At 65.8% G+C, this 57,671-nt stretch carries 55 protein-coding genes (1 of these 55 running past the window's edge); 40 read left to right on the plus strand and 15 right to left on the minus strand.

Annotated features, from left to right (window positions below; translation table 11 throughout):
• Positions 1-586 (plus strand): iron transporter (locus tag QK290_RS13070; RefSeq protein ID WP_282331087.1); only part of this gene is annotated, 586 nt, incomplete at its 5' end.
• A 168-nt stretch (positions 587-754) separates the two neighbouring features.
• A complete protein-coding gene (locus QK290_RS13075) occupies positions 755-1,372 on the plus strand; it encodes a hypothetical protein (RefSeq protein ID WP_282331088.1) in 618 nt (205 codons plus the stop codon).
• Positions 1,373-1,399: 27 nt separating this feature from the next.
• Here QK290_RS13075 and QK290_RS13080 read toward each other — a convergent pair whose 3' ends face one another.
• Positions 1,400-1,684 carry a DUF1540 domain-containing protein gene (locus QK290_RS13080; protein WP_282331089.1) on the minus strand — a complete coding sequence of 95 codons (285 nt, stop codon included), beginning with the start codon at positions 1,682-1,684 and terminating at the stop codon, positions 1,400-1,402.
• 399 nt (positions 1,685-2,083) lie between these two features.
• Between QK290_RS13080 and QK290_RS13085 the strand changes: the two genes are divergently transcribed.
• From QK290_RS13085 to dapF, 7 genes are all read left to right on the plus strand, one after another.
• On the plus strand, positions 2,084-2,656 hold the full coding sequence (locus QK290_RS13085; protein WP_282331090.1) for a recombinase family protein: 573 nt from the start codon (positions 2,084-2,086) through the stop codon (positions 2,654-2,656).
• Between the two features lie 121 nt (positions 2,657-2,777).
• Positions 2,778-3,401 (plus strand): recombinase family protein, encoded by a 624-nt coding sequence (locus tag QK290_RS13090; RefSeq protein ID WP_282331091.1) that lies wholly within the window; start codon positions 2,778-2,780, stop codon positions 3,399-3,401.
• Positions 3,402-3,723: 322 nt separating this feature from the next.
• Positions 3,724-4,782: a recombinase RecA gene (recA, locus tag QK290_RS13095; protein WP_185263133.1), complete on the plus strand. Its 1,059-nt coding sequence runs from the start codon at positions 3,724-3,726 to the stop codon at positions 4,780-4,782.
• A 127-nt stretch (positions 4,783-4,909) separates the two neighbouring features.
• Positions 4,910-5,458, plus strand: a complete 549-nt coding sequence (locus QK290_RS13100) for a regulatory protein RecX (RefSeq protein WP_282331131.1) — start codon at positions 4,910-4,912, stop codon at positions 5,456-5,458.
• Positions 5,459-5,535: 77 nt separating this feature from the next.
• A complete protein-coding gene (gene miaB / locus QK290_RS13105; RefSeq protein WP_282331092.1) occupies positions 5,536-7,083 on the plus strand; it encodes a tRNA (N6-isopentenyl adenosine(37)-C2)-methylthiotransferase MiaB in 1,548 nt (515 codons plus the stop codon).
• 3 nt (positions 7,084-7,086) lie between these two features.
• Positions 7,087-7,983 carry a tRNA (adenosine(37)-N6)-dimethylallyltransferase MiaA gene (gene miaA, locus QK290_RS13110; RefSeq protein ID WP_282331093.1) on the plus strand — a complete coding sequence of 299 codons (897 nt, stop codon included), beginning with the start codon at positions 7,087-7,089 and terminating at the stop codon, positions 7,981-7,983.
• Positions 7,984-7,992: 9 nt separating this feature from the next.
• Complete coding sequence (gene dapF / locus QK290_RS13115; RefSeq protein ID WP_252602098.1) at positions 7,993-8,937, plus strand: diaminopimelate epimerase; 945 nt, start codon at positions 7,993-7,995, stop codon at positions 8,935-8,937.
• Here dapF and QK290_RS13120 read toward each other — a convergent pair.
• Complete coding sequence (locus QK290_RS13120) at positions 8,918-9,532, minus strand: methyltransferase (protein ID WP_282331094.1); 615 nt, start codon at positions 9,530-9,532, stop codon at positions 8,918-8,920. The two genes, dapF and QK290_RS13120, sit on opposite strands and share 20 nt — an antisense overlap.
• Before the next feature lie 440 nt (positions 9,533-9,972).
• Here QK290_RS13120 and hflX point away from each other — a divergent pair, with 440 nt between their 5' ends.
• A complete protein-coding gene (gene hflX, locus QK290_RS13125) occupies positions 9,973-11,538 on the plus strand; it encodes a GTPase HflX (RefSeq protein WP_282331095.1) in 1,566 nt (521 codons plus the stop codon).
• Positions 11,531-13,588 (plus strand): ATP-dependent DNA helicase, encoded by a 2,058-nt coding sequence (locus tag QK290_RS13130; protein WP_282331096.1) that lies wholly within the window; start codon positions 11,531-11,533, stop codon positions 13,586-13,588. The genes hflX and QK290_RS13130 overlap by 8 nt, the downstream gene beginning before the upstream one ends.
• A 13-nt stretch (positions 13,589-13,601) precedes the next feature.
• Here the strand turns inward: QK290_RS13130 and lexA are convergent, their stop codons facing one another.
• Entirely contained in the window at positions 13,602-14,345 is a 744-nt protein-coding gene (gene lexA / locus QK290_RS13135) for a transcriptional repressor LexA (RefSeq protein ID WP_282331097.1), read from the minus strand.
• 348 nt (positions 14,346-14,693) lie between these two features.
• Here lexA and QK290_RS13140 point away from each other — a divergent pair, with 348 nt between their 5' ends.
• The 8 genes from QK290_RS13140 (at position 14,694) to QK290_RS13175 (ending at position 20,995) form a co-directional block, all read left to right on the plus strand.
• Positions 14,694-15,134: a LysM peptidoglycan-binding domain-containing protein gene (locus QK290_RS13140; RefSeq protein WP_282331098.1), complete on the plus strand. Its 441-nt coding sequence runs from the start codon at positions 14,694-14,696 to the stop codon at positions 15,132-15,134.
• A 77-nt stretch (positions 15,135-15,211) separates the two neighbouring features.
• Positions 15,212-16,330: a histidinol-phosphate transaminase gene (locus QK290_RS13145; protein WP_282331099.1), complete on the plus strand. Its 1,119-nt coding sequence runs from the start codon at positions 15,212-15,214 to the stop codon at positions 16,328-16,330.
• A gap of 81 nt (positions 16,331-16,411) precedes the next feature.
• Entirely contained in the window at positions 16,412-17,038 is a 627-nt protein-coding gene (gene hisB / locus QK290_RS13150; protein WP_056343053.1) for an imidazoleglycerol-phosphate dehydratase HisB, read from the plus strand.
• Positions 17,035-17,766 carry an imidazole glycerol phosphate synthase subunit HisH gene (gene hisH / locus QK290_RS13155; protein ID WP_282331100.1) on the plus strand — a complete coding sequence of 244 codons (732 nt, stop codon included), beginning with the start codon at positions 17,035-17,037 and terminating at the stop codon, positions 17,764-17,766. Before hisB ends, hisH begins: the two co-directional genes overlap by 4 nt.
• Positions 17,767-17,925, plus strand: coding sequence for a hypothetical protein (locus QK290_RS13160; RefSeq protein ID WP_185263144.1), 159 nt, complete (start codon positions 17,767-17,769; stop codon positions 17,923-17,925).
• 57 nt (positions 17,926-17,982) lie between these two features.
• Positions 17,983-18,729, plus strand: coding sequence for a bifunctional 1-(5-phosphoribosyl)-5-((5-phosphoribosylamino)methylideneamino)imidazole-4-carboxamide isomerase/phosphoribosylanthranilate isomerase PriA (gene priA / locus QK290_RS13165; protein WP_193340075.1), 747 nt, complete (start codon positions 17,983-17,985; stop codon positions 18,727-18,729).
• Between the two features lie 9 nt (positions 18,730-18,738).
• Complete coding sequence (locus QK290_RS13170) at positions 18,739-19,635, plus strand: SseB family protein (protein ID WP_282331101.1); 897 nt, start codon at positions 18,739-18,741, stop codon at positions 19,633-19,635.
• 55 nt (positions 19,636-19,690) lie between these two features.
• A complete protein-coding gene (locus QK290_RS13175; protein WP_282331102.1) occupies positions 19,691-20,995 on the plus strand; it encodes an MFS transporter in 1,305 nt (434 codons plus the stop codon).
• Between the two features lie 156 nt (positions 20,996-21,151).
• Here QK290_RS13175 and QK290_RS13180 read toward each other — a convergent pair whose 3' ends face one another.
• Entirely contained in the window at positions 21,152-21,538 is a 387-nt protein-coding gene (locus QK290_RS13180) for a DUF1844 domain-containing protein (protein ID WP_282331103.1), read from the minus strand.
• Between the two features lie 312 nt (positions 21,539-21,850).
• Between QK290_RS13180 and infC the strand changes: the two genes are divergently transcribed.
• The 4 genes from infC (at position 21,851) to QK290_RS13200 (ending at position 24,807) form a co-directional block, all read left to right on the plus strand.
• Positions 21,851-22,978, plus strand: a complete 1,128-nt coding sequence (gene infC / locus QK290_RS13185) for a translation initiation factor IF-3 (RefSeq protein ID WP_282331104.1) — start codon at positions 21,851-21,853, stop codon at positions 22,976-22,978.
• Between the two features lie 116 nt (positions 22,979-23,094).
• Entirely contained in the window at positions 23,095-23,289 is a 195-nt protein-coding gene (gene rpmI, locus QK290_RS13190; RefSeq protein WP_009358635.1) for a 50S ribosomal protein L35, read from the plus strand.
• 119 nt (positions 23,290-23,408) lie between these two features.
• Positions 23,409-23,864 carry a 50S ribosomal protein L20 gene (gene rplT / locus QK290_RS13195; RefSeq protein WP_056342954.1) on the plus strand — a complete coding sequence of 152 codons (456 nt, stop codon included), beginning with the start codon at positions 23,409-23,411 and terminating at the stop codon, positions 23,862-23,864.
• A gap of 49 nt (positions 23,865-23,913) precedes the next feature.
• The gene (locus tag QK290_RS13200) at positions 23,914-24,807 is read left to right on the plus strand and encodes an RNA methyltransferase (protein ID WP_282331105.1); all 894 of its coding nucleotides are present in this window, start codon (positions 23,914-23,916) and stop codon (positions 24,805-24,807) included.
• Positions 24,808-24,943: 136 nt separating this feature from the next.
• On the opposite strand, the gene QK290_RS13205 is transcribed toward QK290_RS13200, so the two are convergent.
• On the minus strand, positions 24,944-25,219 hold the full coding sequence (locus QK290_RS13205) for a GlsB/YeaQ/YmgE family stress response membrane protein (protein ID WP_056342958.1): 276 nt from the start codon (positions 25,217-25,219) through the stop codon (positions 24,944-24,946).
• Positions 25,220-25,422: 203 nt separating this feature from the next.
• Between QK290_RS13205 and QK290_RS13210 the strand changes: the two genes are divergently transcribed.
• On the plus strand, positions 25,423-26,427 hold the full coding sequence (locus tag QK290_RS13210) for a cation diffusion facilitator family transporter (protein ID WP_282331106.1): 1,005 nt from the start codon (positions 25,423-25,425) through the stop codon (positions 26,425-26,427).
• Positions 26,428-26,487: 60 nt separating this feature from the next.
• Here the strand turns inward: QK290_RS13210 and QK290_RS13215 are convergent, their stop codons facing one another.
• Positions 26,488-27,696 (minus strand): MFS transporter, encoded by a 1,209-nt coding sequence (locus tag QK290_RS13215; protein WP_282331107.1) that lies wholly within the window; start codon positions 27,694-27,696, stop codon positions 26,488-26,490.
• 67 nt (positions 27,697-27,763) lie between these two features.
• Here QK290_RS13215 and QK290_RS13220 point away from each other — a divergent pair, with 67 nt between their 5' ends.
• A complete protein-coding gene (locus QK290_RS13220; RefSeq protein WP_282331108.1) occupies positions 27,764-28,216 on the plus strand; it encodes a (deoxy)nucleoside triphosphate pyrophosphohydrolase in 453 nt (150 codons plus the stop codon).
• Between the two features lie 136 nt (positions 28,217-28,352).
• Here the strand turns inward: QK290_RS13220 and QK290_RS13225 are convergent, their stop codons facing one another.
• The 3 genes from QK290_RS13225 to QK290_RS13235 form a co-directional block, all read right to left on the minus strand.
• Positions 28,353-29,480 (minus strand): Rv2578c family radical SAM protein, encoded by a 1,128-nt coding sequence (locus tag QK290_RS13225; RefSeq protein WP_282331109.1) that lies wholly within the window; start codon positions 29,478-29,480, stop codon positions 28,353-28,355.
• A gap of 115 nt (positions 29,481-29,595) precedes the next feature.
• On the minus strand, positions 29,596-30,252 hold the full coding sequence (locus QK290_RS13230; RefSeq protein WP_282331110.1) for an SIMPL domain-containing protein: 657 nt from the start codon (positions 30,250-30,252) through the stop codon (positions 29,596-29,598).
• 1 nt (position 30,253) lies between these two features.
• The gene (locus QK290_RS13235) at positions 30,254-30,700 is read right to left on the minus strand and encodes a hypothetical protein (protein ID WP_282331132.1); all 447 of its coding nucleotides are present in this window, start codon (positions 30,698-30,700) and stop codon (positions 30,254-30,256) included.
• A gap of 312 nt (positions 30,701-31,012) precedes the next feature.
• Here QK290_RS13235 and pheS point away from each other — a divergent pair, with 312 nt between their 5' ends.
• Genes pheS through QK290_RS13250 form a run of 3 tightly spaced genes read left to right on the plus strand, consistent with a single transcriptional unit; the run spans position 31,013 to position 35,334 of the window.
• A complete protein-coding gene (gene pheS / locus QK290_RS13240) occupies positions 31,013-32,074 on the plus strand; it encodes a phenylalanine--tRNA ligase subunit alpha (protein WP_282331111.1) in 1,062 nt (353 codons plus the stop codon).
• Between the two features lie 2 nt (positions 32,075-32,076).
• The gene (gene pheT / locus QK290_RS13245) at positions 32,077-34,620 is read left to right on the plus strand and encodes a phenylalanine--tRNA ligase subunit beta (RefSeq protein ID WP_282331112.1); all 2,544 of its coding nucleotides are present in this window, start codon (positions 32,077-32,079) and stop codon (positions 34,618-34,620) included.
• 12 nt (positions 34,621-34,632) lie between these two features.
• Complete coding sequence (locus QK290_RS13250; RefSeq protein WP_282331113.1) at positions 34,633-35,334, plus strand: 4'-phosphopantetheinyl transferase family protein; 702 nt, start codon at positions 34,633-34,635, stop codon at positions 35,332-35,334.
• Positions 35,335-35,377: 43 nt separating this feature from the next.
• On the opposite strand, the gene QK290_RS13255 is transcribed toward QK290_RS13250, so the two are convergent.
• From QK290_RS13255 to QK290_RS13270, 4 genes are all read right to left on the minus strand, one after another.
• On the minus strand, positions 35,378-36,670 hold the full coding sequence (locus QK290_RS13255; RefSeq protein WP_282331133.1) for a M1 family metallopeptidase: 1,293 nt from the start codon (positions 36,668-36,670) through the stop codon (positions 35,378-35,380).
• Positions 36,671-36,807: 137 nt separating this feature from the next.
• On the minus strand, positions 36,808-40,698 hold the full coding sequence (locus QK290_RS13260; RefSeq protein WP_282331134.1) for a Pls/PosA family non-ribosomal peptide synthetase: 3,891 nt from the start codon (positions 40,696-40,698) through the stop codon (positions 36,808-36,810).
• 185 nt (positions 40,699-40,883) lie between these two features.
• On the minus strand, positions 40,884-41,846 hold the full coding sequence (locus QK290_RS13265) for a quinone oxidoreductase (protein ID WP_282331114.1): 963 nt from the start codon (positions 41,844-41,846) through the stop codon (positions 40,884-40,886).
• A 163-nt stretch (positions 41,847-42,009) separates the two neighbouring features.
• A complete protein-coding gene (locus tag QK290_RS13270) occupies positions 42,010-43,101 on the minus strand; it encodes an acyl-CoA desaturase (RefSeq protein WP_282331115.1) in 1,092 nt (363 codons plus the stop codon).
• Between the two features lie 174 nt (positions 43,102-43,275).
• Here QK290_RS13270 and argC point away from each other — a divergent pair, with 174 nt between their 5' ends.
• The 10 genes from argC to QK290_RS13320 all read left to right on the plus strand — a co-directional run bounded on the left by argC (position 43,276) and on the right by QK290_RS13320 (position 53,520).
• Complete coding sequence (gene argC / locus QK290_RS13275) at positions 43,276-44,307, plus strand: N-acetyl-gamma-glutamyl-phosphate reductase (RefSeq protein ID WP_282331116.1); 1,032 nt, start codon at positions 43,276-43,278, stop codon at positions 44,305-44,307.
• Complete coding sequence (gene argJ, locus QK290_RS13280) at positions 44,304-45,470, plus strand: bifunctional glutamate N-acetyltransferase/amino-acid acetyltransferase ArgJ (RefSeq protein ID WP_282331117.1); 1,167 nt, start codon at positions 44,304-44,306, stop codon at positions 45,468-45,470. Before argC ends, argJ begins: the two co-directional genes overlap by 4 nt.
• Before the next feature lie 44 nt (positions 45,471-45,514).
• Positions 45,515-46,471, plus strand: a complete 957-nt coding sequence (argB, locus tag QK290_RS13285; protein ID WP_282331118.1) for an acetylglutamate kinase — start codon at positions 45,515-45,517, stop codon at positions 46,469-46,471.
• Between the two features lie 77 nt (positions 46,472-46,548).
• On the plus strand, positions 46,549-47,793 hold the full coding sequence (locus tag QK290_RS13290; RefSeq protein ID WP_282331135.1) for an acetylornithine transaminase: 1,245 nt from the start codon (positions 46,549-46,551) through the stop codon (positions 47,791-47,793).
• Positions 47,790-48,824, plus strand: coding sequence for an ornithine carbamoyltransferase (gene argF / locus QK290_RS13295; RefSeq protein WP_282331119.1), 1,035 nt, complete (start codon positions 47,790-47,792; stop codon positions 48,822-48,824). The genes QK290_RS13290 and argF overlap by 4 nt, the downstream gene beginning before the upstream one ends.
• Positions 48,824-49,360: an arginine repressor gene (locus QK290_RS13300; protein ID WP_282331120.1), complete on the plus strand. Its 537-nt coding sequence runs from the start codon at positions 48,824-48,826 to the stop codon at positions 49,358-49,360. Before argF ends, QK290_RS13300 begins: the two co-directional genes overlap by 1 nt.
• Before the next feature lie 107 nt (positions 49,361-49,467).
• Positions 49,468-50,673, plus strand: coding sequence for an argininosuccinate synthase (locus tag QK290_RS13305; RefSeq protein WP_282331121.1), 1,206 nt, complete (start codon positions 49,468-49,470; stop codon positions 50,671-50,673).
• A 6-nt stretch (positions 50,674-50,679) separates the two neighbouring features.
• Complete coding sequence (gene argH / locus QK290_RS13310; RefSeq protein ID WP_282331122.1) at positions 50,680-52,119, plus strand: argininosuccinate lyase; 1,440 nt, start codon at positions 50,680-50,682, stop codon at positions 52,117-52,119.
• A 116-nt stretch (positions 52,120-52,235) separates the two neighbouring features.
• On the plus strand, positions 52,236-52,772 hold the full coding sequence (locus QK290_RS13315) for a pyridoxamine 5'-phosphate oxidase family protein (protein ID WP_282331123.1): 537 nt from the start codon (positions 52,236-52,238) through the stop codon (positions 52,770-52,772).
• A 10-nt stretch (positions 52,773-52,782) separates the two neighbouring features.
• A complete protein-coding gene (locus QK290_RS13320) occupies positions 52,783-53,520 on the plus strand; it encodes a maleylpyruvate isomerase family mycothiol-dependent enzyme (protein ID WP_282331124.1) in 738 nt (245 codons plus the stop codon).
• A 4-nt stretch (positions 53,521-53,524) separates the two neighbouring features.
• On the opposite strand, the gene QK290_RS13325 is transcribed toward QK290_RS13320, so the two are convergent.
• Both QK290_RS13325 and QK290_RS13330 read right to left on the minus strand, forming a co-directional pair.
• Complete coding sequence (locus tag QK290_RS13325) at positions 53,525-54,046, minus strand: methylated-DNA--[protein]-cysteine S-methyltransferase (RefSeq protein WP_282331125.1); 522 nt, start codon at positions 54,044-54,046, stop codon at positions 53,525-53,527.
• Complete coding sequence (locus tag QK290_RS13330; RefSeq protein ID WP_282331126.1) at positions 54,043-55,569, minus strand: AlkA N-terminal domain-containing protein; 1,527 nt, start codon at positions 55,567-55,569, stop codon at positions 54,043-54,045. Before QK290_RS13330 ends, QK290_RS13325 begins: the two co-directional genes overlap by 4 nt.
• Before the next feature lie 78 nt (positions 55,570-55,647).
• Here QK290_RS13330 and QK290_RS13335 point away from each other — a divergent pair, with 78 nt between their 5' ends.
• Positions 55,648-56,298, plus strand: coding sequence for a DNA-3-methyladenine glycosylase (locus QK290_RS13335; protein ID WP_282331127.1), 651 nt, complete (start codon positions 55,648-55,650; stop codon positions 56,296-56,298).
• A gap of 131 nt (positions 56,299-56,429) precedes the next feature.
• Positions 56,430-57,671, plus strand: partial view of an AAA family ATPase gene (locus QK290_RS13340; RefSeq protein ID WP_282331128.1) — the 5' portion only. Its footprint extends 987 nt past the window's final position; the window shows 1,242 of its 2,229 coding nt (coding positions 1-1,242); the start codon lies at positions 56,430-56,432; the stop codon falls past the right edge of the window.

Consider the following 57,671-nt stretch of genomic DNA (forward strand, 5'->3'; position numbering starts at 1 on the left):
GCAAAACCGCCATTTCAAGCTGCGGTTTAACCGCCAAACCAAGTTAACAGTCACACTTGCCCTCGCTGCACTCACCGGATGTGGCGCCCAGGCCGCTGCAAAGGACGATGGGTTCGCCGTTCCAGCCGGCGTAGATGAGCAGTACGAGGTGCTCGCCAATGAGCTCGCCGAGAAGGGTAAAACAGTCGAGTCCGGGGAATGGACCGTCAACCTGATCACCGAGGCTGCCGAACCCTGGTTCGACAAGCACGGTGCCCATTTCCGTGCGCCGGAGGCTGGCGAGACCCATCACATCGAGATCATTCCGACTGAGACTTCGACCGGCCGGATCGTCCCCAACGTGCCGATAACGCTGGAGGTGGTCAACGCTCAAAATACGGTCGTGCAAGAGCTGGAGCTGAACTTCTATTACTCCACCTTCTACCATTACGCCAACAACTTCAGTGTGCCCGAGGCTGGGACCTACACTCTGCGCGCCACACTTGGCGTCCCGGCGTTCAACCGCCACGGCGAGGAGTCCGAAACACCCGCCCTGGCTAAGGGCACGACCGTCGAGTTTACAGACGTCGAGCTGACCAAGGAGTGACCGGCGCTGGATGCGGGGCTGGTCTACCCAGCCCTAACTTCTGCCGGGGATCACGATGACTTCTTCCACGCTATCTTCGCGCTTAAGTGTTCAGCGCAGCCGCTGCCGTGCGGGCTTCCCATCACCGGTCATTGCGCCGGGGGAGCATGGAACCGACAGGTCCCCGCGATGAGGGGCGTGGCGCCGGTCCGGCCGGGCCCAACCCGGACAGAGCCGGCGATCCCGCCTGCCTCGCTGACGCGGCGCCAGAGGCATCGGCTGGTCCTGCTCGGGATGCTGTGCGCGGCCGGATGGCTGGCTTCGGTGCTGGTCGGACACTATGTGGACTGCGGGCCCGAACTCCATCGGATCGGGCTTGCCGTTCATATCCTGGCTCTGGTGCTGTCTTTTGGCACAATCCTCGTGGTCGACTGGCTGGGGTTGCTGTGGCTGCTTGGCAAAGTGGAGATGCACGCGTCCGGCAAGCTTGAGGCCGCTGCCAAGCCGTTGATCTGGGGCGGCCTAGCCCTGCTGCTGATTTCCGGTGCCCTGATCGACCCCGATCTGACCAGCCTGGTCACTGTGGTCAAACTCGCTTCCGTCCTGATACTGATGTTGAACGGCCTCAGCATCGCACCGGCCATGCACCGGTTGCTTGCGCTCCCGCCCCGCACACGCTTCACCGAGCTAACACGCAGACTGCGTCTTCGGCTCATGTTTGCACTCACTGTTTCCCAGATCTGCTGGTGGACCGCGGTGCTCATCGGCCTCCTCAACAGCACGCTGCGTCGCTGGGCCGGTGCCTGAGCGGCGCTGGAAGGGAACCGCGGACCCCTATCTGTGTGCGTAGGTGAGGCAGTCGGCGTTGTCAGCGCCCGGGCCGACGTGCACTTCGGCTGCCTGGCACATCAGGTGGTCGTTGTGGATGCATTCGGAGCGCTGGCAGGCCCCGACGTCGGCCAGGACCTTGGGCAGGCCGCCGTGGGTGCCGGTGTCGATGAAGGTAGAGCAAGAGGCATGATCTTCAGTTCCGCCGACGGTGATAGCCGCGGCGTTGCAGGCTGAATGGTCGTTGAAGGAGCAGTTGGTTACGCTGCAGTCGGCTACGTGCGTCGTCATGGGAAGATCCTCCGTGGTTCGGCTGCCCGGGCGGGCGACTCCTTACGGCCACGGTAGGCCAGTCCGGTGCAATCAAAAAGACCCAATTGTGTGCCCTAATTTCCTGGATCTTGTGGGCGCAGCTTCATCACGGGGCGGCCGTGTCCAGTGCCCGGCTGTTGGCGTGTGTATCGTATTGACCGCCTGACCTCACCGGACAGCGGCAGCGACCTCGCACCCTCGTTGCTCCTCTTTGGATGAGCAGTGCAGACGCCTTCTGACATTCCGTGCAGACGTCTTTTGAAACTGACATGCGATGACAGCCGCCGACCATGGGCCTTTGTTCTCATAAATAGTTCTCGAAACTGTACAGTCGAGCTGAAAGGCTGGATCGAGTTTTGAGAAAAGAGAACTGCCCGCATGACTACTCACCGCATCGGATACGCCAGAGTCTCCACACGGGACCAGAACCTTGACCTCCAGCGCGATGCGCTGCGGGCTGCAGGATGCGACCGCATCTATGAGGACACCATCAGCGGAACCAAAGCCACGCGCCCCGGACTCGCCCAGGCACTGGACCAACTACGCAACGGTGACACCCTCGTCGTATGGAAGCTGGACCGACTCGGGCGGAGCGTGAAAGACCTGCTGGACTTCGCCGGCGGGTTAAGCGACAGCGGCATTGGTTTTATCAGCCTGACCGACGCGATCGACACCACGACCGCTTCCGGGCGCTTCTTCTTCAACGTGATGGCATCGCTGGCCCAGATGGAGCGAGAGCTCATGGTCGAACGTACACAGGCCGGCCTGCGGGCGGCGAGGGAACAAGGCCGGGTCGGGGGCCGCAAACGCGTCATGACGGATTCCAAAATCCGCTCCGCCCGAAAGCTCCTCATCGAGGGCACTCCGCCCAAGGAAGTCGCCAAGAACCTCGGCGTCTCTGTACCTACCCTCTACCGCTGGGTCCCGGCAACGAACGCCGCCAAGGTTTGAACTCCGTAGTTGCTGCTGTTGGTGCACGCGACTTCTGAAGATTTACATGTCGGTGCACGGGACTTCTGACAGCCCGATGTCAACAGTCCTCTGCACTCGCCCCGTACTTCCGCGGGATCCAGTGCAGACGACTTCTGAAACTGACAACGCCCGCGTCTCGACCGCGAAACAGGACCTCGATCGGCAGATCGAAGCACTGCGCGGCGAGGGAATCCCCGCCAAACACATCTATGTGGATAAGAAATCCGGATCCACGACAAACCGGCCCGGACTGCATGAAGCCCTCGACCAGGCCCGCGATGGAGACGTCATCGTCGTGCACACACTGGACCGGTTGGGACGCACCGTTAGGGACACCCTGAACCTCATCCACGACCTGGCAGGCCGCGGCGTCGGGGTCCGGAACCTGGCTGACCCGATCCGGGTTGATTCCGCCAATCCAGAAGATCCCATGTCGCAGTTGGCGCTAGTGATGCTCGCGCTCTTCGGCCAAATGGAACGAACCTACGCGATCGAACGCGCAGCACACGCGCGTGCCGTTGCTGTCGCTAAAGGCAAAAGGATCGGCCGGCCCAGCGTGATCGATCCAGCGAAGCTTGCCTATGCCGCCCACCTTCGCGACCAGGAAAATCAGTCCATCTCCGAGATCGTCGAAGCCACCGGCATCACCCGCTCCAGCCTCTACCGTTACCTGCCGCCCCGTCCGCCGGAGACGCTGACCGCCGAGACCCAGCCGAACGACTAAAAGCCCCGAACGTCGGTGGCGGTTCGTGCAGGCGACCTTCCGACACAATGACGGTTGGTGCACGCGACTTTAGATAAAACGACGGTTGGTGCAGACGACTTCTGAAACTGACAACCGAGCTGATGTGCGTCCCGTTCTGCGCTGACACGCCGCCGGATCTGTTCGAATATCTGTTCGGGTAAAGCTATGCTTTTCGTAGTGGGTTATCCACATATGCGATGTCATCCGCCAAGAATGTCAGCGGGTGCCAGTAGCGTCAGAGATGACCAAGAAATGGCCGCTAAGGCCACTCCAAAGCGAGAAAGCATTAGAGGTGTGAACCATGGCGGCAGCCCCGGATCGGCAAAAAGCGCTCGACGCAGCGCTGGCACAGATCGACAAGCAGTTCGGCAAGGGCTCGGTTATGCGGCTCGGCGATGAAGTCCGCGCCCCCATCGAGGTCATCCCCACCGGATCCATCGCGCTGGACGTGGCTTTGGGAATTGGCGGCCTGCCCCGCGGCCGCGTAGTGGAGATCTACGGTCCGGAATCTTCGGGTAAGACCACCGTGGCACTGCACGCCGTTGCCAACGCGCAGCGCCTGGGCGGCATTGCCGCCTTCATCGACGCCGAGCACGCCCTGGACCCCGAATACGCAGCCCGGCTGGGCGTGGATACGGACGCCCTCCTGGTCTCGCAGCCGGATACAGGCGAGCAGGCCTTGGAAATCATGGATATGCTGATCGGCTCCGGCTCGCTGGACGTCATCGTCATCGACTCCGTTGCTGCCCTGGTGCCGCGTGCGGAAATTGAGGGCGACATGGGCGACAGTCACGTGGGTCTGCAGGCCCGTCTCATGAGCCAGGCGCTGCGTAAGATCACCGGCCGCCTGAGCCAGACGAAAACCACCGCCATCTTCATCAACCAGCTCCGTGAAAAGATCGGCGTGTTCTTCGGCTCCCCGGAGACCACCACCGGCGGTAAGGCCCTGAAGTTCTACGCGTCCATCCGCATCGACGTCCGCCGGATCCAGACGCTCAAGGAAGGTGCCGACTCCGTCGGTAACCGCACCAAGGCCAAGATCGTCAAGAACAAGATGGCACCGCCCTTTAAGATCGCCGAATTCGACATCATCTATGGCCAGGGCATCTCCCGCGAGGGCGGCATCATCGACATGGGCGTGGAGCACGGAATTATCAAGAAGTCGGGTTCGTGGTTCACGTACGACGGCGATCAGCTGGGCCAGGGCATGGAGAACTCCCGCAGGTTCCTGCGAGACAACCCTGAGTTGGCGACCGAGCTGGAACGCCTGATCAAGGAGAAGCTTGGTGTCGGGGTAGTCAAGCCCGCCGAAGACGAGGCCAAAGACACACCGAAGCTGAAGGCTGTTGACGGCTTCTAGGGACGCCCCTGACCTGACGGCCGCTCAGAGCGCCGGATGGCGTGTGGCCGGGCAGCACGCCGGATTGGGGCGACGGCAGCGGAGACGGGGCGGCGAACGCCCGGCCGGACCAGCTCCGGATGCTGCCATCGCAGCCGATGCAAACGCAGACGCCGAACCGGATCCCGCATCCGTGGCGCGGGCCATCGTGCTCCGGCAACTGACCAGTTCGGCCAAGAGTCGGCTGCAGCTTGCGCGGAAACTGGCCGAGCGGAACATCCCGGAGGATGTGGCGGAAGCCGTCCTGGACCGCTTCCAGGAGGTCCGCCTCATTGACGACGCTGAGTTCGCCGACATGTGGGTGCGCAGCCGTTCGCAGTCCCGGAAGCTCGCCAAAGGGGCCCTCCGGCGGGAGCTGGCGGACAAGGGGATTGACGCGGACACCGCCGCCGTCGCGCTGGAACAGCTTTCCGACGCCGACGAGGAAGTGGCGGCCCGGCTCCTGGTGGAACGCAAGCTCCGCTCAGGCACGGATTTGTCGGACCGCGCCGAGCGGGACAAGATCACCCGGCGGTTGGCGTCCATGCTGGCCCGCAAGGGCTATCAGCCGTCGAAGGCGTTCCGGATCGTCGGAGAAGTGCTCGACGCACAGGCGGAGGCCCAAACAGGCGCACCGGACGGCCCGCTGGACTCATAGGCGGACGAAGCGGCCCCGTCAGCCGATCCGGCAGCCAGGGCGATCCAGCAGCCTGAGCGACCCGCTACCCTTAACAGGTGAGTTTGACCATTCCTTCCCCCGCATCCGGTACCGCCCCATCAGCCGACCCTGCCCTGCAGCAGCCCCGTACCTATCAGGTTCGCACGTTCGGCTGCCAGATGAACGTGCACGATTCGGAGCGGATGGCAGGCATGCTCGAGGCCGCGGGCTACGTGGCGGCCAGTGGCGAGCAGGCCGACGTTGTGGTGTTCAACACCTGCGCGGTACGGGAAAATGCGGACAACAAGCTGTACGGCAACCTGGGCATGCTGGCGTCCGTCAAGGCCGCTAACCCGGGGATGCAGATCGCCGTCGGCGGCTGCCTGGCGCAGAAGGACCGGGAGACCATCCTCAAGAAAGCTCCCTGGGTGGATGCTGTCTTCGGCACTCACAACGTCGGGGCGCTGCCGGCACTGTTGGACCGGGCCCGGCACAATAACGAAGCCCAGCTGGAGATCCTCGAATCCCTGGATGTTTTCCCCTCCACCCTGCCCACCAAGCGTGATTCGGTGTATTCCGGCTGGGTCTCCATCTCGGTCGGCTGCAACAACACCTGTACGTTCTGCATCGTCCCGGCCCTGCGCGGGAAGGAAAAGGACCGCCGCCCGGGGGACATCCTCGCGGAAATCCAGGCCCTGGTGGATGACGGCGCCATCGAAGTCACCCTGCTGGGCCAGAACGTGAACTCTTACGGTGTTGAGTTCGGTGACCGGCAGGCGTTCTCCAAACTCCTGCGCGCGTGCGGGGAAATCGAAGGCCTGGAGCGGGTCCGCTTCACGAGTCCCCACCCTGCCGCCTTCACTGAGGACGTCATTGACGCCATGGCCGAGACCCCCAATGTCATGCCGCAGCTGCACATGCCGCTGCAGTCCGGGTCCGACAAAGTCCTGAAGGACATGAAACGGTCCTACCGGTCCACCAAATTCCTCGGCATCCTGGACAAAGTCCGCGAGAAGATCCCGCACGCCGCCATCTCTACGGACATCATTGTCGGCTTCCCCGGCGAAACCGAGGAAGACTTCCAGGCCACCCTCGACGTTGTGGAGCAGTCGCGCTTCGCCACCGCTTTCACGTTCCAGTACTCGAAGCGTCCCGGTACCCCGGCCGCGGACCTGCCGGACCAGCTTCCCAAGGCCGTGGTCCAGGAGCGATTTGAACGCCTGACCGCACTGCAGGACAGGATTGCCGCCGAAGAGAACGCCACGCAGCTTGGCCGCCGGGTAGAGGTGATGGTCACTGCCCATTCAGGGCGCAAGTCCGAGGAAACCCACAGGCTGTCCGGCCGGTCCCGGGACCAGCGGCTGGTGCATTTCTCCGTTCCCGAGGGGGCAGAGACGCCGCGTCCCGGGGACCTGGTCACCGTCACCATCACCGAAGCCGCAGCCTTCCACCTCGTGGCCGACCCGTCCGGGCAGGACTACAGCCTGCGGCGCTCCCGCGCGGGGGACGCCTGGGACAGGTCCCAGGCCGACTCGTGCGGGGCTCCCGCGCCGGCTGCCGCAGGCGGCGCCGGCCGGAGCGGGGTCTCGCTGGGTATGCCCACGCTGCCGGTCCGGAGCCGCTGACCGGTGGCCCAGCCTCCGGTTATTGCCGTTATTGGTCCTACGGGGTCCGGTAAGTCCGATCTATCCGTGAACCTTGCCCTGGAACTGGATGGCGAGGTCATCAACGCTGATGCCATGCAGTTCTATCGCGGGATGGACATAGGCACCGCCAAGATCACGCCGGCAGAACGCAGGGGCGTTCCCCATCACCTTCTGGACTGCCTGGACGTCACGGAGGAGGCCAGCGTTTCAGACTTCCAGCAGCAGGCCCGGAGCATCGTCAGCGATATCCACGCACGTGGCAAGCGCGCCATTCTGGCGGGCGGTTCGGGTCTTTACGTTCGGGCTGCGCTCGACGTCCTCGAATTCCCCGGCACAGATCCTGTCCTCCGGGGGCAGCTTGAGGCTGAGTTCGAGGAAGTCGGCCAGGATGTCCTCCTGGCGCGGCTCCAGGACGTGGACCCAGTGTCAGCAGCCCGTATCTCGGATTCGCGCCGGATCATCAGGGCGCTCGAAGTCCACGAGCTCACCGGCCGGCCGTTCAGCTCCTTTATGCCCCAGCGCGAGTATTTCCAGCCTGCTGTCCAGATCGGGCTGGCGGTGGACCGAGACGTCCTCCGTGAACGGCTGGCCCAGCGCGTCCACACCATGGTGGACCAGGGGCTGCTGGCGGAAGTGCGCCGCCTGGATGCGGCCGGTCTGCGCGGCGGCAAAACTGCGCCGCGGGCCCTCGGCTATGCCCAGTTCCTGAAAGTGCTCGACGGCGGTTCAACAGTTGCCGAGGCAGCCGAGGACACCATTGTGGCCACCCGGCAGTTCGCCAGGCGCCAGCTCACGTGGTTCCGCGCCGATCCGCGCATCACTTGGCTGGACTGGCAGGCGCCGGACCTTGCGGCCCAGGCCGTGGCTCTCAGCCGGTAATCTAGGACCATGGACGCAACTCCCGCAGAGACCACAGAGCCCGTCTTCCACACCTTGGGCGGACTCCGCTTCTCCAAGGGACACGGCACCGGCAACGACTTTGTGCTGGTCGCCGACCCCGACGGCGTCCACACCATCGACGCCGGCCAGGTAGCCGCGCTCTGCGACCGTCACCGCGGGATCGGCGGCGACGGACTGATCCGGGCCGTCCCCTCCCGGTACCTCTCCGAAGGCCGCGAGCTGTTGCTGAGCAGCCCCGAGGCCGAATGGTTCATGGACTACCGCAACGGCGACGGGTCGCTCTCGGAAATGTGCGGCAACGGGGTCCGCGTATTTGTGCACTTCCTGCGTGCCGAGGGCTTGGTTGACTTGCCCGACGGCGGCGCGCTCACCATCGGGACTCGCGGCGGCGTCAAGACCGTGGTCCGGACAGGGGACAGCTATGCGGTGGACATGGGGCCGTGGGAATTCATTTTCCCCGGCGACGCGACGGCGAAAGCCATGGACTCGCTGGTAACCGCAGACGGCCTGGAAGTGCCCCGCCCGGCCCTGTCAGTGAGCATGGGCAACCCGCACACCGTGGTGGCACTGGCTGAACTGTCCGAATTGGAAGCCACCAGGCTCTACACTGCTCCGAAGGTCGATCCGGTGCCGGCCAATGGAACCAACGTTGAATTCGTCGTGCCTGCCGAACCGCTGGTCCACAACGGGATCGGCACCATCACCATGCGCGTCCATGAGCGGGGTGTGGGCGAGACCCAGTCCTGTGGAACAGGGGCGTGCGCCGCCGCAGTGGCCATCCGGCACTGGGCCGGGGCGGAAGCGCCGGACTCCTGGCAGGTCAACGTGCCGGGCGGCGTCGTCGGGGTCAAGTTCTTCGCCGGGGCGGGCGGGCACGAGCACGTCGAGCTCAGCGGGCCCGCCGTAATTGTGGCTACTGGGACGCTTTCCTGACCCGAAGGATGCGGAAGGACTTGGACGTGGACTCCCGGCTCACGGCGAAGGATGCATCCAGTTCCGTCGCGAGCCAGCGCTGAAGCGAATCCGAGCCCAGGTTTTTTTGGACCACCAGCCACGCGGAGCCGCCCGGCGCCAGCCGGGGCAGCCACAGCTTCAGGAGGCTGTGGAGTTCATCCTTGCCGATCCGGATTGGCGGATTGGACCAGATCGTGTCAAAGCGCAGGTCCGGGTCCACCGCCTCCGGCGTGCTGGCCAGCACGTTGCCCAGGCCCAGCAGGGCCGCATTCTCGTTGGTCAGCGTGATGCAGCGTTCATTGACGTCCACGGCGTAGACCTTGGCGTGTGGCGCCCGCAATGCGAGGGTCAAGGCAACGGGCCCCCAGCCGCAGCCGATGTCAAGGAGGTTGCCTTTGGGGTCCGGGGCCGGCACCTCGGCCAGGAGCACCGCCGTCCCCTTGTCGATGCCGTCGGGGCTGAAGATGCCGCCGGACGTCTGCAGCGTGCGCGTCTCGCCGGCCAGTTCAACGGTGAGCGGCTTGCGGGTGAACGGCCCGGCGGGCGATGCGCTGAAATAGTGTGCGGACTCCATAACTGGCCAGATTAGTTGGCCGGGGTGGACAATGCGAAACCGCGGGCAGCGCTTCTGCTAATCTTGAACCCATGTTCTTGATCTTCGAGTAGCCGGCACGGCCGGTGCCCCTCCCGGACGCCGGCTGTTCCGAAGCCGTGCCCCGCAGCGATGCAGGTATTAACCTTCCGCAAGTGCGCCACATACCAGGTCTTCCGTATCCGGTATGCCGCCGGGCAATACTCGAGCGATCTGCCGCAGCCGGTCCTTGCTGTTTTGCCCGCGCTTTCCACCACTCCACGCATCCCCGGATGCGAAGACTCCCTGCGCGGCCCGGTCCCGACCGGCGCGCAGCAGACCAGGAGGCCCGGATGACTGCAAGCCGTCAGCCCAGCGCGAATACTTCACCACTGAACAACGATCCGCACTATTCTGAAAATGCCGAAACTTCAAAGGAGACCATGACCAGCCAGCCCAGCACCGGTTCAGATCCAGCAGCCCAGGACATGAGTCCTGAGGAGATCCAAGCTGTCATCGACCGGATTCTCGCCAAGGACGTACCGGCCAGGAACGTCACCGCCGCAGACGGTGACAAGGGCGTGTTCGGCAGGGCTCAGGCGATCTCCCGCTTGGACGACGAACACACCAGCTACGACGGCGACCAGCAGGACCGGGAGGAACGCCGGGCACTGAAGCGCGTGGCCGGGCTGTCCACCGAACTCGAAGACGTCACCGAAGTCGAATACCGGCAACTGCGGCTCGAACGTGTGGTCCTGGCCGGGCTATGGTCCGAAGGCACCCTGGCGGACGCGGAAAATTCCCTGCGTGAACTTGCCGCCCTCGCTGAAACAGCAGGCTCGGAAGTCCTGGACGGGATGGTGCAGCGCCGTGCCAAACCGGACCCGGGCACGTTCCTGGGTTCCGGAAAGGCCCTTGAGCTCAAGGAAATCGTGATGGCCACCGGGGCTGACACCGTTGTGGTTGATGCCGAACTGGCACCGTCCCAGAGGCGTAGCCTCGAGGACATTGTCAAGGTCAAAGTCATTGACCGCACGGCCCTGATCCTGGACATCTTTGCCCAGCACGCCAAGAGCCGTGAAGGCAAGGCCCAAGTGGAACTGGCGCAGCTCGAATACCTCCTGCCACGCCTGCGTGGCTGGGGTGAATCGATGTCCCGCCAGGCCGGTGGCCAGGTGGGCGGCGCTGGCGCAGGCATGGGTTCGCGCGGACCGGGTGAAACAAAAATCGAACTGGACCGTCGTCGGATCCGGACCCGCATGGCCAAGCTACGGCGCGAGATCGCGGCAATGAAGCCGGCACGGGAAACCAAGCGGGCCAACCGCCGTCGTAATTCAGTGCCTTCGGTTGCGATTGCCGGGTACACCAACGCCGGGAAGTCATCGCTGCTGAACAGGCTGACCGACGCCGGCGTGCTGGTGGAGAACGCACTGTTCGCCACACTGGATCCCACCGTGCGAAAGGCCGAGACCTCTGATGGCCTCGGCTACACCCTCGCGGACACCGTGGGTTTTGTCCGGTCGCTGCCCACGCAGTTGGTGGAGGCTTTCCGCTCCACGTTGGAAGAAGTGGCTGACGCGGATCTGATCCTGCACGTGGTGGATGTGTCCCACCCGGACCCCGAGGGCCAGATTGCTGCTGTCCGCAAGGTCTTCAGCGAAGTGGATGCCCGCAAGGTGCCAGAGATCATTGTCCTGAACAAGGCCGATGCCGCTGATCCGTTTGTGGTGGAGCGCCTCAAGCAGCGCGAGCCGCGCCACGTGGTGGTCTCGGCCCGCACCGGCCAGGGGATCGCTGAACTGCTGCGGGCCATCAGTGACGGGATTCCGCGGCCCGGCGTAAAGCTGGAGCTCCTGATTCCCTACGATCGCGGTGACCTGATCAGCAAACTGCACGAGACCGATGCCGAGATCCTGAGCCTGGATCACGGCGAGCACGGTACCCGCGCTTTGGTGATGGTGCGTGAGGGCCTTGCGGCTGAACTGGAATCCTTCATCAACCATGACTGAAGTTGTGGCGGGGGAAGTCAAAGGTACGGCCGGCGAGCAGTTCGTGATCGAACTGCTCGACCGCGCTGTGGCCGGCATGGGCGGTCAAAGCCGCAGCGGGCAGCACGAGATGGCCAGGCAGGTGGCCAGGGCCATCGAAACCGGCGACCACCTCCTGGTCCAGGCCGGGACGGGGACCGGAAAGTCGCTGGCCTACCTGATTCCGCTCATTGCGCACTCGCTCGTGAGTAACAAGCCCACGCTGGTGTCCACAGCCACGCTTGCGCTGCAGACCCAGATTGTGGGGCGCGACCTTCCCCGGCTGCTGAAGACCATCACCCCCGCCCTGGACCGCCCGGTCAAGGTGGCCCTTGTCAAGGGCCGTTCCAACTATGTGTGCCAGCATAAGCTCGTAGGCGGGTTCCCTTCTGAGGAACCCGCCGAGGGCCAGCTGTTCTCCCTCGGCGAGGACACCAGTGTCCCGCATTTCGCCGCCGCCCTGGGCGGGCCGTCGTCCCAGCTGGGGAAGGAAGTGGTGCGCCTGCGGGAGTGGGCGGAAAAGACCACCACGGGCGACCGCGATGAACTGCTTCCCGGTGTAACGGACCGGGCCTGGCGGCAGGTGTCAGTGACGTCCATGGAATGCCTCGGCGCCCAAAAATGCCCCGTGGCGGCCGAATGCTTCAGCGAACTGGCACGCCACGAGGCCGCCGAAGCTGACGTGGTGGTCACCAACCATGCCATGCTCGCGGTCAGCGCCTTTGAAGGCCTCGCAGTGCTCCCCGAGTACGACGTTGTGGTGGTGGACGAGGCCCACGAACTCCAGGACCGCGTCACCGGGGCGGTGTCGGGTCAACTCTCCGTGGCAATGGTCCACGCTGCGGCGTCGGGCGCGCGCAAACATACAGCAATCACCGTGGATGCCCTCAACGCAGCTGCCGCCAACCTGGAACTCGCCCTGGCCGGTGCGCCCAACGGGCTGCTGCCCAACGGCCTCAACGACGAACAGCTGGACTGTGTGGACCAGTTGCGTGAGGCGTGCCGGGCGGCACTCTCTGATTCCAAGGGTGACGGCAGCCAAACGGCCGACGGCGGGCGGCAGCTCGCGCGCTCACGCCTGATGCTGATCCTCGAACTGTGTGAACGGCTCATTCTGGCCCGTGAGAACCGTGAAGTGGTGTGGTTTTCCCGCGCAAGTTCCTTCGACCCGCAACAGGGCTATGCCGAGCCCGACGAGTCTGCGCCGGCCCTGGTCAACATCGCGCCGCTCAGCGTAGCCGGAAAGCTCCGCGAAGGGCTGTTCGCTGGCCACACCGTGGTGCTGACGTCGGCCACGCTTGCCATCGGCTCAGCCTTTGAGCCGGCCGCTGGCGGCCTGGGGCTCGTGGGGGAGGGCGCGCCGAGCTGGACCGGGATCGACGTCGGATCGCCGTTTGATTATCCCAAGCAGGGGATCCTCTACGTCGCAGGGCACCTGCCCAAGCCTGGCCGCGGGGCGTCGCCGGAGGCACTCGATGAACTTGAAGCGCTGATCCGGGCGTCCGGCGGCGGCGCCCTGTGTCTCTTTTCATCGCGCCGGGCCGCCGAGGAGGCCGCGGAGGCGATGCGTCCCCGGCTCGGCCTCAGCATTCTCTGCCAGGGCGACTCCACCATGACGGCCCTCGTGAAGCAGTTCGCGGACGAGCCCGATACCTGCCTGTTCGGCACCATGTCCCTGTGGCAGGGTGTGGATGTTCCGGGTGGATCATGCCGGCTGGTGGTGATCGACCGCATTCCGTTCCCGCGGCCGGACGATCCGCTGATGACCGCACGGTCCCGCGCCGTTGCGCAGGCCGGCGGAAACGGCTTTATGGCGGTATCGGCCACCCACGCGGCCATCCGCCTGGCCCAGGGCGCTGGCAGGCTGATCCGTTCGACCGGAGACAAAGGCGTGGTGGCCGTGCTTGATTCCCGGCTTGCCACCGAGCGCTACGCCGGATTCCTCCGCGCCGCCCTGCCGCCGTTCTGGCCCACGACGGATCGCAAGACAGCGTTTTCTGCCCTGGAAAGGCTGGCCGGGAAGGGCACCTGACTGAACGCTGGTACTAGAGCGAGCGCAGGACCGAGACGACCTTGCCCATGATTGTGGCGTGATCGCCCAGGATGGGCTCGTATTGCGTGTTCTGCGGCAACAGCCACGTGTGTCCATCGCGCTGGCGGAACGTCTTCACGGTGGCTTCGTCGTCCAGCAGGGCCGCGACTATATCGCCGTTGGCGGCGTCGGCCTGGCGGCGGACCACGACCCAGTCGCCGTCGCAGATGGCAGCGTCCACCATGGAGTCGCCGGCCACGCGCAGCATAAAAAGTTCACCCTGTCCCACGAGTTGCCGCGGCAGGGGCATCACGTCTTCCACCATCTGGTCGGCAAGGATGGGCCCGCCCGCCGCGATCCGGCCCACCAGCGGCACCATGGCGGTGTCCATGGCGGAGGGAAGTTCGGTGACCGTTCCGCCGAGGCCGTGCAGGACTGAGGGCTTGGTAGTCCCCTTGGATTTAGTGGACCCGCCATCCAGCGTCAACGGCATGAGGACCTCCATGGCACGCGGACGTTTGGGGTCCCGGCGCAGGTATCCCAGCTTTTCCAGCTGCGACAGCTGGTGGGTCACGCTGGACAAACTCGCCAGGCCCACGGTGTCGCCGATTTCACGCATCGACGGCGGATAGCCGTTGTCATTCACCGAGCGCTGGATGGTTTCAAGGATCTTCTTCTGGCGGGCGGTGAGCCCCTTGGGGGGCCGTTGGGGCTGGCGGCGCGGTGTCGCCTTGCCCTCGGCGGCTGGTGCTGCCATATTCGCCAATGCCTTTCGGTTGCCGGATCCGCTCCGGCCGCTGGTGCCTGGAAAGCCCCGGGGCTGGTGTCGGAGTAGATTGTCAGACCCTGCTGATCAACTACACAGGTGGTTGTTCTTTGATCCAAACGTAGGCCAGCCACAGGGCTTTTTCAAACATTTGTTCTAGCGAGTCTCGACAATATTCGTTGATAAGTGCTAAAAATGAAGAAGCAAAGTTCGAACATGTGTTCTACTCGTTGCTTGCGGATTCGAATACCCGAATCTATGGACGGTCCAGGCCGGCACCGGCAAGTGGACGCGGAGGACGCGCCGGGCAGCACAGTATGGTCCAGGAGGGCTCATTTCATGTCAGCTATATCCGCTTCGCAGGACTCGCGTCCGCAGCTCGTTTCCGTGCAGGACATCGCCTCACGGCAGTGGTCCGGGCCCCTGCCGGCTTCGGCTCGGGCGCCCAGGCAGCGCAGGGAATCCCTGCCGCCGCTGCGCCTGACCCGCAGGGGACGGATTGTCCTCATTGGCATCCCGCTGGTGATCCTTGCCGCAATCCTGCTTTCGCTGGCAGGTTTCCTCAACGCACCGGCGAAGGCTGCCGACTCTGCCGCCGAACTATCCTTGACGCCGGCAGTGTCAGTAACAGTCCAGGCCGGGCAGTCTCTCTGGGCTATCGCCAGTACTGTTGCGCCCGAGCGTGATCCCCGTGACGTCATCGCGGATATTGCTCAGTTGAACAATCTTTCCGCCGGCGGCGTTGTCCCCGGACAGCAGCTGTTCGTCCCCACGAAGTAGGAGGCTCAAGGCTCTGGAACGTGCCGCCGCAGGCCGTCACATTTTCCGGCCGTCTGCTTCGGACCTAAACTGTTCAGGTGAATGACCAGCTAGAGCGTCTGAACAGACTTCCCCTCCGGACCAACCTCCGCGGACTGACCCCGTACGGTGCCCCGCAGTTGGATGTACCTATCCTGCTGAACGTGAACGAAAACACCCATGGGGTCCCGGCGGACGTCCAGGCCGCGATCAGTGTGGCCGTGACGGAAGCCGCGGCAGGCCTCAACCGCTACCCGGACCGTGAGTTCACCGAACTCCGGGGAGCGCTGGCCGAATATCTCGGCCACGGTCTTGATGCCACCAACATCTGGGCGGCCAACGGATCCAATGAGGTCCTCCAGCAGATTCTCCAGGCTTTCGGCGGACCCGGTCGGACGGCCCTGGGATTCCCGCCCACGTACTCCATGTACCCGCTCCTGGCCAGCGGCACGGACACCGGGTACATCATCGGAAAGCGCGCCGATGACTACGGGCTCAGTGCCGAATCGGCTGCCTTGCAGGTCAAGGAGCTTCAACCCAACATCGTTTTCCTGTGCTCACCGAACAACCCCACCGGCACTGGCCTGGGCCTGGATGTTGTGGAGGCCGTGTACGCGGCCGGCGAGGCCAGCCAGACCATCGTGATCGTTGACGAGGCCTACCACGAGTTCGCCCACGATGGAACGCCCAGCGCCCTGACCCTGCTGCCGGGCCGGGAACGCCTCATTGTGTCCCGCACCATGAGCAAGGCGTTCGCCCTCGCAGGCGCCCGCCTGGGCTACATGGCCGCCGCCCCCGAGGTTACGGACGCTCTCCGCCTGGTGCGGCTGCCGTACCACCTCTCGGCCATCACCCAGGCAACAGCCCTCGCCGCCCTCCAGCACCGCACTGCCCTGATGGCCGACGTCGAGGACATCAAGGAACAGCGCGACCGTATCGTCTCGGAGCTGACCCGCATGGGCCTCAAACCTGCCGCCTCCGATTCGAACTATGTCTTCTTCGGCGGCCTCGACAACCCGCATGATGTCTGGCAGCAGTTACTGGACGACGGCGTGCTGATCCGCGACGTCGGCATCCCCGGCCACCTGCGTGTCACGGCAGGCACTGAGACCGAGACCATAGCGTTCCTGACGTCGCTGGAACGCATCCTGGCCAGCCAGGCCACGCTGCCAGCCTAAACTTGAAGTACCGCCGCCCCCGCGCGCCGGCACATCTCCTTCGCTTACGCATCTCTGACTTCGCCTAAAGGACATATGACCATGAGTTCCACCGGATCGAACGCTGCCGAGCCCCGGACCGCCCGCATGGAGCGTGCCACCAGTGAATCGTCAGTGCTCGTGGAGATCAACCTGGACGGCACAGGCGTATCGGACATCGATACGACTGTCCCGTTCTACGACCACATGCTGACGGCGCTGTGCAAGCACTCGCTCATTGACATGACCGTCAAGGCCACCGGTGACACCCACATCGATGTCCACCACACAGTGGAGGACGTTGCCATCACGTTCGGCGAAGTCCTGCGCACCGCCTTGGGCAACAAGGCTGGCATCCGCAGGTTCGGTGAGGCCACCGTGCCCCTTGACGAAGCACTGGCGCACGCTGTGGTCGACGTCTCCGGCCGCCCCTACCTGGTGCACGGCGGCGAGCCTGCGGGGCAGGAATACCACCTGATCGGCGGTCACTTCACGGGCTCACTGACCCGCCACGTTTTTGAGGCGATCACCCTTCATGCCGGCATCTGCCTGCACATGAACGTAATCGCGGGCCGCGATCCGCACCACATCGTGGAAGCTCAGTTCAAGGCCTTCGCCCGCGCCCTGCGTGCTGCGGTAGAACCCGACCCCCGCGTTGAGGGGATTCCGTCCACAAAGGGTGCCCTGTGAGCGGCCAAATACTCCGGGATGGCGCCGTCATCGATCCGGCCTCCAGCCTGAAGCGCGTATCGCCCGAAGGCAAGCCCACAGTCACCGTCCTGGACTATGGTTCCGGAAACGTCCGCTCCGCCGTGCGCGCCCTGGAGCGGGCCGGGGCCGAGGTTATCCTCAGCTCCAAGCCCGAGGATGTGCTTAATGCCGACGGCCTGGTAGTACCCGGGGTCGGTGCGTTCGAGACTGTTATGCGCGAGCTCAAGGCCGTGGACGGCATCCGCCTGATCGGCAGGCGCGTGGCCGGAGGCAGGCCGGTCCTGGCAATCTGCGTGGGCCTGCAGGTCCTGTTCGAGGCCGGGGTAGAGCACGGGACAGAAGCCGAAGGCATGGGGGAGTGGCCCGGCAAGGTGGAGCTGCTTCCCGCAGAGGTGGTGCCACACATGGGGTGGAACACAGTGGACGTTCCGGAAGGATCCAAACTCTTCGCCGGCGTCGCGGACCAGCGCTTCTACTTCGTTCACTCCTATGGTGTCCAGGAGTGGAACTTCGACGTGATCCAGCCCCGGATGACCGCACCGCTGGTGACCTGGTCAGAGCACGGCGCGCGCTTTATCGCGGCTGTGGAAAACGGACCGCTCTGCGCTACCCAGTTCCACCCCGAAAAATCCGGCGACGCCGGAGCACGGCTGCTGCGCAACTGGGTAGACGGCCTTCGCAAGCCAGCTGCCACGGACGCCGCCTAGATGTGGTCGATTGTCCTGATGGGCCTGGCCGGCGTCCTGGTGGGCGGCGCCCTGTCCTTCAGGCAGCAGCACAAACCAATGTGGACCCAGGTGGGCTTCTACGTCCTGGCCGGCATGGCGCTTCTGGCCGCCTACCTGCTGACGCTTCCTGGAACCTAGTCCCATGCATTACCAGTTCCGCTTCCATGAGCAACCCATCACCCAAGAGGATTTGAGATGACCACCGCAACCGATCTGCCGGTTCTTGAACTGCTGCCCGCCGTCGACGTCGTAAACGGACAGGCCGTGCGGCTGGTCCAGGGAGAGGCGGGCAGCGAGACGAGCTACGGCACGCCGCTGGAGGCAGCCCTCAACTGGCAGGACCAGGGCGCCGAATGGGTGCACCTGGTGGACCTCGACGCCGCGTTTGGACGTGGCTCGAACGCCGGGCTGCTCCGTGAAGTGGTGGGCCGGCTTGACATCAAGGTGGAGCTTTCGGGCGGACTCAGGGACGACGAATCCCTCGAGGCGGCGCTGGCCCTCGGCGTTGCCCGCGTCAACCTCGGCACAGCGGCGCTGGAAAACCCCGAGTGGACCCGCAGTGCCATCGACCGCTTTGGCGACAGGATCGCCGTCGGCCTCGACGTCCGCGGAACCACGCTGGCAGGCCGCGGCTGGACCAAAGAAGGCGGCGACCTCTGGGAAGTCCTGGGCCGGCTCGAAGAAGCCGGGTGCTCCCGGTATGTTGTCACTGACGTCACGAAGGACGGCACGCTGCAGGGTCCCAACGTTGAACTTCTGCGCCAGATGGTGGAGAAGACCGGCAAGCCGGTGGTCGCTTCCGGCGGAATCTCCAGCCTGGATGACCTGAAAGTGCTGCGCTCCCTGGTGCCGCTCGGAGTGGAAGGCGCGATCGTGGGCAAGGCGCTGTACGCCGGTGCCTTCACGCTCCCCGAAGCCCTCGACGTCGCCGGACGCCGCTAGGCAGTTTCCGTGGACAGCACGCACAACGCCGGTCCGGCTGCGGAATCCCCGTCGCCGCGCCATCTGCCCGGGCACATTGCCGCAGCACTGGCGGGTGCGGGTGGCCGTACTGACTCGGCGGGCCAGCCGTGGGAAGGCCGGAGCCTCGCCGGGGTCGACGGTAGGATCCACAACTTCGAGGACGACGACGGCACCGCCGACGCCGGCTACCTCGCCGCCGTCGCGGCCCTGGTCGAAGGCGCCGGCGACGAAGCCGCTGTGGTGGCCTCGCTGGCCAGCGCCCGCGTGTTTATCCCGATCATCGCGCAGCTTGGCGAGGAAGCGGCAGGCGTCGATGGCCTGAGCGCGGACAAACAGGCGGACATGGCACTGGTCACCCTGAAGGCCGCGGACGGCCGGACGGCCATGCCGGCCTTCAGCTCGGCGGATGCCTTGGCCGCCTGGCACCCCGAAGCACGGCCGGTGGCGGTGTACGCCGCCCGGGCTGCCCTCTCGGCCGTGGCCGAGGGAGCCGAGCTGCTCGTGCTCGATCCGGGCTCGGAGGTCACATTTGTGGTCCGGCGGCCCGCAGTCTGGGCACTGGCCCAACAACAGGACTGGATCCCTTCCTACACTGACGCAGCGCTGGAAGCCGAGATGACTGAGGTAACGGCCGCATTCCCGGTAGTGCGCCGGCTTGCCCTCCTCCCGGGTTCCGGCGTCACCGCCCGCACGGGCACGGGTGCCACGCTCCCAGGGGGCGGTGCCGGACCGGAACTGCAGGTGCTGCTCCACCTTGAGGATGGTCTGGACGCCGCGGCAGTCCGGGAGCTGGTGTCCGGCATCCAACACGCATGGTCCCGGAATGTATTGTTTGGAGAGCGCGTTGACTCAATCGAAATCAAGTTGCGGCGCGCAGCACATTAGCTGACGGTTGGCGCGGAGATCCCGGGCTGCCCTGGGCAGACGCAAAGGATTTTCCGTGAACTTCGCTCTATACCGGGAGCTGCTGGCCGTCCGGCCCATCCGGCGGCTGCTGCTGGTCGGCATGATCGCCCGCATTCCCCATTCGGCGGCAGGCGTGCTGCTGACCCTGCACATCGTCCTCACCCTGGACCAGGGCTATGCGGCTGCCGGTGCCGCGGCAGCTGTTATGACCATCGGCATCGCAGTTGGCGCACCATGGCGCGGCCGGCGCGTGGACACTGTTGGCCTCCGCCGGGCTCTGATTCCGTCGGTGGTGTCCGAGGTGGTCATCTGGTCCATGGTGCCGCATGTGTCCTACCAGTGGCTGCTTCCGCTGGTGTTCGTGGGTGGCCTCCTGACGTTGCCGATCTTCAGCGTGGTCCGCCAGTCCCTGGGCGTCCTCGCAGACGGGGACCAGCGGCGAACCGCCTATGCGCTGGACTCGATTGCCACAGAGATGGTGTTCATGATCGGGCCCGCCGCCGGAGCCGTGGTGGCGACCAGCGGCTTCACTGTTCTGGGACTCACGGTGGTCGGTGTTTCAACGTCACTGGCCGGATTGTTCCTCATCTGGTTCAACCCGCCCACGCGAAGTGCCACGCAAACTGAGGAAAGCGAAGCGGACCAGCGCCATGCCGCGGAAGTGGCTGTGCTTTCCGCCGCACCGGCCCACCTTCAGGAAGCGGCGGCGGACCTCGTTCCGGCCGGGGCAGAACGCGTCGGAAGTGGGCCGGCGGCGCTGCGCAGTAGTGTGGCCCACAACTTCGCCTGGTTCACGGCCACTGTCGCGGCCGTCTTCGCCGTGGCTGCTGGAACCGGTATGGTGCTCAGCGGCACCGACGTTGGAATTGTTGCTGCCTTGGAAACCGGCGGCGACCAGGCTGAAATCGGCATCGTATTCCTCTTTTGGTGCGCCGCATCTGTGGTCGGCGGGCTTGTATACGGGGCCATGCACCGTCCCGTTTCGCCGATCCTCCTGCTGCTTGGCATGGCGGCCCTGACCATCCCGATGGGCTTCGCCCAAGACACCTGGACGCTGGCTTTTATCTCGATCCTTCCGGGCCTCTTGTGCGCTCCCGTCTTGTCGGCAGCCTCCGAACGGGTGGCAGATCTGGTGGCTGAGGACCGCCGCGGCGAGGCAATGGGCTGGTACGGTTCTGCGCTGACTGCCGGCGTTGCGCTCGGGGCACCACTTGCCGGGATTTTCATAGACGGGATGGGACCGTCCGGCGGGTTTGTCTCCGTGGGAGTGGCCGGTGTTCTGCTCTGCGTTGTGGGACTGCTGCTCCAGGCCCACAGACGCCGCCGCGCTGCGGTCTGACGCCGGCCTCCAGAGTTTTTGTCCAGATATTCCGCCTTTTCAGGAGCGGAAGTCCCGTTATCTGGACAAAAACTAAGTGAAACACGACGGCGGCGGAGGGTCCGTGTGGACCGTCCGCCGCCGCCGTCGTACTTTGTGAAGTTTGCTGTTTTGGGTCTAGTTGACGGCGCCCGTGTACTTCTCGCCCGGGCCCTTGCCCGGGGCATCCGGGATGATTGACTCCTCGCGGAACGCGAGCTGCAGGGAACGCAGGCCATCGCGCAATGGGCCGGCGTGCTGGGATCCGATTTCAGGGGCCGCTGAGGTCACGAGTCCGGCAAGGGCGGTGATGAGCTTGCGGGCCTCGTCCAGATCCTTGAGTTCCTCCGCATTGTCCTCGGCGGCGAGGCCCAGCTTGACGGCGGCTGCGCTCATCAAGTGCACTGCGGCGGTAGTGATGACCTCGATGGCCGGCACCTCCGAGATATCGCGGATTTGCTGGGTTACGTCAGCCTTGGCGGCGGGGGCCTCGAAAGCGTGTGAATTGCTGTCTGGGGTGCTCATACTGGTAAGCTTGTCACAGACCGACTGGATGCCGTTATTTCGCTGTGGAGGGTCCCACCAACGCTTAGCCGCGTTTGGCGGGATTTGTTCTGTAGAATGACATGCAGTTTGCAAGCGGAGTTCTCTCCCACCCGCGTCAGCCGTTTTCCCGCCGGAAGTAATTCCTGAGGAAGCAAGGTTGCCGGGTACCGGTCGGACAGTTCTTTCAGGTGTCAAGCCTGGGGAAGTGCGCACTGCCTCTAATGAGGACGGTGCATCCGACCATCGAGGCCTTCGATTGCTCCGGCAATTGGGGGCCTTCTCTATTTGCCGGTGGAATACCACATCAATCACAGGAGTTTTAACATTAGCGAGCCAAGAATCAATGAGCGTATCCGCGTCCCCGAGGTGCGGTTGGTCGGTCCTGCAGGTGAACAGGTAGGAATCGTCCGTATTGACGATGCCCTGCGTTTGGCTGCCGAATCCGATCTTGATCTCGTTGAAGTTGCACCGCAGGCCAAGCCTCCGGTGTGCAAGCTGATGGACTTCGGCAAGTACAAGTACGAGGCTGCCGTTAAGGCGCGTGAAGCACGGAAGAACCAGACCAACACGGTTCTGAAGGAAATTCGCTTCCGCCTCAAGATTGACACCCACGACTACGAGACCAAGCGCGGCCACGCACTGCGCTTCCTCGGTGCCGGTGACAAAGTCAAGGCCATGATCCAGTTCCGCGGCCGTGAGCAGCAGCGTCCGGAAATGGGCATCCGCCTGCTCCAGCGCTTCGCTGACGACGTCGCTGATGTGGGCGTTGTTGAGTCCAGCCCCCGTATCGATGGCCGCAACATGGTCATGGTTGTGGGCCCGCTGAAGAACAAGGCCGAAGCCAAGGCTGAGGCACGCCGCGAATCGCAGCGTGCAGAGGCCAAGGCGCAGAACGAAGCGAAGGCTACGGGCGGTGGCCGCGTCGACGTCTCCGGCGACGACCAGGCACCGCTGACGCAGTCGCTGGCTGACCTTCTTCCGGAAGGTTTCGCCATCACCACGGTGCCGGAAACTGAAGCCCCCGCCGAAGCTGAAACGCCTGTTGCGCCTGTCGAAGCAGCTCCGGAATCCGAAGCCCCAGTCAAGGAAGCTCCGGCGGAGGAAGTTCCCGTCAAGGAAACAGCCCCGAAGGAAGCAGCCCCGAAGGCAGCGCCCGTCAAGGAAGCAGCCGTCCAGGAGGCGCCAAAGCAGGCAGCCCCGAAGGCCGCTGCTCCCAAGCGTGAAGCTCCCAAGGCCGCTCCGGCTCCGGTCAAGGCTCCAGCCGCCGTCAAGCCCCCCGAAGCAGCTGCTGCGGCTCCGGCAGCTCCGAGGCCCCCGGTGCCGATGCCCAAGCCGATCGCACGGCCGGCGGCGCCGAAGCCTGCGGCAAGGCCTGCCCCCAAGGCGGCTCCGAAGCCGGCTGGCAAGAAGACTACCTAGTTCACAGCTGCGGGAGGTTATCCTCCTGCAGTACGCAACCAGCATGCCGCCTGCAGGGGTGGCTGCTCGAATGAGCTGCAGACAATGTCTGTGGACACGTAAGGAGATCGGTCCCCATGCCGAAGATGAAGACCCACAGTGGTGCTAAGAAGCGCTTCAAGCTGACCGGCAGCGGCAAGCTGCGCCGCCAGCAGGCCAACCGCCGCCACTACCTTGAGCACAAGTCCTCCAGGCTGACTCGTCGCCTCGCCGGCGACAAGATTGTCTTCAAGGGTGACGCAAAGGTCATCCGGAAGATGCTCGGCATCTAAGTTCCAAGTTCTCTGACTGATGCCACCTGGCAGCAGTCAACTACCAATAAGGCTTCTCAGGCCAGCCGGTTGTTCCGGCAGTAGATGCTTGGGATCAGAATTTTCGAAGGAGTACGCACGTGGCACGTGTGAAGAGGGCGGTCAACGCCCACAAGAAGCGCCGGGTTATCCTTGAACGCGCGAAGGGCTACCGTGGACAGCGGTCACGCCTGTACCGCAAGGCCAAAGAGCAGCTGCTGCACTCGTTTGTGTACAGCTATGGCGACCGCAAGAAGAAGAAGGGCGACTTCCGCCGCCTCTGGATCCAGCGCATCAATGCTGCATCCCGCGCCAACGGCCTGACTTACAACCGTCTGATCCAGGGCCTGAAGGCCGCTGAGGTCGAGGTTGACCGCCGTATGCTTGCTGAGCTGGCCGTTTCGGATGCGAACGCATTCGCCGCGCTGGTGAAGATCGCCAAGGACTCCCTGCCTGCCGACACGTCAGCTCCGGCCGTCGAAGCCGCAGCCCCCAAGGCTGCCAAGGCACCCAAGGCCAAGGCTGCAAAGCCTGCCGCTGACGTAGCTGCCAAGTAGCACCCACGCCAGTTCGAGGACTGGTGGCTGAAGCCACTAAGGTTCTTACATGAACGAAACCGGGCGCCCGCAAGACTTTCCACTCTCCAACCCCCGAGCTGATCGGGTGAGGAAGGTGGCACAACTTGCCGGGCGCCCGGCCCGTTTAAAGCGCAGGGAGTTCCTGGCAGAGGGTCCGCAGGCTGTCCGCGAGGCCCTCACCCTGCACCAGAAACGAGTTGCCGCGGGGGAGCCCGGCGTCGTCTACGAGGTCTACGCGAGCGAGACATGCCTCGACCGGCACCCGGACCTGGAGACACTCGCGGAGGGCATAGACGCATATCTCACAACCGATGAAGTGCTGGCCGCGATGGCGGACACCGTTACCCCGCAGGGCATTCTCGCGGTATGTAGATTCTTGGACGTGAGCCTTGAGCAGGTCCTGGACGCAGGACCGCGGCTGCTTGCAGTGCTGTGTCAGGTCCGGGACCCTGGCAACGCGGGCACCGTGCTCCGGGCAGCTGACGCAGCCGGCGCGGACGCCGTCATCCTGACCGCCTCCAGCGTTGACATCTATAACCCCAAGGCGGTACGTTCCACCGCCGGTTCCCTGTTCCACCTTCCCGTAGTCCTGGGCGCCGATATTGCGGAAGTGACGGCAGCCTGCCGGGCTCGGGGGATCGGGTTACTGGCTGCTGACGGCAACGGTGACGTGAACCTTGATACGCTCCAGGACGAAAACGCCGCCCGCCGAATCGCAGGCCCCGGCGTCGAATCGCTGTTCGCCCTGGAGAATCCCACAGCGTGGCTGTTCGGAAACGAGGCCCAGGGCCTCGCCGAAGACGAACTGGCGCTGGCCGATCACCGCGTGGCCGTGCCCGTATATGGCGGAGCGGAAAGCCTGAACCTCGGCACGGCGGCAACGGTGTGCCTCTATGCGAGTGCCCGGTCTCAGAAGGCATGACTGACGTTCGCGGTGGGGCTCACGGGAAGTCAGACCAGCCGGGACATCTAACCTAATTGGACATGTGAGTTAACAAGGCAGGGCCCCGGAAGTTCTCCGGGGCCCTTGCTGTATGAATCAGATGAGGTAGGGGTAATCAGGGCGCCCGCGTGCTCTTGCTGCGTCCTGTAATGGCGCCGTAGACACCGGCAACGACGAGGCCGCCGACGATAGCCAGGATCCAAGTACCCAGATCAAAGAAGGCAAGGTCACCCTTGCCGAACAGGAGGCTGCCAATCCAGCCGCCTACAATCGCGCCGACCACGCCAAGCACGAGACTCGTCACCCAGCCGCCGCCGACTTTACCCGGCATGACGGCCTTGACGATGGCGCCTACGATGAGGCCGAGAATAATCCAAGCAAGAAAACCCATGTCTCCTCCTTCATATTCGTCGGGATTAGACGTCCCGATTAGTGTTCAAGCTAACATACGGCTCCGTTAATGTCAGCAGGCTTAGTGCATGTCAGAGGTGCGTCTTCTGTACCCGAAAAGGTACGGTGTTCGGGGGCGGAGCCGACTGCGGCGCCGCGATTTTCCCTGCTTGGTTCTGAAACCTGTGATGAGGAGAAGCCTCCGTGGCTGCAAATGGCGGTACCAAGGCGATCGTCGCGGCCCTAGCCGCAAACCTGACCATCGCCGTCCTGAAATTCGTGGCCTTTTTTCTGACGGCATCCTCGTCAATGCTGGCCGAAGCCATCCACTCCGTGGCCGACTCGGGCAACCAACTGCTGCTCCTGATCGGCGGCAAGCGCGCCAGGAAGGCTGCCAGCCCAGAGCACCCGTTCGGGTATGGCCGGGAACGCTACATTTACGCCTTTATCGTCTCAATCGTGCTCTTCAGCGTGGGCGGGCTTTTCGCGCTGTTCGAAGCGTGGGAGAAGCTGCAGAACCCACACGCCATCGAAGGGGACTTCTGGTGGGTTCCTCTGGCGGTGCTGATCGGTGCCATTGTTGCTGAGTCCTTCTCGTTCCGGACCGCCATCATCGAATCCAACCACGTCCGCGGCAAGCAGGGCTGGGTGAGCTTTGTGCGCACGGCCAAGCAGCCGGAGCTGCCGGTCATCCTGCTGGAAGACCTCGGGGCGCTTCTTGGCCTTGTGTTCGCGCTCGTGGGTGTGAGCGTGACCCTCGTCACCGGCAACGGGATCTGGGACGCCGCGGGTACCGGCATGATCGGCCTGTTGCTCGTGGCCATCGCGGTTGTCCTGGCTATCGAAACCAAGTCCTTGCTGCTGGGCGAGTCCGCCACCCGGGCTGATGTGGCCCGCATCAGCGAGGCCATCGAGGCGGAGGGGCACAACCGCATCATCCACCTTAAGACCCTTCACCTCGGACCGGAGGAGCTGCTGGTGGCGGCCAAGATCTCCGTAGGCGCCGCCGATTCCGGCCGGGACATCGCCGCTGCGATTGATGGTGCCGAGTCCCGAATCCGTACGGCCGTTCCGATTGCCCGGGTGATCTACCTCGAACCGGATCTGCACCGGGAAGCCGGCCGCACGGACGAGATATCCGGTGCAGGGCACGTTTCAGGCCCGGTCCACGCTTCAGCCGAAGCCGGGGCCCAGGACCCGCCGGCCTGACGTTACTGCCTTAGCGCACAGCATGCCGCGGTGAAGCCGCTGCCCGCCCGTTCCCCCGGATCAGGCGGCCAGTGACTTCTTGCGTTCCAGGAGCCCGCTGGCCACAGCGATGCCAAAGCCAAGGACGGCCAACACGGCCCCCACGAGCGCAGGCGCCACGAAGCCCCAGCCCCAGGCGATCACTACGCCGCCCAGGAAAGCGCCCAAGGCATTGGCAACGTTGAGCGCTGCATGGTTGAGCGAGGAAGCGAGGGAAGGTGCGTCCGGCGAGGCATCCAACAGGCGGGTCTGCAGGGCAGGGATCAGCATGGAGCCGGACGCCCCCACCACAAAGACCATCACGAGGGCTGACCAGGGCCAGTGCACAGCGACCGCGTAAGCCACCAGGGCGACGGCGATGCCGGGCAGGACCCAGTACAGCGTGCCCATCACCGACTTGTCCGCAAGCCTGCCGCCGATGACAGTTCCCGCCACCATGCCCAGTCCGTACAGTGCGACCACAATGGGCAGCAACGACGCCGGAATCCCGGCCACCAGGGTCATGGTGTGGGCAATGTAGGTGTAGGTCGCGAAGAAGCCGCCAAATCCCACGATGCCGATCAGAATGGCCAGCCACACCTGAAGCCGCTTGAGCGCACCTAGTTCGCGGCGGATGCTCGCGTCAGGATGGGGTGCCTGGTACGGAACATAGCGCCACAGCAGTACCAGCGTCAGCAAGCCGATTCCTCCTACCAGAAGGAACAGCAACCGCCAGCCGAAGGACTGGCCCACCCAGGTGGCCGCCGGTACGCCGATAACGTTTGAAACGGACAAGCCTGCCATCACCATGGAGATGGCCCAACCGCGGCGGGTGGGGGATACCAGGGAAGCGGCGATCACGGCTGCGACACCGAAGAATGCGCCGTGCGGAAGTCCGGCCGCAAACCGGGCCACCAACATGCTGCCGTAATCGGGAGCAAGATAAGATGTCAGGTTGGCGAGGGTGAAGAACAGCATAAGGCCGAGCGCGAGGTGTTTGCGCGGCAGTTTGGCTCCGACTGCGGCCAGCAAGGGCGCGCCCACTACCACTCCGAGGGCATAAGCGGAGATGAGGTGCCCCGCCTCCGGGGTGCTGATACTGAGTCCTTGTTCCACTTCTTTGAGCAGGCCCATCATGGTGAACTCCGTGACGCCTATTCCGACGCCTCCCATGGCCAGCGCAAAGATCGCTGCGCCGACGTGCGGAGTCTTCGCCTTGGACGCGGTGGAGGTTCGGACGACGCTGCTCATGTGCCTGCTTTTCAAAGGGGATGTTGGGGGAGTGCCCGCAAACCATTCTCCCTCATAGACTGGGGCAGTGAGTGGACTGATACAGGTAGTCGGTGGAGCAATAGTGGACTCGTTGATGGAGCCCACCCGCATACTGGTGGCCCGGCGGACTGCTCCCGAGCAGCTCGCCGGGCTCTGGGAGTTCCCCGGCGGCAAGGTCGACGCCGGGGAGGAATGTGAGGCCGCGTTGCACCGGGAACTCAGGGAGGAGCTGGGCGTAGACGTCCGCTTGGGGCCGGAACTCCGCGCCGGGACGGCGGCTGGCTGGCGGCTGAATGAGCGGGCCAGCATGCGGGTGTGGTTGGCGGAGATTTCCAGCGGTGATCCCCAGCCGCTCGAAGACCACGACCTGCTGACGTGGATCAGCACCACGAACCGTGATGAAGCTCTCAGTCTTCCGTGGATCCCGGCCGACTTCCCGATTGTCCGGGCACTTCTTGAATCTTTGGGCACGCCGGTGGGTTCAAGAGCCAGGCGCTGAATTCCAGGACGTCCGGACACCACATTAAGCACCCCGGCTCCAGCAGCCCTGCAAAATCCCGACCTCCCAGGACATGAAGGACTTCCTGCAGAGAAGTACAGGAGCCTGGTCATCCCGGCCGGCTAGGAAACTGCCCCTAGAACAGGGTGGGCTGCTGACGCGGCCCGGCGGCGGCCGGCTGGGATTCCCCAGCTGGCCGTTCCTGTGTGCCGGCGGGGATGGACGGGATACTCCCGGCGGGATACTGGGCTTCCTCGCCGCGAGGATCGTCCTCGAGGTCACGGTGGCTGAAACCGTGGCCGCTGGTGAATCCGTGCCGCTGCTTGAAGTAGTGGACTTTTGCGGCGAGCCACGTGCGGTATTCCTTGGAAGCATAGGAGCCTGTGCCGTAGAGCCTCCGGTAGCGGCCGGCCAGTTCCGTGTGGTTCCCGGCAATCCACTGCATAAACCATTCCCGGGTACCAGGCTTCAGGTAAAGAGCGCCGGCGGTGACGCCCGTCGCTCCTGCGGCGGCCAGGGAGCCGAACAGGGCATCAAGCGCTTCGTCGCTGTCGGAGAGCCACGGCAGGATGGGCATCGCCATGACACCGCAGGGGAGCCCGGCATCGCGCAAGCGGGAGACCAGCTTGAGCCGCGCCCGCGGCCCTGGTGTGCCTGGTTCCACGGCTTCGGAGAGTGCCTCATCCGTCATGGCCAGGGAAATGCCCACACCCACCGGCACCTGGGCGGCAGCCCGCTTCAGCAGCGGAATGTCCCGGGCGAGCAACGTCCCCTTCGTGAGGATGGACAACGGCGTGCCTGAGTCAGCCAAAGCGGTGATGATTCCCGGCATCAGCTGGTAGCGGCCCTCGGCCCGCTGGTAGGGATCCGTGTTGGTGCCAAGGGCCACCTGGTGGCGGTTCCAGGATGGCTTGGCCAGCTCCTTCCGGAGGACCTCGGCGGCATTTACCTTCACCACCACCTGGCTGTCAAAATCCAGCCCGGCGTCAAAGTCCAGGTACGTGTGGCTCTTGCGCGCAAAACAATAAACACAGGCGTGGCTGCAGCCGCGGTACGGGTTGACGGTCCACTCAAACGGCATCCGCGACCCGGCCACCACCTTGTTGAGCACCGATTTGGCGGTGACCTCATGAAAGGTGATGCCGGCGAACTCGGGGGTGGTGACAGAACGGACCAACCCGGTAAGGGGGAGCAGGGCAGGTGACGGGCCACTTCCGAGGTCATCGGCGGGCCGGGGCATCAGTGCTTGTGCATCCCATCTCATGCCCTCTATTCGAAGATATGTTCGAACTTAAGTCAAGGACCGGACACTTGGGAAGTCCGCGCGCCGGGCGCAGTGCCGGGTTCAGCGCCGGGCTCGGTACGGGCTTTGGAAACTGTCAGGCCTGCAGTTGCCAGACCACGGTGACACTCGTGCTAATGCTGGCGTGGCCTGCTTCCACGCTGATGGCTTCGCTGGCGGCGGCGCGCTGGATCCGGGCCACCGGAACCGGTCCGGCTGTATCGGGGTGCTCGGCAATGGAATTCACCGCTCCGAGCCGCGCGGACGCCAGCGATGCAAACTGTTCGGCCCGGGAAACGGCATCTTGCCAGGCAGCTTCCCGGGCAAGGGAGGCGACGGCTGACTCATCCAAGAAGCCAAGCTCCAGTCCGTTCAGGCGTACGTCATCGCCGCCGGCGTCTACTGCAGCGGCAATAACGCCGGACGCCGCGCTCACCTGCCGCAGGCGTACGGTAAGCCCGCTGGAGGCCACATAGCCGGTCACCTGCTGGCCGCCGCCGTCGCGCCAGACGAACTCCGGCCGGACGTTCAGCCCGGACGTCCGGATGTCCGCATCAGCCACGCCGTGCCGGCGGAGCGCACCGGATACAGCCGCAGACGCGGTTCCCGCGTCCGCATAGGCGGTGCCCACGCTGTCCCGCCGGCATTCGACGCCCACGGAAATGGTCAGCAGGTCCGGTCGCGCCTCCGCTGTCCCCGTTCCGGTCACGGTGATGGTCCTGTTGTTGGTCCAGGTGTTGGGTTCGCCCGTCATGTCAGACCTCGATTCCGCCGGCCCCAAGGGGCGCCGGCCTTGTTGTCCTGCTGTCAACGTAGCCGCCGGCCGCCAGGCCGGCCTGCCGTTCGAAGAAATTCTCCGAAGCCGGATCGCCCGTCCGGAGCAGCGACCAGCCTGCAGCCAGGAAATACAGCGGAAGAAAGGGCAGTCCCAGGCAGCAGGCGTACTGGCTGCAGTGCTTTTCCTCATGACCCAGGAGAGCCGGATTGGAGGTCAGACCTTCAGCCCGGATCCTGCAGATAACCACGTTGCCAAGGGTAAAGGCCCCGGCATAGGGAAGGCGCCACCGGTAACCGGACGCGATGAGCAGCCCTCGAGGGCCTTGGCTAACGGCGGTTCCCGCCGCTGCGGCAACGGCCAGGCCCAGCAGGGTGGTGCCGTTGGCCAGGTTGGCAAGCTGCCGTACCCGCTGCCCTGCCGTCACGTGCCCTGCCGCGACGTGCCCCGCCGCGAGCGGCCCAGCGCTCCACGGCCCAGCCCTCAACTGCCCTGCCGTCAACAGTTGCGCGGCTGCCCGGCCCTGCCCTTGTGTCATGAGGCCATGGTAGCCGGAGCCTTCACTTAGACTGGAGGATAGTGGCCGCCGGTTTTGACCGGTGTGCCCTGACCTGGTCATCGAGTGCATTCATCACGCATGGATTCACGGAATGACCTGCCAGTGACGGATGCGCTGCCGGGAAACCGTGTGCGGCTGCACCCCTAACGGGCAGCCCCGACTCGTAGCTAAGAACAGTAGATGACTGAAACTTTGCCGGGCGCCGCCATCCCGAACCCTACGGATGAAGCCGCCATTACTGCCGCTGTAGACCAGGCCATCGCCGCCATTGCCGGCGCCGGCTCCCTTGACGAACTCAAGGCGGTGAGGCTGGCCCACACCGGCGAGAAATCGCCGCTCAGCCTGGCCAACCGGGAGATCGGCGGACTGCCGAAAGACCAGAAAGCCGTAGCCGGCAAGCTCATGGGTTCCTCCCGCGGCCGGGTCAACAAGGCGCTCGCGGACCGCACCGCCGAGCTGGAAGCACAAAACGACGCCCGGATCCTGCTGGTAGAGACAGTGGACGTCACTGCCGCACCCCGCCGTCGTCGGGCAGGAGCCCGGCACCCGCTCTCGACGCTTCAGGACCGCGTGGCGGACATCTTTGTTGGCATGGGCTGGGAAATCGCCGAAGGCCCCGAAGTGGAATCCGAGTGGTTCAACTTCGACGCCCTGAACTTCAAGCCGGACCACCCGGCCCGCGAAATGCAGGACACCTTCTTCGTGGAGCCGCCCGAGGCCCACCTGGTGATGCGTACGCACACCTCACCGGTGCAGGTCCGTTCCATGCTGGAACGCGAACTGCCGATCTACGTGCTGTGCCCCGGCAAGGTGTTCCGCACCGATGAACTGGACGCCACCCACACCCCGGTGTTCCACCAGTTCGAGGGCCTGGCCATCGACAAGAACCTGAGCATGGCCGACCTCCTGGGCACGCTGGAGCACTTCACCCGGCAGATGTTCGGTGATGAAGCCTCCGTCCGGCTGCGCCCGAATTACTTCCCCTTCACCGAGCCGTCCGCGGAACTGGACATCTGGCACCCGGGCGCCAAGGGCGGCCCTCGCTGGATCGAATGGGGCGGCTGCGGCATGGTCAACCCCAATGTCCTCCGGGCCGCAGGCATTGACCCGGACATCTACTCCGGTTTCGCATTTGGCATGGGTATCGAGCGCGCGCTCATGTTCCGCAATGAAGTCGGCGACATGCGCGACATGATCGAAGGCGACGTACGTTTCAGCGAGCACTTCGGGATGGAGATCTAACAGTGCGTATCCCACTTTCCTGGCTGCGTGAATTCGCAGCAGTACCGGCCGGAGCAACGGCCGAAGACGTGATGGCCGAACTGGTCAAGGTCGGGTTTGAAGAAGAGGCCGTCCACCGTCCCACGGACACCCTGCAGGGTCCGGTTGTGGTGGGCCAGGTCCTGAGCATCGTCAAGGAACCCCAGACCAACGGCAAAACCATCAACTGGTGCCAGGTCCGGGTTGTCCCCGAAGGCCAGGAACAGGCCCTCACCGGCGAAGGCATCGACCCGTCCGGCGTGCAGGGGATCATCTGCGGCGCCCACAACTTCGTTGAGGGCGACAAAGTAGTGGTCACCCTGCCCGGAGCGGTCCTGCCCGGCGACTTCCGCATTTCCGCCCGGAAGACGTACGGCCACCTCTCCGCCGGCATGATCGCCTCCGTCCGTGAGCTGGGCATCGGCGAAGACCACGACGGCATCCTGGTGCTGTCCCGCATCGGGCTTGATCCGGAAATCGGTACCGACGCCATGGAACTGCTGGGCCTCTATGACCAGGCTGCCGAGATCAACGTGACCCCGGACCGCGGCTACGCGTTCTCCATCCGTGGTGTGGCCCGTGAGTACGCCCACGCCACCGGAACCTCCTTCACGGACCCGGCTTCAGAGGTCCTGGCCCCGGCGGAGCTTTCCGGCGGCTACGGCGTCAAGCTCAACGACGACGCGCCCATCTACGGTAAGACCGGCTGTGACCGTTTTGTGGCCCGCACCGTCCGCGGCGTCGACGCCACCAGGCCGACGCCCGCGTGGATGACCTCGCGGCTGCGGCTCGCCGGGATCCGCTCCATCTCCCTGCCGGTGGACATCTCCAACTACGTGATGCTCGAGCTCGGCCAGCCCACGCACTGCTATGACCTGGACAAACTGTCCGGAGACATCGTGGTCCGGCGCGCCGTGCCGGGGGAGAAAATCACCACCCTGGACGCCAAGGAGCGCGCGCTCGACGTCGAAGACCTCCTCATCACCGACGGTTCCGGCGCGATCGGCATTGCCGGCGTGATGGGCGGTGCCGCCACGGAGGTGAGCGATTCGACGTCGAACGTCCTGGTGGAGGCGGCACACTTCGATGAGGTGTCCATTGGCCGGTCCCGCCGCCGGCACAAGCTGCCGTCCGAGGCGTCCAAGCGCTTCGAGCGCGGCGTCGACTGGCACGTGGCGGACATCGCCGCCCAGCGTGTTGTTGACCTCCTGGTGGAGCTCGCCGATGGGATTGCCGACCAGGCGGGGACCGACGTCGGGACCGCGCCGGACGCCGTAACCATCGCGCTGCCGGCAGGCTTCGCCGCCCAGCGGATCGGCATCGATTTCACCGAGGAGCAGATTACCACCGCGCTGGTGGACCTGGGTGCCGTGGTTGAAGAATCCGACGGCGGCTGGACCGTGAGCGCCCCGAGCTGGCGCAACGACCTTGAAACCAAAGAGGACCTCTCCGAGGAAATCGCGCGGCTGGTGGGCTACGAGAACATCCCCGCCACCCTTCCGGTGGCCCCTCCGGGACGTGGCCTGACCCGCGTGCAGCAGCAGCGCCGCCGGCTCATCCAGGCACTGGCTGACGCCGGGCTGACCGAAGTCCTGGCCTACCCGTTCGTCTCCAAAGCCGCCAACGACACCTTCGGCGTCGCCGAGCAGGGTGCTGCCCGGAGCGCCGTCAAGCTGGCGAATCCCATCAGCGAGGAACACGGCTTCCTGCGCACGTCCATCCTCCCCGGGCTCATCGAGGTGGCCAAGCGAAACCACTCCCGCGGCTTCCGCGACCTGGCGCTCTTCGAGTCCGGCCTGGTGTTCCTGCCGAGCGGGACTGTAGGTACACCGTCCATCCCGCCGCTGGGCGTCAAGCCTTCCGACGAGGTGCTGGATGCACTGTACGACGGCGTTCCGGACCAGCCGCTGTACGTCGCCGCTGTCCTCACCGGCCACGACTCACCCGCTGCCGCGAACCACACGCCGCGCTTGTGGGACTGGTCCGACGCGCTGGATATTGCCCGGCTTGCCGGGGACGTCCTGGGCGTGGAGATCGTGGTCAGCCAGGGTGCGCACCAGGCGTTCCACCCCGGCCGGGCCGCGCAGCTCTCGCTGCGGACCGGTGAGGTGGTGGGGTACGCAGGCGAGCTGCACCCGAAGCTCCTGGCCGCGCATGACATGCCTGCCCGGTCGGTGGCGCTGGAATTCAACGCCGATGCGTTGTTCGAGGCAGCCGCGGATGTGATTGTGGCCCGCCACATCTCCACGTTCCCGGTGGCCACCCAGGACGTTGCCCTGGTGGTGCCGCAGGAGATTCCCGCGGACCAGGTCCTCGAGGCGCTCCGCGAAGGCGCCGGCGAGCTGCTGGAGGACGTGGCGCTGTTCGACGTCTACGCCGGCAAGGGTATTGAAGAAGGCAAGAAATCGCTCGCCTTCGGCCTGCGATTCCGGGCCACGGACCGGACGCTGACGGCCGATGAGGCCTCGGCTGCGCGCGAAAGCGCTGTTGCCCTGGCTGCAGAGCGCTTCGGCGCCGTCCAGCGCTAAACGCGGATCCGGATGGCAGGGCTGGTGGGGGCGGGGCCGGTGGCGCCAGTGCCGGTCCTGCGTTCCTGCCCTCCCGGCGTATCCGAAGGGCAGGACCCGACGGCGGGCCACCAGTCAGTAGTGCTGGGGCCCGCCGAGCTGGCCCGAGCAGCTGCCCTGGCACCCGGCCCGCGGGCCGTTTTTGTCGCTGGCCGGCGTGCCCTGCGAAGGTTCGCAGCAGAACTGCTGGACGTCCCGGCGTCGGACCTCACCACTCACTTCAGCTGCCCCCGGTGCGGCTCCGGCCCCGAGCTATCGCACGGCAGGCCGGGTTATACGCTCAGGGGAGAGCCGGTGCCGCTCGCGCTGAGCCTGTCCCGGAGTTCCGGGTGGATCCTGTTGGGCGCCGTGACGGATCCGGCGGTCGGAGTCCGCATTGGCGTGGACCTGGCGGACCCGTCCGGGATGGCCTTTGACGGGTTCGACGGCGTGGCCCTTACCGCCGCCGAGCGCGCGGCCCTCGCCGGGCTGGCCGGGCCTCAGCTGCTGCGGGAGCGGGCACGGCTCTGGGCGCGCAAGGAAGCCTGGCTCAAGATGACGGGCGACGGCCTCGTTACGGACCCGGAAACGCTTGATGTTTTGTCCCGCCCGGAAATCCGGGACCTGGCCGCCGGAGAAGCCGGCCTCCCGCTCAACTTTCGCGCCGCCGTCGCGGTTTCGCGCACCGGCAGCTAGCGACGTTGTTGTCAGCGCACTTGCCCGTCACCGCACTTGCTGGTCAGCGCACCGGCAGCGGCGGAAGGGCGGCCTCGAGCAGCCACGGGTGCAGCAGCGCCTCGGTGTCCAGTCCGGTTGCCCGGTCCGCGGCGAGGATAAAGGCCGCCGTGGACACCGAACCGTGACGGTGGGTATCCGTCCAGTCGTGCAAGAGGGCAAAAAATGCCAGGTCGCCGCACCGGATCCGCAGGGCATGCAGGGCCAGGGCTCCGCGCTTGTAGACGCGGTCATCAAACATCAGCTCCGGCCCGGGGTCGCCCACGATGATGTCCTGGCTGCCGGCGGCCAGCTTCCGCCAGGCTGCGGCGGCCCGGTCCGCAATGGGCAGGACGCCCGCTTCCTCGGACCAGATCCACTCCGCGTAGCAGGCGAAGCCTTCGTGGAGCCAGATGTCCGCCCAGGATGAGGCCGTGAGAGAGTTCCCGAACCACTGGTGCGCGAGCTCGTGGGCGATGAGCCGCTGGGATTCCCACTCCTGCGTCAGGTGGTTCCGGCCCAGAATGGACAGCGTCTGCGCTTCAAGCGGTATTTCCAGCTCGTCTTCGGTCACCACCACGGAATATTCCGGAAACGGGTAGGGCCCGAAGCAGCTGGCAAAGGTGCGCATCATTTCCGGCTGCCTCGCCAGGCCCTCACGGGCGGCATCGACCAACAGCGCCGGGACGGCGGCGAACTGCGGAACCTGGCCGTCCACGGGGAAGGGAGTCAGGGCGAGGAACTCATACCGGCCAATCTGGACCGTGGCAAGGTAGGTGGCCATGGGCTCCGCCTGCTCGTAGACCCAGGTCCCGCGGCTGGCCCTGCTGGTGTGGGAGATCAGCGTCCCGTTGCACACGGCCCGGTAATTGGCGTCGGTGGTCACACTGATTTTGTAGCTGGCCTTGTCGCCGGCGTGGTCGTTGCAGGGGAACCAGGAGGCGGCGCCGTTCGGCTGGCCAGCCACCAGGACGCCATCGGTGAGTTCCTCCCAGCCCACCTCGCCCCAGAACCCGCGGCGGGGGGCAGGGTTGCCTTCATAGCGGATGTCCAGGGTAAATTCCTCGCCCGCCTGCAGTGCTGCTTCGGGCACAATGACCAGTTGTCCCGCGCGCTGGCTGAATTTCTTTACCCGGCGCCCGCTGAGCTGGATCTTCGTGGCCCGGAGCCCGGTCAGGTCCAGGACCACGGCCGCCGTCGCATACCGGGTGACGGCGTTGAGGACCGCCCGCCCGCTCAGGCGGTTGCTGCTGAGCTTGTAGTCAAGGTCCAGTTCGTAGCGGCTGACCCTGTACGCGTTCGTGCCATGGCCCGGCATGTAGGGATCAGGTGCCGAAGCATCCTGCTCCGATGTGCGGGCGGGGCCGGTATTCGCGGCCGTCGGGCTCGGTACGGGGGAACTCATAAGACGGTCTTTCCGATCGGCGTAGGGCGGCAGGACACCTGGTGCGGGGGCTACCGTGGCTTTGGAGCGGACGCTGCGGGTCCGCTCCAGGGGCTCACCGGGTTGCCCATCCAGTAGGTCGCGGCTGGAACCGATTCACCCCTCATCACCAGTGACGCCGGTCCAACGGTTCCGCCGGCTCCGATGCTGGCCTGCGGCAGGATGACACCATGTGGCCCCATGGTTGCACCGTCTTCGAGGGTAACAGTGTCCAGGCTCATGACGCGGTCGTGGAACAGGTGCGTCTGGACCACGCAGCCCCGGTTGACGGTGGAGTTCCGCCCAAGGGATACGAGGTCAGCTTCAGGGAGCCAGTAGCTTTCGCACCACGTGCCGCGGCCGATCCGTGCGCCAAGCGCCCGGAGCCACCAGACCAGGGCCGGCGTCCCGGTGGCTGCACGCGCGAACCAGGGGGCGCTGACCATTTCGATAAAGGTGTCCACCACCTCGTTGCGCCAGATGAAGGAGCTCCAGAGCGGGTGCTCGCCGGCACGGATCCGTCCCACGAGGACCCATTTGGCGACGACGGCGCTGCCCGCGGCCATCGCGCCCGCCAGCAGCATCACGACCCCGCCCAAGGCTGCGGCAATCCCGTAGTTGTATGCGGCGGCCAGCCAGTCAAAGGCAAGCATCACGCCTGCGGCGATCGCCACAGTGGCCACCACGGGAATGAAACGGCCCAGTTCCCAGAGGCAGCGGGCAAACCTGAGCCGCAGCGGCGGCTGGAAGGTACGTGTGTCATCTGAAGCGATGGCGGTACGCCGGAGCCGCACGGGTGGGCTGCCCAGCCATGACGTCCCTGCTTTGGCCTTGGCCGGGGTGGCCGACAGAACGGCCACGAGTGAGTTCTTGGGGACGTTCCGGCCGGCAGCGGTCATGCCGGAGTTGCCCAGGAAGGAGCGCTTGCCGATCTTCGCGGGCGCAATCCGCAACCACCCGCCGTCGAGCTCGTAGGAGGCCACCATGGTGTCGTCGGCCAGGAAGGCGCCCTCGCCCACGGTGGTCATCTTGGGGATGAGCAGGACGGTGGAGGCTTCGACGTTCTTGCCGATCCTGGCACCGAGGAGGCGCAGCCAGACCGGAGTGAAGAGACTGGCATAGATGGGGAATAGCAGGTCGCGGGCCAGGTCCAGTACGCGTTCCGTGGCCCAGACCTGCCAGCCGATCCGGCTGCGGACGCGATAGTAGCCCTCGGCCAGGCCGATCCCGAGCAGCCGGGTGGTGACCAAAATGAGCAGCAGATTGACGACGAACCACACAAGGGCCGCGGGTGCGAGGGCGAGCAGGATCTGCGGCATGGCGGCGGAGAGCGAAGCGCTGCCCCGGATGAAGCCAAAGGTTACCAGCCCTGCGGCGGCGGCGGAGACGTAGGGGATCAGGGCCAGCACGGCCGAAGCCGCGGCGAATCCGGCGAACCAGAGCCGGCCAATCAGCCGATGTTCTGCGGGAGTGTCCGGCAGCGAGTGCTTGGCCTTGCCCCGGCGTTCGGCCGGGGACCCGGCAACGTGGTGGCCGGCCTTGACCTTGCCGAGGACCGCCGAGCCTGGTTCCACCTGGGCTCCGGCGCCGATGGAAGCGCCGGGCATCAGCGTGCTGCGCGCCCCTACGCTGGCTCCTGCCCCGATGTGGACGGCTCCGATATGGACGATGTCCCCGTCGATCCACCAACCGGAAAGGTCCACTTCAGGCTCAATGTTGGAGCCACTGCCGAGGGAAAGCAATCCGGTAACGGGGGGAAGCGAGTGCAGCTGGACGTTGGTGCCGATCCTGGCGCCCAGCGCCCGGGCGTAGTAGGGGACCCATGGTGCGCTGGCGAGGCTGATAGCACCTGCGAGGTCCTGGATTTGTTCTGCCAGCCACAGGCGCAGGTGCACGCGCCCTGAGCGCGGGTACGTTCCCGGCTTCACCTTCCGCAGCAGGATCCGGGCCGCGGCCACGGAAATCAGCATCCGGCCGGCCGGAGAGACGAAGACCAGCCAGGACGCGGCCACCCACCACCAGGAAACTGTGGGGGCGGCACTGAAGCCTGCCAAGGCAGCCAGCACGTTATTAGCCGCCATGAGGTAGGTCAGCCAGCGCATCCCCACCAGGATGTGCAGGGGAATGCCCATCAGCGTCTGGAAGACCTGGGATTTGAACGCGGTGGGGCGTACAGTCCTGGACGGCGCCGGCCCGGCGGGCACGCCGTCGGGAAGTGTCTGGCGGGCCGCATCAATCAGGGCCCCGATCCTGGGCGTGGCGTAGATGTCGGCGACCGTGATGGTCGGGTACCGGCTCCTGAGGGCGGAGACCAGCCGGGCAGCGGAGAGGGAGCCGCCGCCGTAGGCGAAGAAGTCGGCGTCGAGGCTTGATACGGGGCTGCCAAGGACGGCCGTCCACTGTTCGGCGATCCAGGCGGCATCTTCCGGCAGGTTCAACGGAGCAGCGTCAGCCTCCGCCGCGCCGCTCCCGGTCAACGGCCAGGGCAGGGCATGACGGTCCACTTTGCCGCTGGTTTTCGTCGGCATGGACTCGACGACGGTCAGCAGCGGAATGAGGGGGGCGGGGAGGCTCGCCGCCAGGAGCTCACGGGCTGCCACCAGATCCAGGTCCGCATCAGCGGCGGCCAGGTATCCCACCAGGATCTGGTTGCCGGCCGCGGTTGTCTGGACGGCCGCCGCCGCTCCGGCGACGTGGGGGAGGGCCTGCAGGGCAGCGTCAATTTCGCCCAGTTCGATCCGTCGTCCACCGAGCTTGACCTGTTCGTCCGCACGGCCCATAAAGATCAGGCCGGCGGCTTCGTAGCGGACCAGATCGCCGGAACGGTAGGCGCGGTCCCAGCCGAAGGACGGCATGGGTGCGTACTTCTCCCGGTCCTTGTCCGGGTCAAGGTAACGGGCCAGCCCGACGCCGCCGATGATCAGCTCGCCGATGTCCCCTTCGCTGACGGGCAGTCCGTCGGGGTCCACCACGGCCAGGTCCCAGCCGTCCAGCGGCAGCCCGATCCGGACCGGACCGGGACCACCCAGGGGAGCAGCGCAGGCCACGACCGTGGACTCCGTGGGGCCGTAGGTGTTCCATACTTCCCGGCCCGGGATGGCAAGCCGTTCGGCGAGCTCGGGCGGGCAGGCTTCGCCGCCAAAAATCAGGAGCCGGACACTCTCCAGGGACTCTGCGGGCCAGAGTGCCGCAAGGGTAGGAACAGTGGACACTGCGGTGATGCCGTGGCTGATGAGCCAGGGGCCAAGGTCCGTTCCCGTCCTGACCAGGGCACGCGGCGCGGGCACCAGGCAGGCGCCATGACGCCAGGCAAGCCACATTTCCTCGCACGAGGCATCAAAGGCGACCGAAAGCCCTGCCAGTACCCTGTCTTGCGGGCCGAGTGGTTCCTCTTGCAGGAAGATCCGGGCTTCGGCGTCAACAAAGGCGGCGGCGGAGCGGTGCTGGACCGCGACGCCCTTGGGCGTGCCGGTGGACCCGGAGGTAAAGATCACCCAGGCGTCATCGCCGGGCTCGGCAGCACGGCTTTCGGCTTCACGGCGCTCGGCAGAATGGTGCTCAGCGACTCGGCCGTCTTCCTTGGGCCGGGAGGCCGTGACAATGACCGCGGCCCCACCGGTGAGGACTGTGGCCACGCGTGCCTCGTTGAAGACGAGCCGTGCACGTTCCTCGGGGTCGTCGGCGTCCACGGGCACGTAGGCGGCGCCGATGTGCAGGATCGCGAGAATCGAGATGTAGAGCTCATTGGTCCCGGACGGAATCCGCACGCCGATCCTGTCGCCGGCGCCCAGTCCGGCGGCCCGGAGCTCCCGCCCTTTGGCCCGGACCTCGGCCATCAGGTCCGCGTAGCTCAGGGAGCGTTGGCCGTCGTCGAGCGCCGATGCCTCCGGGAAGCGGGTGGCCGATTCCGCCAGGATGGCCATGAGTGTCCGCTCGGGAGGGGCCAAGGGCAAACCGGCCAGCTGGGGGCGGTAAAGATCTTCCGGCCGGGATGCCACGACGTTTGACTGATGCTCACTCACGGACGGATCCTGCCTGAGGAAAGCGAACGGAAGGTGTCCTTGATTGGTTGAAGGTTCATATTCCGTTCATCCGTAAGCAGGCGCCATCAGGGAACCAGCAGGACCTTGCCCGTGGTGCGCCTGCCCTCGAGGTCCTCGTGGGCACGTCGCGCCTCGGCAAGGGGGTACGTGGCACCGATCCGGACCAACAGGCGCCCCTTTTCTGCGGCGGCGAAGATCTCCGCCGACCGCCAGCGACGCTCCTGCTCATTGAGCAGGAAGTGGGCCAGGGACGGGCGGGTCAACGTCAGCGACCCGCCCGCATTGAGACGCTGCGGATCCACCGGAGGAACGGCCCCCGAGGCTGCCCCGAACAGGACCAGCGTGCCTCGCGTGCGAAGGCAGGAGAGGGACCCGTCAAAGGTGTTGCGGCCGACGCCGTCGTACACCACGTCCACGCCCTTCCCGTTGGTGAGTTCGCGGACATGGTGGGGGAAGCCCTCATACCGCAGCACATGGTCGGCCCCGGCGTCGCGGGCAAGTTCTCCCTTGGCCGCCGAGGAAGCCGTGGTGATGACGCGGGCCCCCCTTTCCTTCAGCAGTTGGATCAGCAGCAGGCCGACGCCGCCGGCACCGGCGTGCGTCATTACGGTGTGGCCCGGTTCGACCTTGAAGGAGGAATTGATGAGGTAGTGCGCGGTCATGCCTTGGAGCGGCAAGGCAGCCGCCGTCAGGTCGTCGACGCCATCCGGCACCGGAAGTGCCTTGGCCGCATCGAGCACCGCGTAGCCGGCGTAGCATTTAGTGCCCTCGGCCGTGGCCACCCTGGTGCCGACTGCGAAGTTTTCGACGCCCTCGCCGAGCTCCTCTACAGTCCCAGCGGCTTCCGAGCCAGGCGTAAAGGGGAACGGGACCTGGTACATGCCGCCGCGCTGGTACGTCTCAATGAAATTGACGCCCGTGGCCGCGACTTTGATGAGTAACTGGCCGGGGCCGGGCGTCGGGCGGTCCACCTCGGCGAGCTCGAGGACTTCCGGACCTCCGGACTGGCGGGCAACGATGGCATGCATAAAGGGTCTCCTCTCCGGGCGGGGATTTCCCGCAGCCGGTGTCTCTGACCATCCTAGGGATACCGCTACCGACGACGAAGCGACGGCCGGTAGCCGGCCGTCGCTTCGGGACATAAGGAGGGAAGGGCAATGCGGGGGAGTCGCGTGACTCGGGGTGTGCATGCTAGAACCGCCGGGTCACCGTTGCCATGGGGCACTCGAAGTGGCGTCCTGCGGCAAGGCCCACGTCGTTGAGGTAGCGGACGATGATGCCGTAGGACTGCAGCAGCGTGGTCTCCGTGTAGGGCACCTGGTGCTTCTTGCAGTACTCGCGGACGATCTTGGCAGCCTTGTCCAGCTGGGGGCGCGCCATGTCCGGGAAGAGGTGGTGCTCGGCCTGGCGGTTCAGGCCCCCGAGCAGGATGTCCATAAACCGGCCGCCGGAGATGTTCCGTGAGGTCAGGACCTGGCGGCTGAAGAAGTCCACGCGGCTGTCCGCGGGCAGGACCGGCATGCCCTTGTGGTTCGGTGCGAAGGAAGCGCCCATGTAGAAACCGAAGACGGCAAGCTGCACGCCAATGAAGGCGAACGCCATTCCCAGCGGAAGGAATGTAAAGGCGAGCGCGGGGAGGAGACTGAGCCGGACCAGCAAAATGGGAAGCTCTACCCAGCGGTGCGTCACCTTGGCCCGGCGGAACACGAACTTCACGGAATCGATCTGCAGACCCAGTCCAACAAGGAACAGCAACGGGAAGAAGAACCAACCCTGCTTGCGGGTCAGGAATGAAAACCGGCCCTGCCGCGTGGCGGCACCTTCGGTGTGGAAGGCGATGGCCCCGGTGGCAATGTCCGGATCCTTGGAAATGACGTTGGGGTGGTTGTGGTGGGCGCCGTGCTTCTGCTCCCACCAGGAGTAGCTCATCCCTGCCACCGAGGTGGCCAGGATCCGGGCGGTCCAGTCGTTGGCCCGGCGCGACGCGAAGATCTGGCGGTGCCCGGCCTCGTGGGCCAGGAAACTGAGCTGAGTGCAAAGAACTCCGACTGCCGCGGCAATGAGGAGCTGGAACCAGCTGTCGCCGATCAGGGCGAAGCCCAACCACGTAGCGGCCATCAGGAGGACCAAGCTGGCAAAGAGCGTGACGTAGAAACCGACGCGCCGTTCCAGCAAGCCTTCGGCCTTAACGCTTTTCAATAGCTCCGAATAGCTCAGGACAACGGCGTTGGGCTGCCGGACACGCGATTTAGGGCGCTCTGACATGGGGAAGGTGGTGGTCATGGAGCCGGGCCTCGTAACTGTTTGGGGCAACGCTGCAGCCGACATTCGGACTGCACGGTCAGGATCACCCTCATCCCAGCCTACGCCTGCCTGTCCAGCGGGACTCGGACTCGACGGAACATCCTATGCATAAATATCGGGCACACTGAATATTTTTGCTGTAAGATTCAGGGCATGACTATTTCTGTTGCCGTCTCCGGAGCCAGCGGCTATGCCGGGGGAGAAGTCCTGCGCCTCCTGGCGGGGCATCCGGACGTGACCATCGGTGCCATCACCGCGCACAGCAATGCAGGCTCCCGTCTCGGTGAACTGCAGCCGCATCTGCACGGACTGGCCAGCCGCATCCTGGAAGACACCACGGTGGAGAATCTTTCCGGCCACGATGTGGTGTTCCTGGCGCTCCCACATGGCGCTTCGGCCGAGATCGCGGCCCAGCTTCCGGAAGGCACCGTAGTGATCGACGCCGGCGCAGATCACCGCCTCGACGATCCGGCCGCGTGGGAAAAGTTCTACGGCTCGGCCCACGCCGGGACGTGGCCCTACGGCCTGCCGGAGCTCCCCGGCCAGCGCGAAGCCCTTAAAGGCGCCACCCGGATCGCCGTCCCGGGCTGCTACCCGACCTCGGCCCTCCTGGCACTGACGCCCGGGTTCGCCGCCAAGCTGCTCCAGCCCGACGACGTCGTGATCGTTTCCGCCTCCGGCACCTCGGGTGCGGGCAAGGCCGCGAAGGTGAACCTCATCGGTTCTGAGGTGATGGGCTCCATGAGCCCCTACGGCGTGGGTGGCGGCCACCGCCACACCCCCGAGATTGAGCAGGGGCTTTCTAACGCTGCCGGCGAGAGAGTCACGGTGTCCTTCACTCCGACGCTCGCGCCTATGAGCCGCGGCATCCTTACCACCGCCACGGCGAAGATCAAGCCCGGCACCACTGCGGCGGACCTCCGCCAGGCGTGGTCGGATGCCTACGACGACGAACCGTTTGTCCACCTCCTGCCTGACGGGCAATGGCCCGCCACCAAATCGGTCCAGGGCTCCAACCACGCCGCCATGCAACTGGCATTGGACGAACACACCGGCCGCGTGATTGTGACGTGCGTCATTGATAACCTCACCAAGGGGACTGCCGGCGGCGCCGTGCAGTCCATGAATATTGCGCTTGGCCTGGCGGAAACCGCCGGCCTCAACCTGCAGGGAGTTGCACCGTGACCGTTACCGCCCCCCTGGGATTCCGCGCCGCAGGCGTCACCGCCGGCCTGAAGACCTCCGGCAAGCCGGACTTCGCCCTGGTGGTCAACGACGGCCCGACCAAGGCCGCCGCCGCCGTTTTTACCAGCAACCGGGTAGCCGCGGCTCCCGTCCACTGGTCCCGCCAGGTGGTCTCGGACGGCCGTGTGGACGCCGTGGTCCTCAACTCCGGCGGTGCCAACGCCTGTACCGGTCCCCAGGGGTTCCAGAACACCCACAGCACGGCCGAAAAAGTGGCCGCTGTCCTGGGCATCTCGGCGACGGACGTTTTTGTCTGTTCCACCGGCCTGATCGGCGAACAGCTGCCCATGGACAAGATCCTCCCGGGCGTCGAAGCTGCCTCGGCCGCGTTGAGCACGGACGGCGGGCCGGCAGCGGCCACCGCCATCATGACCACAGACTCGGTGCCCAAGTCCGCGCTGTTCATCGGCACGGACGCCGACGGCCAGGAGTTCACCATCGGCGGCATCGCCAAGGGCGCCGGTATGCTGGCGCCGGGCCTGGCCACCATGCTGGTGGTCCTCACTACTGACGCCGACGTCGAAGCGGAAATGCTCGACGTCGTCCTCCGCGATGCCACGCGCGTCACCTTCGACCGGGCTGATTCGGACGGCTGCATGTCCACCAACGACACCGTGGTACTGCTGGCTTCCGGCGCATCCGGCGCCGTCCCGTCCGCCGAAGCCTTTGGTGCCGGGCTGACCCAGGTGTGCGCCGAACTGGCACGCAAGCTGATCGGGGATGCCGAAGGCGCCAGCCATGACATCGCCATCCGCACGTTCAACGCGGCCAGCGAGCGGGACGCCGAAACCGTCAGCCGCTCGGTGGCCCGGTCCAACCTGTTCAAAGCAGCCATCTTTGGCAAGGACCCAAACTGGGGCCGCGTGCTGTCCGCCGTGGGCACCACGGATGCCGTGTTCGAACCGGATCAGCTCAATGTCGCCATCAACGGCATCCAGATCTGCCGCAACGGAAGCATCGGCGACGACCGCAACCTGGTGGACCTGGAACCCCGCGAAGTTCTGGTGGAAATCGACCTGCAGTCCGGTGCCGCCGAAGCCACCATCTGGACCAACGACCTTACCCACGACTACGTCCACGAGAACAGCGCCTACTCCAGCTGATCCTCACGCCTGATCCCACCAGCAACCCTGGAGATACTGCACGCATGAACACCCAGACCCGTGAAACCACGTCCATGAGTGATGCCCAGAGCAAGGCCGGCACGCTGATTGAGGCGCTGCCTTGGATCCAGCGGTTCGCCGGCTCCACCATGGTGATCAAATACGGCGGCAACGCCATGGTTAATGACGAACTGCGCCGTGCTTTCGCCGAAGACGTGGTGTTCCTGCACCATGTGGGCATCCACCCCGTGGTGGTCCACGGAGGCGGTCCGCAGATCAATTCCATGCTGGCGCGGCTGGGTATCGAGTCCGAGTTTAAAGGCGGCCTCCGTGTCACCACCCCCGAAGCCATGGACGTGGTCCGGATGGTCCTCACCGGCCAGGTAGGCCGCGAACTGGTAGGCCTGATCAACTCCCACGGCCCCTACGCCGTGGGAATGTCCGGCGAAGACGGTGGGCTGCTCCGCGCCGTCCGGACCGGCACTGTCATTGACGGCGAGGAAGTTGACCTGGGCCTGGTAGGCGAAGTCGTCGGCGTCAACCCGGAGGGCATCCTGGACATCCTGGCCGCCGGCCGCATCCCGGTCATCTCCACGGTGGCGCCGGAAATAGAGTCCGACGGCGTCGAAACGGCGGCCGGAGAGGTCCAGACCACGGGCCAGGTTCTGAACGTCAACGCCGACACCGCCGCGGCGGCCCTGGCCGAAGCCCTGGGGGCGTCCAAACTGGTGATCCTCACCGACGTCGAGGGACTGTACGCCAACTGGCCGGACCGGTCATCCCTCATCTCCTCCCTCACGGCATCGGAGCTGCGCCAGCTCCTGCCGTCACTTGAATCAGGCATGATCCCGAAGATGGAGGCATGCCTCAAGGCGATTGACGGCGGAGTGGAACGCGCGCACATCGTGGACGGCCGCCTGCCGCACTCGATGCTCCTGGAAACATTCACGACGGCGGGCATCGGCACGCAGGTCGTCCCCGATGAGGAAGTGAACGCATAGTGACAAGCACTGAACTGAACCATTCCGCTGAAGGCCGCAGCAGCGATGGGGTGAGTCCGGGGACGGGCGGGACCCCCATCGCTGCGGAGGCCACGGCGACCACCCTCGTTTCCCACAGCACTGGCGCTGAGTGGCTCACGCGCTATTCCACGTCCCTGATGGGCGTTTTTGGTACCCCGCAGCGGGTCCTGGTCCGCGGTGCCGGCTGCCTGGTCTGGGACGCCGACGGCAAGGAATACCTGGACCTGCTCGGCGGTATTGCCGTTAATGCCCTGGGCCACGCCCACCCGTTTGTGACGTCCGTGATCGCGAGCCAGCTGGCAACCCTTGGCCATGTCTCCAACTTCTTCACCAGCCCTACTCAGATCGCACTGGCCGAAAAGCTGCTGACACTGACGCACGCACCTGCGGGCTCCAAGGTGTTCTTCACAAACTCCGGCACCGAAGCCAACGAAGCCGCCTTCAAGCTGGCCCGGCGCAACGGCACGGGTCCCCACGGCGCGCCCCGCACCAAGATCATCGCCCTGGAAGGAGCCTTCCACGGTCGCACGATGGGTGCCCTGGCACTGACCGCCAAGGAAGCCTACCGCGCACCCTTTGAGCCGTTGCCCGGCGGCGTGGTCCACATCCCCTTCGGCGACGTCGCAGCCCTGGAAGCGGCCATCGACGAAACCGTGGCCGCGGTCTTCCTGGAGCCGATCCAGGGCGAAGCCGGAGTGCGGCCACTGCCTCCTGGGTTCCTGTTGGCGGCCCGCGCGGCAACCACAAAGGCCGGCGCCCTGCTGATCCTGGACGAGGTCCAGACCGGAATCGGCCGGACCGGCAAATGGCTCGCGACGGAGGATTCCGGGATCGTTCCTGACGCCATCACCCTGGCAAAAGGCCTCGGCGGCGGTTTCCCCATCGGCGCGCTGCTGACGTTCGGTGAGCAGACGTCGTCGCTCCTGGCTGCGGGCCAGCACGGGACCACCTTCGGCGGCAACCCGGTGGCCACGGCGGCCGCGCTGGCCACGCTGCACGCGATCGAAAGCCAGCGGGTCCTGGAAAATGTTGCTGCAGTGGGCGACTACCTCCGCGCCGGACTCGCCGCCATTGACGGCGTCACCGAAGTCCGGGGCGTTGGCCTGCTCATCGGCTTCGACCTGGACTCCGAGGTGGCCCCGGCCGTGGTGACCGCAGGCCTTGACGCCGGCTTTATCATCAACAGCCCCGGGCCCCGCACCATCCGGCTTGCCCCGCCGCTGGTCCTCACCAAGGACCAGGCCGGCACCTTCCTCGCCGCCTTCCCGGCAATCCTCCAGACAGCTAAGGACGCGCAGTGACCCCCGTAGTTTCTTCCGCCGGCACAGCCGGCACCACCCGCCACTTCCTGAAGGACACGGACCTCAGCCCCGCCGAGCAGGCGGAGGTTCTGGACCTGGCCGTCCGGATGAAGGCCGCGCCCTACAGCGTGCAGCCGTTCGCCGCGGAGGGCAACGGCCGCAAGACCGTGGCCGTCATCTTCGACAAGACCTCAACCCGTACCCGGTTTTCTTTTGCCACGGGCATCGCTGACATGGGCGGCAACGCCCTGATCATCAACCCGGGCGAGGCCCAGATCGGCCACAAGGAGTCTGTTGAGGACACCGCCAAGGTCCTGGAGCGTATGGTCTCCACGATTGTGTGGCGCACCGGCGCGCACTCGGGCCTGGTGGCCATGGCGGCGAACTCCGCGGTGCCGGTTATCAACGCCTTATGCGACGACTACCACCCGTGCCAGCTCCTCGCGGACCTGCTCACGGTCAAGGAACACAAGGGCGAGCTGGCGGGCCTCACCATGAGCTACCTCGGCGACGCCGCCAACAACATGGCCAACTCCTACCTGCTGGCCGGAGTCACCGCCGGGATGCACGTCCGCATCGCCGGGCCGGAAGGCTACCTCCCGGCAGCCGAGATCGTTGCCGCAGCCGAGGAGCGAGCCGCCCGGACCGGTGGTTCTGTCCTGATCACCACCGACGCTGCCGTGGCACTCAAGGGCGCGGACGTTGTGGCCACGGACACCTGGGTCTCCATGGGCCAGGAAACTGAAAAGGAAGCCCGGATGCAGCTGTTCCGGGAGTACTCCGTCGATGAGGCGGCCATGGAACACGCGGCGGACGACGCCGTCGTGCTTCACTGCCTGCCCGCCTACCGCGGCTATGAGATTTCTGCCGGCGTCATCGACGGCCCGCAATCCATCGTGTGGGACGAAGCCGAGAACCGGCTGCACGCGCAGAAGGCCCTGATGGCCTGGCTGATGCACCAGTCCGGCCTGGCAGTGGTGGAAGGACTGCCGCCCTTAGAGGACGGGCCGGCGCCGGAGGTTGGCAACTAGTGTCCGTCCCGCCGGCAGCGCCGGGCTCCAGCCCGGCCACCAAGACGGCCCGCCAGGCGCGCATCACCGCGATCCTGACGGGTGAATCGGTGCGCTCCCAGGCGGAGCTCGCTGCGTTGCTGGCGGACGACGGCGTCCAGGTCACCCAGGCCACGCTGTCCCGGGACCTCGTGGAACTCGGCGCCGTCCGGGTCCGCGGCAAGGAAGGCGTGCTGGTCTACGCCGTCCCCGGCGAGGGCGGCGAACGTGCGGCCAAAACCGGCGTCAGCCAGGAGATCCTGGATGCCCGGCTTGCCAGGCTGTGCAGCGAGCTCCTGGTCACTGCGGAAGCCTCGGCCAACATCGCCGTGCTCCGGACCCCGCCCGGTGCAGCCAACTTCCTGGCCCTGGCGATTGACCACTCGGTGATGCCCTCCATCTTGGGGACCATTGCCGGTGACGACACCGTGCTGCTGGTGTCCCGGGATCCGCAGGGCGGGCAGGACCTCGCGGTCCGGTTCCTGCAGCTCGCCGAGGAAGCCGGCGGCAGCCAGTAATCCCATCCCGCCCGAACACCCTCCCGGTGTGAAAGGCTTTCCCCAGAACGTTTTTCCCTGAAGAATTTCCCCGATCAACATCTACAACCCCAATTAGGAGCATTCTCGTGACTGAGCGCATTGTTCTGGCCTACTCCGGTGGCCTCGATACTTCCGTAGCCATCGGCTGGATCGGTGAAGCCACCGGTGCCGAGGTCATCGCCGTAGCGGTCGACGTCGGACAGGGCGGCGAGTCGCTGGAGACCATCCGCCAGCGCGCCCTCGGCTGCGGCGCCGTCGAAGCCTACGTGGCCGACGCCTCCGACGAGTTCGCCAACGAATACTGCATGCCCACGCTGAAGGCCAACGCCCTCTACCAGGGCCACTACCCGCTGGTTTCGGCGATCTCCCGGCCCGTCATCGTCAAGCACCTGGTCAAGGCAGCCCGTGAATTCGGCGCCACCACCGTGGCCCACGGCTGCACCGGCAAGGGCAACGATCAGGTCCGCTTCGAAGTGGGCATCCAGACCCTCGGCCCGGACCTGAAATGCATCGCTCCGGTCCGCGACCTCGCCCTCACCCGCGACAAGGCCATCGCCTTCGCCGAGGAAAAGGGACTGCCGATCGAGACCACCAAGAAGAACCCGTACTCGATCGACCAGAACGTCTGGGGACGCGCCGTCGAAACCGGCTACCTCGAGGACATCTGGAACGCGCCCACTAAGGACATCTACGACTACACCGCGACGCCTGAGTTCCCGCCGGCCCCGGATGAGGTCACCATTTCCTTCGAAGCCGGCGTGCCGGTAGCGATCGACGGCGTCCGGGTCACCCCGCTGCAGGCCATCAAGGAACTGAACCGCCGAGCCGGAGCACAGGGTGTGGGCCGGATCGACGTCGTCGAGGACCGCCTCGTGGGCATCAAGTCCCGCGAAATCTACGAAGCCCCCGGTGCCATGGCGCTGATCACCGCGCACAAGCACCTCGAGGACATCACCGTCGAGCGCGAGCAGGCCCGTTTCAAGGCCACTGTTGGCCAGCGCTGGGCCGAACTGGTCTACGACGGCCAGTGGTTCTCACCGCTCAAGCGCTCCCTGGACGCGTTCATCGAAGACACTCAGCAGTACGTCACCGGCGACATCCGCATGGTGCTGCACGGCGGACAGGCGATCGTCAACGGCCGCCGTTCCGGGACCTCGCTCTACGACTTCGACCTCGCCACCTACGACACCGGCGACACGTTCGATCAGTCCATGGCACGCGGTTTCATCGAGCTGTGGGGCATGTCCGCCAAGGTTGCCTCCGGCCGCGATATCCGCGTCGCAGGAAAGTAAGAATCGGTGGTTGAGCCTGTCGAAACCCCGAAATCGGAAGCCACCAACACCGGCGCATTGTGGGGCGGCCGGTTCGCCGGCGGCCCCGCGGATGCACTCGCGGCGCTGAGCAAGTCCACGCACTTTGACTGGCGGCTGGCCCGCTACGACATCGCCGGCTCGAAGGCGCACGCCCGCGTGCTGCACAAGGCCGGGCTGCTGGACAACGCCGAGCTGGAAGGCATGCTGGACGCCCTGGGCCGGCTGGATGACGATGTCGCCTCGGGTGCCTACCTGCCGGCGGACTCCGATGAGGACGTGCACGGGTCCCTGGAACGCGGCCTGATCGAGCGCGCCGGCACCCAGCTGGGCGGCAAGCTCCGCGCAGGCCGGTCCCGCAACGACCAGGTGGCCACGCTGGGCCGCATGTTCCTGCGTGACCACGCCCGGATCATCGCGCGCGGCGTGCTGGCAACCATCGAGGCACTGGTGGGGCAGGCGAAGGCGCACCTGGGTGTGGCCATGCCAGGCCGCACGCACCTGCAGCATGCCCAGCCCGTCCTGCTCAGCCACCACCTGCTTGCCCATGCCTGGGCGCTGCTGCGCGATGTGCAGCGGCTTCAGGACTGGGACAAGCGCGCGGGGGTTTCGCCTTACGGCTCCGGTGCCCTCGCAGGCTCGTCGCTGGGCCTCGACCCGGAGGCCGTCGCGGCGGACCTGGGCTTCTTCTCCGCCACCCACAACTCGATTGACGGCACCGCCTCCCGCGATGTTTTCGCCGAGTTCGCGTGGGTTACGGCCATGATCGGCGTTGACCTGTCCCGCGTCTCGGAGGAAGTCATCCTGTGGGCCACCAAGGAGTTCTCCTTTGTGACCCTGCACGATTCCTACTCCACCGGTTCCTCGATCATGCCGCAGAAGAAAAACCCGGACGTCGCTGAGCTGGCCCGCGGCAAGGCAGGGCGCCTGATAGGCAACCTGACCGGGCTGCTGGCCACGCTCAAGGGCCTGCCGCTCGCGTACAACCGCGATCTGCAGGAGGACAAGGAACCGGTCTTCGACGCCGCCGATACCCTGGAGCTGTTGCTCCCGGCTGTTTCGGGCATGATCGCGACGCTGAAGTTCAACACTGAACGGATGGAGTCGCTGGCACCGCAGGGTTTCGCTTTGGCCACGGACATTGCCGAGTGGCTGGTCCGCCAAGGCGTTCCGTTCCGCGAGGCACATGAGCTCTCCGGGGCGGCCGTGAAGCAGGCCGAAAGCCGCGACGTGGAGCTGTGGGACCTGACGGATGGGGAGTACCTTGCCATCTCGGAGCACCTGACTCCGGAGGTCCGCACGGTCCTGTCCACCGAGGGGTCGCTCAAGAGCCGCAACTCCCAGGGCGGCACCGCACCCGCCGCCGTCGAACGCCAGCTGCTTGCCCTCGAAGGCGAACTTGCCGGGGTGCGCGGGTACGCAGCCTGACAGTCAGACGCTCTCTCAGTTAATGCATCATTTTGGCCGACGCCCTCTCACTTTCCGCAAGGAAGTGGGAGGGCGTTGTACGTTGACGGCCGAGGCCTCCCCGCTACCATTACGCCATGAGTGACACCTTCCGCAGCAACCTGCGTGCACTGCCGGACTTCCCCAAAAACCTGCCGGACTTCGAGCCCGCCACAGCCCCGGCAGACCCGGTAGCGCTGTTCAAGCTATGGCTGGATGAAGCCCTCGCCGCCGGGGTGCTGCAGCCCCATGCCTGCAGCCTGGCCACGGCGGACGGAAACGGCCGGCCCTCTGCCAGGATGCTGATCCTGAAGAACATCGACGACGACGGCTGGCACTTCGCCACGTCCCGTACCTCCCGGAAGGGCAGGGAGCTGTCCGTCAACCCGAGCGCGGCCCTGAACTTCTACTGGCCGCAGCAGGGCCGGCAGGTCCGGGTCGCCGGCCCGGTGGTTGAGCTGTCCGCCGAAGCATCTGCTGACGACTGGCGGGCGCGCCCGGCCGCCGATGGCAGCGACAATCCGGACTGGCAGCTCTACGCGGTCAGGCCGACGGAACTGGAGTTCTGGCAGGCCCGCCACGACCGTCGGCACATTCGGCACCGCTGCGGACCGGACGGTACCCCGTTCAGCTAGGATGGGCGCCATGACAGCTCCCGCACCTGCTGACCTGCTCGCCGAACTGCACAAGGCCGCCAACACCGTGTCTTTCACCGCTGCGAAATTCACCGATGACGATGTCAAGGCACCCGCGGGACTCCCCGGGTGGACCCGCGGGCACGTCCTGGCGCATCTCGCCGGCATCTCCAACGCCATGGCACGGCAGCTGGAATATGCTGCCCGCGGTGCCACTGTTGAGCTGTACGACGGAGGCCAGGACGGACGCACCAAGGCCATCGAGATGGCGGCAGGCCACCCCGCAGATGCGCACCGGGCTGACCTGCAGGCTGGCCTGGACCGGGCACTGCAGGCTTTTGACTCGCTGGACGCCGGCTCCGGCTGGCAGGTACCCATTACCTTCCGTGGCGGAGTGGTCTTCGACGGTGGCCTGGCGCTCTGGCGGGAACTGGTGATCCACACGGCCGACCTGGATGCTGGTCTCGGCCCCGAGACGTGGAGCCGGAAATTCTGTGAGCACCTCTTCGACTTCCTGGCTGCCCGCGTGCCGGCAGGGGAGAAGCTGGTGCTGCAGCCGCTCGGGCTGCCGCCCGTGACCCTTGGCAGCGGCCGGTCCACCGTCATCAGCGGGATGATCACGGACATTGCCGCCTGGCTGGCCGGCCGTGAACCATCGCTCGGCAGCCTGCGTGCCTCAGCCGCCGCGGACGGCGTGGAGCTCCCGGAACTGCTGCCATGGCCAGCCGGGACACCCACAGCGCGGTAGCCCCCTAACCGGCCTCCCGGGCCAGCAGGCTTTCCGTGGCCTCGCGGGCGAGCAGGCTCTCCTTGATGGCCAGGCCCCAGCGGAAACCGCCCAGGGAACCGTCGGTGCGGATGACCCGGTGGCACGGCACAAACAAGGCCGCCGCGTTGAAGGCACAGGCGCTGGCCGCGGCCCGGACCGCTTTCGGGTTTCCGGAGAGTTCGGCGTACTCGGTGTACGTCACCGGTGACCCGGGGCGGACGGTCCTCAGCACATCCCAGGCGTGGGACCGGAACGGCCCCGACTTCTGCCGGACCGGAACGGCCATGGCCGGTGCGGGGTCGCCGGCATAGAACGCTTCCACGGCCCGGGAGATGCTGCCCAGATCCGTTACCGCCTCAACGTCTCCGGGACGCAGCTCGGGGTGGATCTGGCCCATCAGCTCGTCCGGCCCGGCGGTCCAGCCCGACGCGAGGACCACGCCATCCTGGGCCAGGACGGTGAACGGACCGTCCGGCGTGGATATCACTAACAGCTCGGCTTTCATAGCATCGCTTTCTCTGGAACGGCGTGGGTTTGTCCGGGGGATTTAGGCGCCGCGGCGGCGCGCCACAGGTGCATGGTGGCATAAGACCGCCACGGGCTGATCTCGCGGAAGTCCGGGCTGGGCGTCAGGTCGGGCGCGTCAGTACCGCTGCCCTCGTTGCGGTTGTGTGCTGGGGCGAGCGCCTTGATGCCATTTCGCACGGCGGCGTCGTTGGCCAGGAACACGTCCGGCGCGCCGAGTACCCGCATTGCCACGTAGCCGACGGTCCACGGCCCCACCCCGGGAAGGGGAAGCAGCTTAGCGCCGAGTCCGGGCAGATCGTCCCCGTAGCCAAAATCCAGGTGGCCGCCGGCGAGGGCCGAGGCGGCTGAACGGATGGCGTCAATACGGCGTTGCGGCCCGCGCAGCAGCGAGTAGCCGGCCTCGGCTATCTCGGCCGAGGTCGGAAACAGCCGCTCGAGTCCCTGGCCGGGAACCAGGCTGGGACTGCCTGCGGCGGCCAGCTGCGTCAGTGCGGTCCGGGCCGCGGCCACCGTGATTTGCTGCCCGATCATCGCCCGAATGAGCAGCTCCTGCGGATCCACAGCCCCGGGCATCCTGATGCCCGGGGCGCCTGCTACCGATGCGGCCAGGCGGGGTTCCTGCGACAGGGCACTGTCGATGGCTACCGGGTCGGCGTCAAGATCGAAGAGCCGGCGCACCCTGCTCAGCAGGACGGGCAGGTCCCGGAGGTCCACCGCGCCGATGGTGAGGGTCAACGGCCGCCCGGGCGCGCCGCCGTCGTACCTCACGCTGAAGCGGGCACCACCATGCGGAAGCTGCAAAGTACGGGCGTACGACGTCGGTGTCCCCGCCTCGATCCCGGGGATCGCCCTGACGGCGAGGAAGGAAAAGATGCCGGGGTCGAACGGTTCGCGGTACGGCAGGCTCAATGTCAGCGAGGTTGCGGCCGCAGGGGAGCGGTGGTGCCTGGCGGTCGCGCGCAGGGCAGTGGGAGTCATGGCGAAAACCTCCACCACGGTGTCGTTGAACTGGCGGACGCTGCTGAAGCCGGACGCGAACGCGATGTCCGCCAGCTTCATCGTCGTGGACACCAGCAGGGTGCGGGCGGTCTGGGCGCGGCTGGCCCGGGCCAGGGAGAGCGGGCCGGCGCCGAGCTCGTGGCTGAGGATCCGGTTCAGCTGCCGGGAGGAATATCCCAGCCGGGCGGCGAGGCCCTCCACCCCGTCCCGGTTGATCACGCCGTCGTTGATCAGGCGCATCGCCCGGCCCGCCAGGTCCTGCCGGGTGTTCCACGCAGGAGTGCCGGGCACCGCCTCGGGGAGGCAGCGCTTGCACGCCCGGTAGCCAGCGTCGTGCGCTGCGGCAGAGGTTTCGTAGAAGGTGACGTTGACCGCTTTCGGGGTCCGGGCGGGGCAGGACGGACGGCAGTAGATGCCGGTGGTCCGGACAGCGGTGTAGAACTGCCCGTCGAACCGGGTGTCCCGCGCGTCAATTGCGCGGTAGCGCTGCCAGAAGTCCATGACCTCCATCCTGCCAGCCGGCGACGGGGACTGCTAGCGGAAATCGGACACGGCCGTGGCGTTCGGTAGAGTCGGACCATGACCGCCAGCAGCAGCCCCGTGCCTCCGGAGCAGCTCCGTGAACTGCTGTCGGGCGATGCCCGGAGGATCGCTCCGCTTCTGCTGGGATCCGTAATGACCCACCACAGCCACGAGGGAACCGTGGCCGTGCGGATCACCGAGGTGGAGGCGTACATGGGTCCTGGCGACTCGTCGCACCCTGATCCGGGCTCCCACACATTCCGCGGCCCCACGGCTCGCAACGCGCCCATGTTCGGCCCGGCCGGCCACCTCTATGTCTATTTCACGTATGGCATGCACAACTGCGCCAACATCGTCTGCGGTCCGGCGGGAGCCGCATCAGCGGTCCTGCTGCGGGCGGGCGAGGTGGTGGAGGGGCAACACCTCGCACTTGTGCGGCGTCCGACGTCGAAATCGGCCCTTGACCTGGCGAGCGGCCCGGCCCGGCTGGCCACCACGCTGGCCCTGACCGCGGCCGATAGCGGCCGGGATGCCCTTGCTGACCCCTTCGAGCTCCGGCTGCCTTCGGCGCCGGCTACCGTGTTCAGTTCCGGGCCGAGGGTGGGCGTCTCCGGCGACGGCGGTTCCGCAGATTATCCGTGGCGCTTCTGGCTGCCAGGCGATCCCACCGTGTCCCGCTACAAGGCGGCTAAGGTGCGCCGGGCATAATCCGTCCCGCACGTGTGGCCGTCCGCCGGAAAATGAACAGCGGACGAATTCCGGGGCAGGGGACCGGCGGGCGCGTTAACCGAAATGGTTGTAGAATGGACGGTCTGTCTTTTGCGATAGGGGAACGTTTAATGCTCGACGCCGATTTGGCCCACGAACGGAACTATGTTGCCGGCCTGTACTCGCGGCTGGAAGAGCTCCGCGCGGAAAAGCGCCTGCAGTTGGCACAGGTCCGCCGGGCCGGTGCCGTGGGCACCATGCAGAATGTCTCCGAACGCGACGCCTTCGCCGCGCTCTACGAGGACCGCCTCGCCCAGCTCGACGCTGTCGATGACCGCTTGGTCTTCGGCCGCCTTGACCTGGATTCCGGTGAGGCCCAGTACATTGGGCGCATCGGACTGACCACCGATGACCTCCAGCGGCTCATGGTGGACTGGCGCGCGCCCGAGGCCGGCCATTTTTATCAGGCAACGGCGTTTGACCGGCAGGGCGTCCGTCGCAGGCGGCACCTGATTCTGCAAGGCCGGGAAGTCAAGGCCATCGAGGACGACGTCCTTGATGCGGATATGCTCGCGGACGATGCATCGCTGCAGGGCGAAGGTGCACTGCTGGCGGCTCTGGATTCCAAGCGCACCGGCCGGATGTCCGACATCGTCGGCACCATCCAGTCGGAGCAGGACCGCATTATCCGGTCCTCCATGTCCGGCGCCCTCGTGGTGCAGGGTGGTCCCGGTACCGGCAAGACTGCCGTGGCGCTGCACCGGGCCGCGTACCTGCTCTACACGCACCGGGACCGGCTGAAGACTGCCGGCGTGCTCCTGGTGGGCCCGTCGTCGTCGTTTATGAAGTACATCGAGCGTGTTCTTCCCTCGCTCGGTGAGACCGGCGTGGTCATGGCCAGCGTGGGCCGCCTGATGCCGGGGATCAAGGCGGTTGCTGAACCCGAAGCCGAGGTCGCGGCCATCAAGGGGCGGCTGGACATGGTGAAGGTTGTCGCCAATGCGGTGGCGAACCGGCAACGGATTCCTACCGAAGACCGTGTCCTGGACGTCGACGGCCGCAAACTGGTGCTGACGCGGCGGCAGGTGAGCCGTGCGCGTGAACGTGCGCGGTCCACCGGTAAGCCGCACAACGAGGCACGCCTGACGTTCATCAAAATTCTGCTCCGCGAACTGACCGAGCAGATGACCGATCTAGTGGAAGCCGGAAGCATCGGCAACAACGCCGACCGCTCGTATCTGGCCGAAGATGTCCGCACGGCCCGCGACGTCCGGATCGTCCTGAACCTCTGCTGGATGCCCGTGACTCCGGAGAAGCTGATCACCGAGCTGCTGAGCAAGCCCGCAGTACTGGCGGCCTGCACACCGCACCTG

The organism is Pseudarthrobacter sp. AL07, assembly GCF_029960665.1.
Taxonomy (GTDB): domain Bacteria; phylum Actinomycetota; class Actinomycetes; order Actinomycetales; family Micrococcaceae; genus Arthrobacter.

Coding starts and splice junctions, on each gene's coding strand:
- QK290_RS13075 (WP_282331088.1), top strand. CDS start 755: ATGAGGGGCGTGGCGCCGGTCCGGCCGGGCCCAACCCGGACAGAGCCG.
- QK290_RS13080 (WP_282331089.1), bottom strand. CDS start 1,684: ATGACGACGCACGTAGCCGACTGCAGCGTAACCAACTGCTCCTTCAAC.
- QK290_RS13085 (WP_282331090.1), top strand. CDS start 2,084: ATGACTACTCACCGCATCGGATACGCCAGAGTCTCCACACGGGACCAG.
- recA (WP_185263133.1), top strand. CDS start 3,724: ATGGCGGCAGCCCCGGATCGGCAAAAAGCGCTCGACGCAGCGCTGGCA.
- dapF (WP_252602098.1), top strand. CDS start 7,993: ATGGACGCAACTCCCGCAGAGACCACAGAGCCCGTCTTCCACACCTTG.
- QK290_RS13120 (WP_282331094.1), bottom strand. CDS start 9,532: ATGGAGTCCGCACACTATTTCAGCGCATCGCCCGCCGGGCCGTTCACC.
- hflX (WP_282331095.1), top strand. CDS start 9,973: ATGACCAGCCAGCCCAGCACCGGTTCAGATCCAGCAGCCCAGGACATG.
- QK290_RS13130 (WP_282331096.1), top strand. CDS start 11,531: ATGACTGAAGTTGTGGCGGGGGAAGTCAAAGGTACGGCCGGCGAGCAG.
- lexA (WP_282331097.1), bottom strand. CDS start 14,345: ATGGCAGCACCAGCCGCCGAGGGCAAGGCGACACCGCGCCGCCAGCCC.
- QK290_RS13140 (WP_282331098.1), top strand. CDS start 14,694: ATGTCAGCTATATCCGCTTCGCAGGACTCGCGTCCGCAGCTCGTTTCC.
- hisB (WP_056343053.1), top strand. CDS start 16,412: ATGAGTTCCACCGGATCGAACGCTGCCGAGCCCCGGACCGCCCGCATG.
- QK290_RS13160 (WP_185263144.1), top strand. CDS start 17,767: ATGTGGTCGATTGTCCTGATGGGCCTGGCCGGCGTCCTGGTGGGCGGC.
- priA (WP_193340075.1), top strand. CDS start 17,983: ATGACCACCGCAACCGATCTGCCGGTTCTTGAACTGCTGCCCGCCGTC.
- QK290_RS13180 (WP_282331103.1), bottom strand. CDS start 21,538: ATGAGCACCCCAGACAGCAATTCACACGCTTTCGAGGCCCCCGCCGCC.
- rpmI (WP_009358635.1), top strand. CDS start 23,095: ATGCCGAAGATGAAGACCCACAGTGGTGCTAAGAAGCGCTTCAAGCTG.
- QK290_RS13200 (WP_282331105.1), top strand. CDS start 23,914: ATGAACGAAACCGGGCGCCCGCAAGACTTTCCACTCTCCAACCCCCGA.
- QK290_RS13205 (WP_056342958.1), bottom strand. CDS start 25,219: ATGGGTTTTCTTGCTTGGATTATTCTCGGCCTCATCGTAGGCGCCATC.
- QK290_RS13215 (WP_282331107.1), bottom strand. CDS start 27,696: ATGAGCAGCGTCGTCCGAACCTCCACCGCGTCCAAGGCGAAGACTCCG.
- QK290_RS13225 (WP_282331109.1), bottom strand. CDS start 29,480: ATGAGATGGGATGCACAAGCACTGATGCCCCGGCCCGCCGATGACCTC.
- QK290_RS13230 (WP_282331110.1), bottom strand. CDS start 30,252: ATGACGGGCGAACCCAACACCTGGACCAACAACAGGACCATCACCGTG.
- pheS (WP_282331111.1), top strand. CDS start 31,013: ATGACTGAAACTTTGCCGGGCGCCGCCATCCCGAACCCTACGGATGAA.
- QK290_RS13250 (WP_282331113.1), top strand. CDS start 34,633: ATGGCAGGGCTGGTGGGGGCGGGGCCGGTGGCGCCAGTGCCGGTCCTG.
- QK290_RS13255 (WP_282331133.1), bottom strand. CDS start 36,670: ATGCCGGGCCATGGCACGAACGCGTACAGGGTCAGCCGCTACGAACTG.
- QK290_RS13260 (WP_282331134.1), bottom strand. CDS start 40,698: ATGGCCATCCTGGCGGAATCGGCCACCCGCTTCCCGGAGGCATCGGCG.
- QK290_RS13265 (WP_282331114.1), bottom strand. CDS start 41,846: ATGCATGCCATCGTTGCCCGCCAGTCCGGAGGTCCGGAAGTCCTCGAG.
- QK290_RS13270 (WP_282331115.1), bottom strand. CDS start 43,101: ATGACCACCACCTTCCCCATGTCAGAGCGCCCTAAATCGCGTGTCCGG.
- argC (WP_282331116.1), top strand. CDS start 43,276: ATGACTATTTCTGTTGCCGTCTCCGGAGCCAGCGGCTATGCCGGGGGA.
- argB (WP_282331118.1), top strand. CDS start 45,515: ATGAACACCCAGACCCGTGAAACCACGTCCATGAGTGATGCCCAGAGC.
- QK290_RS13315 (WP_282331123.1), top strand. CDS start 52,236: ATGAGTGACACCTTCCGCAGCAACCTGCGTGCACTGCCGGACTTCCCC.
- QK290_RS13320 (WP_282331124.1), top strand. CDS start 52,783: ATGACAGCTCCCGCACCTGCTGACCTGCTCGCCGAACTGCACAAGGCC.
- QK290_RS13325 (WP_282331125.1), bottom strand. CDS start 54,046: ATGAAAGCCGAGCTGTTAGTGATATCCACGCCGGACGGTCCGTTCACC.
- QK290_RS13330 (WP_282331126.1), bottom strand. CDS start 55,569: ATGGACTTCTGGCAGCGCTACCGCGCAATTGACGCGCGGGACACCCGG.
- QK290_RS13335 (WP_282331127.1), top strand. CDS start 55,648: ATGACCGCCAGCAGCAGCCCCGTGCCTCCGGAGCAGCTCCGTGAACTG.